Origin of the sequence: Klebsiella sp. 7-CIP_Kleb., assembly GCF_050378655.1 — a bacterium.
Lineage (GTDB): Bacteria > Pseudomonadota > Gammaproteobacteria > Enterobacterales > Enterobacteriaceae > Klebsiella > Klebsiella quasipneumoniae.
This window is the reverse complement of the sequence record NZ_JBNRLJ010000005.1, coordinates 1-56757: the sequence shown is the minus strand read 5'-3', so window position 1 is coordinate 56757 and position 56757 is coordinate 1. Positions and strand designations below refer to the sequence as shown.

General features: G+C 59.0%; 54 protein-coding genes, 1 tRNA gene and 1 other RNA gene (1 of these 56 only partly in view). 41 read left to right on the top strand and 15 right to left on the bottom strand.

Annotation, left to right across the window (positions count from 1 at the left end; genetic code table 11):
- The 13 genes from ACQUTI_RS17490 to ACQUTI_RS17430 all read left to right on the top strand — a co-directional run.
- Positions 1–168, top strand: partial view of a recombinase-like helix-turn-helix domain-containing protein gene (locus ACQUTI_RS17490; RefSeq protein WP_017899772.1) — the 3' portion only. It extends 141 nt beyond the left edge of the window; 168 of the gene's 309 nt are visible here — the last part of the coding sequence; the start codon falls outside the window, past its left edge; its stop codon occupies positions 166–168.
- Positions 169–178: 10 nt separating this feature from the next.
- Positions 179–1201 (top strand): aromatic ring-hydroxylating oxygenase subunit alpha, encoded by a 1023-nt coding sequence (locus ACQUTI_RS17485; protein WP_004205160.1) that lies wholly within the window; start codon positions 179–181, stop codon positions 1199–1201.
- The gene (locus tag ACQUTI_RS17480) at positions 1201–1950 is read left to right on the top strand and encodes an SDR family oxidoreductase (protein ID WP_122542284.1); all 750 of its coding nucleotides are present in this window, start codon (positions 1201–1203) and stop codon (positions 1948–1950) included. The genes ACQUTI_RS17485 and ACQUTI_RS17480 overlap by 1 nt, the downstream gene beginning before the upstream one ends.
- 13 nt (positions 1951–1963) lie before the next feature.
- Positions 1964–2752, top strand: a complete 789-nt coding sequence (locus ACQUTI_RS17475; RefSeq protein ID WP_045392053.1) for an IclR family transcriptional regulator — start codon at positions 1964–1966, stop codon at positions 2750–2752.
- 88 nt (positions 2753–2840) lie between these two features.
- A complete protein-coding gene (locus tag ACQUTI_RS17470; RefSeq protein ID WP_045379551.1) occupies positions 2841–3767 on the top strand; it encodes a VOC family protein in 927 nt (308 codons plus the stop codon).
- A complete protein-coding gene (locus tag ACQUTI_RS17465) occupies positions 3764–4960 on the top strand; it encodes an NAD(P)/FAD-dependent oxidoreductase (protein WP_049004126.1) in 1197 nt (398 codons plus the stop codon). Before ACQUTI_RS17470 ends, ACQUTI_RS17465 begins: the two co-directional genes overlap by 4 nt.
- A 26-nt stretch (positions 4961–4986) precedes the next feature.
- Positions 4987–6243, top strand: a complete 1257-nt coding sequence (locus ACQUTI_RS17460) for an MFS transporter (protein WP_004205154.1) — start codon at positions 4987–4989, stop codon at positions 6241–6243.
- Positions 6244–6253: 10 nt separating this feature from the next.
- On the top strand, positions 6254–6784 hold the full coding sequence (locus ACQUTI_RS17455) for a cupin domain-containing protein (protein WP_155026838.1): 531 nt from the start codon (positions 6254–6256) through the stop codon (positions 6782–6784).
- 9 nt (positions 6785–6793) lie between these two features.
- The gene (locus ACQUTI_RS17450; protein WP_017899776.1) at positions 6794–7564 is read left to right on the top strand and encodes an alpha/beta fold hydrolase; all 771 of its coding nucleotides are present in this window, start codon (positions 6794–6796) and stop codon (positions 7562–7564) included.
- The gene (locus tag ACQUTI_RS17445) at positions 7548–8342 is read left to right on the top strand and encodes an SDR family oxidoreductase (protein ID WP_106938690.1); all 795 of its coding nucleotides are present in this window, start codon (positions 7548–7550) and stop codon (positions 8340–8342) included. The genes ACQUTI_RS17450 and ACQUTI_RS17445 overlap by 17 nt, the downstream gene beginning before the upstream one ends.
- A 9-nt stretch (positions 8343–8351) precedes the next feature.
- Positions 8352–9116 (top strand): aspartate dehydrogenase, encoded by a 765-nt coding sequence (locus ACQUTI_RS17440; RefSeq protein ID WP_155027085.1) that lies wholly within the window; start codon positions 8352–8354, stop codon positions 9114–9116.
- 15 nt (positions 9117–9131) lie between these two features.
- Complete coding sequence (locus ACQUTI_RS17435) at positions 9132–10601, top strand: aldehyde dehydrogenase (protein ID WP_155026837.1); 1470 nt, start codon at positions 9132–9134, stop codon at positions 10599–10601.
- Positions 10602–10614: 13 nt separating this feature from the next.
- Complete coding sequence (locus ACQUTI_RS17430; RefSeq protein WP_053809963.1) at positions 10615–12255, top strand: thiamine pyrophosphate-binding protein; 1641 nt, start codon at positions 10615–10617, stop codon at positions 12253–12255.
- Positions 12256–12391: 136 nt separating this feature from the next.
- Here the strand turns inward: ACQUTI_RS17430 and ACQUTI_RS17425 are convergent, their stop codons facing one another.
- Both ACQUTI_RS17425 and ACQUTI_RS17420 read right to left on the bottom strand, forming a co-directional pair.
- Positions 12392–13660, bottom strand: coding sequence for an OprD family outer membrane porin (locus ACQUTI_RS17425; protein WP_004205146.1), 1269 nt, complete (start codon positions 13658–13660; stop codon positions 12392–12394).
- A gap of 377 nt (positions 13661–14037) precedes the next feature.
- A complete protein-coding gene (locus tag ACQUTI_RS17420) occupies positions 14038–14796 on the bottom strand; it encodes a M48 family metallopeptidase (RefSeq protein WP_017899781.1) in 759 nt (252 codons plus the stop codon).
- A gap of 279 nt (positions 14797–15075) precedes the next feature.
- Between ACQUTI_RS17420 and tkt the strand changes: the two genes are divergently transcribed.
- The 7 genes from tkt to ACQUTI_RS17385 all read left to right on the top strand — a co-directional run bounded on the left by tkt (position 15076) and on the right by ACQUTI_RS17385 (position 23554).
- Complete coding sequence (gene tkt, locus ACQUTI_RS17415) at positions 15076–17067, top strand: transketolase (RefSeq protein WP_017899782.1); 1992 nt, start codon at positions 15076–15078, stop codon at positions 17065–17067.
- Between the two features lie 386 nt (positions 17068–17453).
- Positions 17454–18482 carry an erythrose-4-phosphate dehydrogenase gene (gene epd / locus ACQUTI_RS17410; RefSeq protein WP_004205289.1) on the top strand — a complete coding sequence of 343 codons (1029 nt, stop codon included), beginning with the start codon at positions 17454–17456 and terminating at the stop codon, positions 18480–18482.
- Between the two features lie 39 nt (positions 18483–18521).
- The gene (gene pgk, locus ACQUTI_RS17405) at positions 18522–19685 is read left to right on the top strand and encodes a phosphoglycerate kinase (RefSeq protein WP_004205291.1); all 1164 of its coding nucleotides are present in this window, start codon (positions 18522–18524) and stop codon (positions 19683–19685) included.
- Positions 19686–19782: 97 nt separating this feature from the next.
- Positions 19783–20862, top strand: coding sequence for a class II fructose-bisphosphate aldolase (gene fbaA / locus ACQUTI_RS17400; RefSeq protein WP_004205292.1), 1080 nt, complete (start codon positions 19783–19785; stop codon positions 20860–20862).
- Between the two features lie 190 nt (positions 20863–21052).
- Positions 21053–21910 (top strand): small-conductance mechanosensitive channel MscS, encoded by an 858-nt coding sequence (locus tag ACQUTI_RS17395; protein WP_122542300.1) that lies wholly within the window; start codon positions 21053–21055, stop codon positions 21908–21910.
- 151 nt (positions 21911–22061) lie between these two features.
- Entirely contained in the window at positions 22062–22697 is a 636-nt protein-coding gene (gene argO / locus ACQUTI_RS17390; RefSeq protein WP_004205294.1) for an arginine exporter ArgO, read from the top strand.
- A gap of 89 nt (positions 22698–22786) precedes the next feature.
- On the top strand, positions 22787–23554 hold the full coding sequence (locus ACQUTI_RS17385) for an oxidative stress defense protein (RefSeq protein ID WP_004205295.1): 768 nt from the start codon (positions 22787–22789) through the stop codon (positions 23552–23554).
- Between the two features lie 54 nt (positions 23555–23608).
- Here ACQUTI_RS17385 and argP read toward each other — a convergent pair whose 3' ends face one another.
- A complete protein-coding gene (gene argP / locus ACQUTI_RS17380) occupies positions 23609–24502 on the bottom strand; it encodes a DNA-binding transcriptional regulator ArgP (protein WP_002916497.1) in 894 nt (297 codons plus the stop codon).
- A 167-nt stretch (positions 24503–24669) separates the two neighbouring features.
- Between argP and rpiA the strand changes: the two genes are divergently transcribed.
- Both rpiA and serA read left to right on the top strand, forming a co-directional pair.
- Positions 24670–25329, top strand: coding sequence for a ribose-5-phosphate isomerase RpiA (gene rpiA / locus ACQUTI_RS17375; protein WP_002916495.1), 660 nt, complete (start codon positions 24670–24672; stop codon positions 25327–25329).
- A 269-nt stretch (positions 25330–25598) separates the two neighbouring features.
- The gene (gene serA / locus ACQUTI_RS17370; protein ID WP_043520934.1) at positions 25599–26831 is read left to right on the top strand and encodes a phosphoglycerate dehydrogenase; all 1233 of its coding nucleotides are present in this window, start codon (positions 25599–25601) and stop codon (positions 26829–26831) included.
- Positions 26832–26914: 83 nt separating this feature from the next.
- On the opposite strand, the gene ACQUTI_RS17365 is transcribed toward serA, so the two are convergent.
- The 3 genes from ACQUTI_RS17365 to zapA all read right to left on the bottom strand — a co-directional run bounded on the left by ACQUTI_RS17365 (position 26915) and on the right by zapA (position 28165).
- The gene (locus tag ACQUTI_RS17365; RefSeq protein ID WP_004205297.1) at positions 26915–27511 is read right to left on the bottom strand and encodes a 5-formyltetrahydrofolate cyclo-ligase; all 597 of its coding nucleotides are present in this window, start codon (positions 27509–27511) and stop codon (positions 26915–26917) included.
- A gap of 99 nt (positions 27512–27610) precedes the next feature.
- Positions 27611–27794: non-coding RNA, 6S RNA (ssrS, locus tag ACQUTI_RS17360), on the bottom strand.
- Between the two features lie 41 nt (positions 27795–27835).
- A complete protein-coding gene (gene zapA, locus ACQUTI_RS17355) occupies positions 27836–28165 on the bottom strand; it encodes a cell division protein ZapA (protein ID WP_004205298.1) in 330 nt (109 codons plus the stop codon).
- 166 nt (positions 28166–28331) lie between these two features.
- Here zapA and ACQUTI_RS17350 point away from each other — a divergent pair, with 166 nt between their 5' ends.
- From ACQUTI_RS17350 to ACQUTI_RS17315, 8 genes are all read left to right on the top strand, one after another.
- Positions 28332–28910: a YecA family protein gene (locus tag ACQUTI_RS17350; protein ID WP_002916486.1), complete on the top strand. Its 579-nt coding sequence runs from the start codon at positions 28332–28334 to the stop codon at positions 28908–28910.
- Positions 28911–28933: 23 nt separating this feature from the next.
- Positions 28934–30250 (top strand): Xaa-Pro aminopeptidase, encoded by a 1317-nt coding sequence (pepP, locus tag ACQUTI_RS17345; RefSeq protein ID WP_017899789.1) that lies wholly within the window; start codon positions 28934–28936, stop codon positions 30248–30250.
- Entirely contained in the window at positions 30247–31425 is a 1179-nt protein-coding gene (ubiH, locus tag ACQUTI_RS17340; RefSeq protein ID WP_122542302.1) for a 2-octaprenyl-6-methoxyphenyl hydroxylase, read from the top strand. Before pepP ends, ubiH begins: the two co-directional genes overlap by 4 nt.
- A gap of 10 nt (positions 31426–31435) precedes the next feature.
- Positions 31436–32638, top strand: a complete 1203-nt coding sequence (ubiI, locus tag ACQUTI_RS17335) for an FAD-dependent 2-octaprenylphenol hydroxylase (RefSeq protein ID WP_032456601.1) — start codon at positions 31436–31438, stop codon at positions 32636–32638.
- A gap of 423 nt (positions 32639–33061) precedes the next feature.
- A complete protein-coding gene (gene gcvT / locus ACQUTI_RS17330; protein WP_004205303.1) occupies positions 33062–34156 on the top strand; it encodes a glycine cleavage system aminomethyltransferase GcvT in 1095 nt (364 codons plus the stop codon).
- Between the two features lie 24 nt (positions 34157–34180).
- Entirely contained in the window at positions 34181–34570 is a 390-nt protein-coding gene (gene gcvH / locus ACQUTI_RS17325) for a glycine cleavage system protein GcvH (protein ID WP_002916479.1), read from the top strand.
- Between the two features lie 145 nt (positions 34571–34715).
- Complete coding sequence (gcvP, locus tag ACQUTI_RS17320) at positions 34716–37589, top strand: aminomethyl-transferring glycine dehydrogenase (protein ID WP_428923332.1); 2874 nt, start codon at positions 34716–34718, stop codon at positions 37587–37589.
- Positions 37590–37651: 62 nt separating this feature from the next.
- Positions 37652–38395 (top strand): SDR family oxidoreductase, encoded by a 744-nt coding sequence (locus tag ACQUTI_RS17315; protein WP_064187790.1) that lies wholly within the window; start codon positions 37652–37654, stop codon positions 38393–38395.
- Positions 38396–38589: 194 nt separating this feature from the next.
- Here the strand turns inward: ACQUTI_RS17315 and ACQUTI_RS17310 are convergent, their stop codons facing one another.
- The 6 genes from ACQUTI_RS17310 to ACQUTI_RS17285 form a co-directional block, all read right to left on the bottom strand.
- Complete coding sequence (locus ACQUTI_RS17310) at positions 38590–39093, bottom strand: protein disulfide oxidoreductase (protein WP_004205308.1); 504 nt, start codon at positions 39091–39093, stop codon at positions 38590–38592.
- Positions 39083–39694 (bottom strand): DsbA family protein, encoded by a 612-nt coding sequence (locus ACQUTI_RS17305; protein WP_017899795.1) that lies wholly within the window; start codon positions 39692–39694, stop codon positions 39083–39085. The genes ACQUTI_RS17310 and ACQUTI_RS17305 overlap by 11 nt, the downstream gene beginning before the upstream one ends.
- Before the next feature lies 1 nt (position 39695).
- Positions 39696–41705 (bottom strand): protein-disulfide reductase DsbD family protein, encoded by a 2010-nt coding sequence (locus ACQUTI_RS17300; RefSeq protein WP_004205310.1) that lies wholly within the window; start codon positions 41703–41705, stop codon positions 39696–39698.
- Between the two features lie 49 nt (positions 41706–41754).
- Positions 41755–42114 (bottom strand): hypothetical protein, encoded by a 360-nt coding sequence (locus ACQUTI_RS17295; protein WP_017899797.1) that lies wholly within the window; start codon positions 42112–42114, stop codon positions 41755–41757.
- Between the two features lie 124 nt (positions 42115–42238).
- On the bottom strand, positions 42239–43672 hold the full coding sequence (gene bglA / locus ACQUTI_RS17290; protein ID WP_004205314.1) for a 6-phospho-beta-glucosidase BglA: 1434 nt from the start codon (positions 43670–43672) through the stop codon (positions 42239–42241).
- 118 nt (positions 43673–43790) lie between these two features.
- Entirely contained in the window at positions 43791–44519 is a 729-nt protein-coding gene (locus ACQUTI_RS17285; protein WP_004205316.1) for a MurR/RpiR family transcriptional regulator, read from the bottom strand.
- A gap of 49 nt (positions 44520–44568) precedes the next feature.
- Here ACQUTI_RS17285 and yqfB point away from each other — a divergent pair, with 49 nt between their 5' ends.
- On the top strand, positions 44569–44880 hold the full coding sequence (gene yqfB / locus ACQUTI_RS17280) for a N(4)-acetylcytidine aminohydrolase (RefSeq protein WP_004205318.1): 312 nt from the start codon (positions 44569–44571) through the stop codon (positions 44878–44880).
- Positions 44881–45042: 162 nt separating this feature from the next.
- On the top strand, positions 45043–45702 hold the full coding sequence (gene trhA / locus ACQUTI_RS17275) for a PAQR family membrane homeostasis protein TrhA (protein WP_004205319.1): 660 nt from the start codon (positions 45043–45045) through the stop codon (positions 45700–45702).
- A 98-nt stretch (positions 45703–45800) separates the two neighbouring features.
- Here trhA and ygfZ read toward each other — a convergent pair whose 3' ends face one another.
- Entirely contained in the window at positions 45801–46784 is a 984-nt protein-coding gene (gene ygfZ / locus ACQUTI_RS17270; protein ID WP_122542307.1) for a tRNA-modifying protein YgfZ, read from the bottom strand.
- Positions 46785–47029: 245 nt separating this feature from the next.
- On the opposite strand from ygfZ, the gene sdhE reads away from it, so the two are divergent.
- Both sdhE and ACQUTI_RS17260 read left to right on the top strand, forming a co-directional pair.
- A complete protein-coding gene (sdhE, locus tag ACQUTI_RS17265; protein WP_002916312.1) occupies positions 47030–47296 on the top strand; it encodes an FAD assembly factor SdhE in 267 nt (88 codons plus the stop codon).
- A complete protein-coding gene (locus tag ACQUTI_RS17260; protein WP_004205323.1) occupies positions 47277–47687 on the top strand; it encodes a protein YgfX in 411 nt (136 codons plus the stop codon). Before sdhE ends, ACQUTI_RS17260 begins: the two co-directional genes overlap by 20 nt.
- A 6-nt stretch (positions 47688–47693) precedes the next feature.
- Here ACQUTI_RS17260 and fldB read toward each other — a convergent pair whose 3' ends face one another.
- Entirely contained in the window at positions 47694–48215 is a 522-nt protein-coding gene (fldB, locus tag ACQUTI_RS17255) for a flavodoxin FldB (RefSeq protein ID WP_004205324.1), read from the bottom strand.
- A 100-nt stretch (positions 48216–48315) separates the two neighbouring features.
- On the opposite strand from fldB, the gene xerD reads away from it, so the two are divergent.
- The 5 genes from xerD to lysS all read left to right on the top strand — a co-directional run bounded on the left by xerD (position 48316) and on the right by lysS (position 54398).
- Positions 48316–49212, top strand: a complete 897-nt coding sequence (gene xerD, locus ACQUTI_RS17250) for a site-specific tyrosine recombinase XerD (RefSeq protein WP_004144729.1) — start codon at positions 48316–48318, stop codon at positions 49210–49212.
- A gap of 22 nt (positions 49213–49234) precedes the next feature.
- Positions 49235–49948 carry a bifunctional protein-disulfide isomerase/oxidoreductase DsbC gene (gene dsbC, locus ACQUTI_RS17245; RefSeq protein ID WP_004205326.1) on the top strand — a complete coding sequence of 238 codons (714 nt, stop codon included), beginning with the start codon at positions 49235–49237 and terminating at the stop codon, positions 49946–49948.
- Between the two features lie 5 nt (positions 49949–49953).
- Complete coding sequence (recJ, locus tag ACQUTI_RS17240) at positions 49954–51687, top strand: single-stranded-DNA-specific exonuclease RecJ (RefSeq protein WP_004205327.1); 1734 nt, start codon at positions 49954–49956, stop codon at positions 51685–51687.
- An 85-nt stretch (positions 51688–51772) separates the two neighbouring features.
- Positions 51773–52871 (top strand): peptide chain release factor 2 gene (prfB, locus tag ACQUTI_RS17235; protein WP_095858446.1). Its coding sequence is split into 2 segments (ribosomal slippage): positions 51773–51847 and positions 51849–52871, totalling 1098 coding nucleotides; the frame shifts between segments, so codons are not numbered across the junction.
- Positions 52872–52880: 9 nt separating this feature from the next.
- Complete coding sequence (gene lysS, locus ACQUTI_RS17230) at positions 52881–54398, top strand: lysine--tRNA ligase (RefSeq protein WP_002916299.1); 1518 nt, start codon at positions 52881–52883, stop codon at positions 54396–54398.
- Positions 54399–54645: 247 nt separating this feature from the next.
- Here the strand turns inward: lysS and idi are convergent, their stop codons facing one another.
- Positions 54646–55200: an isopentenyl-diphosphate Delta-isomerase gene (idi, locus tag ACQUTI_RS17225; RefSeq protein WP_004205328.1), complete on the bottom strand. Its 555-nt coding sequence runs from the start codon at positions 55198–55200 to the stop codon at positions 54646–54648.
- Between the two features lie 314 nt (positions 55201–55514).
- On the opposite strand from idi, the gene actS reads away from it, so the two are divergent.
- A complete protein-coding gene (actS, locus tag ACQUTI_RS17220) occupies positions 55515–56228 on the top strand; it encodes an amidase activator ActS (protein ID WP_017899801.1) in 714 nt (237 codons plus the stop codon).
- A gap of 80 nt (positions 56229–56308) precedes the next feature.
- Positions 56309–56382 (top strand) — tRNA-Gly (locus ACQUTI_RS17215).
- Positions 56383–56757 lie beyond the last annotated feature (375 nt).

The following is a 56757-nucleotide window of genomic DNA, read 5'->3' as shown; positions in this document are numbered from 1 at the left end:
AACTGGGAACTGCAGCTTATCGCCACTCTGGAAACGCTGTTCGAGCAGGGCGCGGAAAGCCTCGGTGAGCTGGTGAACGGCCTCAATGGCGTCAGGATGCATGACCAGCAGGGCGAACCATGGAGCGAAAGCAGTTTCCAGGCATTTTTACAGGTTAACGGCTACTGAGGACACAGCGATGACGACAACGGTACAAAACTATCTTGATAAAGGGTTGCGCGGCCTGTGGTATCCGGTGCTGGCGAGCTGGGAAGTGCAGTCTGCGCCGGTAGGCATTACCCGTCTCGGCGAGCAGATCGTGGTCTGGCGGAATAAAGATGGCCAGGTGCAGGCCCTGGAAGACCGCTGCCCGCATCGCGGCGCGCGCCTGTCGATGGGCTGGAACTTAGGCGATCGTATCGCCTGCTGGTATCACGGCGTGGAAGTCGCCGGCAACGGCGAAGTCAAAGACGTCCCGGCGGTGGACCGCTGCCCGCTGGTCGGCCAGCAGTGCGTGCGCAGCTACAACGTGCAGGAAGCGCACGGGGCAATCTTCCTGTGGTTCGGCGTCACCGCCGACCAGCAGCCTGATGAACTGAGCTTCCCGGAGGAGCTGGCCGACCACAAAAAATACAGTCACTTCCTGTGCACCGCGGCGTGGAAATGCAACTACCAGTACGCGCTGGAAAACGTGATGGACCCGATGCACGGTACCTATCTGCACTCGTCATCGCACTCGATGGCGGAAGGCGATCGCAAAGCCGATATGGTGCTGCAGCCGACGAAAACCGGCTTTATCTTCGAGAAAAAAGGGCAGAGCGGCGTCAACTTTGACTGGGTTGAACTGGGCAACAGCGGCGCCTACTGGATGCGCCTGTCTATTCCGTACAAAAAGCGTTTCGGGCCGGGCGGCCACTTCTGGATCGTCGGCATGGTGGTTCCGGAAGATAACGATAACTGTCGCGTCTTCTTCTGGCGCATCCGCGGCGTACAGGGCTGGCAACGCGATCTGTGGCGCTTCATGTACCGCAACCGTCTGGAAAAACTGCACTGGGAAGTACTGGAACAGGATCGCGTGGTGCTGGAGAGCCTGGCGCCGAACGCCCGCGATCATGAATATCTCTATCAACATGATGTCGGTCTGTCCCGACTGCGCCGCATGATGCAGAAAGCGGCGAAAGAGCAGCTAGCGCTCCGCGAAGCGCAGCAGGGTGCCGCCTGATGAACGGCCTGCTGAACGGTAAACGCATTGTCGTCACCGGCGCGGCGCGCGGCCTGGGTTACCACTTTGCCGAAGCCTGCGCCGCGCAGGGCGCGACGGTAGTGATGTGCGACATCCTGCAGGGGGAGCTGGCGGAAAGCGCTCATCGCCTGCAGCAGAAGGGCTATCAGGTCGAGTCCCACGCCATCGATCTTGCCAGTCAAACGTCGATCGAGCAGGTTTTTAGCGCCATCGGCGCGCAGGGGCCTATCGATGGCTTAGTCAATAACGCGGCGATGGCGACCGGCGTCGGCGGTAAAAATATGATCGATTACGATCCGGATCTGTGGGATCGGGTGATGACGGTCAACGTTAAAGGCACCTGGCTGGTGACCCGCGCTGCGGTACCGCTGCTGCGGGAAGGCGCGGCGATCGTCAACGTCGCCTCGGACACCGCGCTGTGGGGCGCGCCGCGGCTGATGGCCTATGTCGCCAGCAAGGGCGCGGTAATTGCGATGACCCGTTCCATGGCCCGCGAGCTGGGTGAAAAGCGGATCCGTATCAACGCCATTGCGCCGGGGCTGACTCGCGTCGAGGCCACGGAATATGTTCCCGCCGAGCGTCATCAGCTGTATGAGAACGGCCGCGCGCTCAGCGGCGCGCAGCAGCCGGAAGATGTCACCGGCAGCGTGGTCTGGCTGCTGAGCGATCTTTCGCGCTTTATCACCGGCCAGCTGATCCCGGTCAACGGCGGTTTTGTCTTTAACTAACAAGTGAGGCGGTATGGCGAACGATCAGGAAGTGAAGTACCTGGTACCGGGGCTTGAGCGCGGTTTACAACTGCTGCTGGCGTTTGGCGAGCAGCATCGCGATCTGACCTTTGCCGAGCTGCATCGGCTGGTGGATATGCCGAAAGCGACCGCCTATCGCGTGGTGCAGACGCTGGAATATATGGGTTTTCTCGAGCGTAACGCCCGCACCAATACCTTTTCGCTGGGCATGAACGTACTGCGTCTGGGCTTTGAATATATCGCTTCACTGGATGTCGCCCAGGTGGGTCAGCCTGTCATCGAGCAACTGCGCGATATCAGCCAGTGCAGCAGCCATCTGGCGATCCGCGACGGCCGCGACATCATTTACATCGCCCGCGTCAGCGCCGCCGGTTCGCGTATCAACCAGGTCAGCGTCGGAACGCGGCTACCGGTGCACTGCACCTCGCTTGGCCGCATGCTGCTGACCGATGTTTCCCGCAGCGAGTTTGAGCAATTGTTCCCGGATGAACGTCTGCCGGGCAATACGCCGGGTCAGCTGTACGACCGCGAAGCGCTGTGGCAGATGGTGCAGCAGGATAAAGCCCGCGGCTATGTGATTGGCGAATCGTTCTATCGCCACGGTATCTCATCGATTGTCTATCCGGTCTTTGACCGCAGCGGCCGGGTGGCGGCGGTCGTTAGCATTCTGGTGCCGTCGGACGAGATCCCGCAAAGCGATCGCGAGCGGTTACAGAACGAGGTCAGTATGGCGGCGGACAAAATTTCCGGTTTCCTCGGATATTTGTCACAGGCAAGTTAAATCAACAACTTAACGGCAGACGCTTGATTGCGTCGGGCATGTTTTACGCCCAAATTCGGGCGACTGAACGGTAAAGAGGCGACGAAGAATGAGTATTACCGGAATTGAAAAGCTGGAATTTGGCGTAGACGACCTGAACCACAGCGCGAAATTCATGCGCGATTTTGGCCTGACCGGCGACGCCAGCGGCCGCGCGTTTACCACCCTCAGCGGCGCGCGGGTCGAACTTAACCCGACCGATAGCGCCGACCTGCCGCCAGCCTTTGAGGCGGGCAACACCCTGCGTCGCATGACCTGGGGCGTGGCGGATCGGGCGGCGCTGGATGCGCTGCGCCCGAAGCTGGAACGTCAGCCCGCTTTCCGTGAAATCGACGGCGCGCTGGAGTGCCGCGACCCTAACGGTATGACGCTGCGGGTGCAGGTAAGCCAGCAAACGGCGGTGGAACTGAACGTCGAGCCGATCAACCAGTGGGGCGATGTACGTCGCATCGACACCCCGAGCCCGGTGTACGACCGCGCGCAGCCGATTAACGTCGGCCACGTGGTGTTCTTCGTGGAAGAACTGGCGGCGGTAGAAAGTTTCTATCGCGAAGTGCTCGGCTTCCAGGTGTCAGACCGCTATATCAATCGCGCAGTGTTCCTGCGCTGCGGCGTGCGCGGTGGACACCATAACCTCTTCTTATTGCAGTTGCCCAACCGAAAACGCGGGCTAAACCACGTCGCGTTTACCGTACGGGATATTCATGAAGTGATCGGCGGCGGCATTGCGATGAATAAAAACGCGTGGAGTACTTTTATCGGCCCTGGCCGCCATCCGGTCTCCTCGGCCTACTTCTGGTATGTCAACAGCCCGACCGGCGGCGCTTTTGAGTACTACACCAACGATGATTATCTGACGGAAAACTGGCAGCCGCGCGAGCTGGAGCATTCACTCGTGTCCTTTACCGAATGGGCAGTGGAAGGCGGTATCGATCACGATACCCGTCGCCAGCAGAAAAAACCGGAGGCGGTATGACGGCGCGGATTGCCATTATCGGCGGCGGCCAGGCTGGCGGCTGGGCAGCGAAAACGCTGCGTGATGAAGGGTTTAGCGGCGAGATTTGCGTGGTTGCCGAAGAGCAATGGGATTTTTACGAGCGCCCGCCGTTGTCGAAGGCGGCGTTGCTGGAGGCCGAACCGGCGCTGCCGCGGTTATTTAGCGCCGAGGCGCAGCAAGCGCTGAACCTACGCTGGTATCGCCCGCTGCGTGCGGATTCGATCGATCGGCAAAATAAAACCGTGGCGCTGAGCAACGGCGAAACGCTGGCATATGACCAACTGCTGATCGCTACCGGCGGCCGGGCGCGACTGCCGTCCGAGGGCTGGGCGCAGCATCCGCAGGTTTATACCCTGCGCCACTGGCAGGACGCGCAGCGTCTGAAGCAGCGGCTGGCATCGGCAACGCGGCTGGCGATCGTCGGCGGCGGCTGGATTGGCCTCGAAATCGCCGCCTCGGCGCGCAAAAGCGACGTGGCCGTAACCCTTTACGAGCAGCAGCCGGCGCTGTGCATGCGCTCGGTCAGTATGGAGGTCTCGCAGGCGCTGGCGCAACTACATCGCCAGCAGGGCGTTGAGATTCGCGGCGGCTGCGGCGCGCTGGAGCTGGAAGATGATAACGGCCTGCCGACTCTGCACTGCGACGGCCAGCGGGAAACCTTCGATGCGGTAGTGGTGGGGATCGGCGTCGATCTGAATCTCGAACTGGCGCGCGATGCCGGGCTCACTGTCGATCGCGGGATTGTCGTTAATGCCCAGGGGCGCAGTAACGATCCGGCGATTTTCGCCGCTGGCGATGTCGCTCAGCACCATCAGTACGGCCTGTGCATTCAGTCGTGGGCCTTTGCGCAAAATCAGGCCATCGCAACGGCGAAAGCGATGCTCGATCCGCAGGCCAGCGGCTACGACGAGGCGCCCTGGCTGTGGTCGGATCAATACGATCGCAATATCCAGATCCTCGGGATCCCGCAGGCGGGCAGCCGCACCATTGTGCGTGACGAGCCGCAGGGCGCGATCTACTTCTCCCTGAATGCCGATGGACGCTTAACTCAGCTGGTGGCCTTCAATAATGCACGTATCGTGAAGCTGGCGAAGCGCTGGATGGCGGCGGGAAGGGATCTCTCTAACGTCCCGCTCGCTGACCCGACTTTCTCGCTGATGTCATTGCGATAAGTAACGCGAACCCTTAAGGGGGAGAAATGACCACATTAGAGACCAACGCCGCGCCTGCAGAGGCGAGCGGCGAGGGCGTCCGCACGCCTGAAAAAGCAGTTCGTTGGGCCATTCCGCTGTCCCTGCTGGCCTGCGTGCTGCTGGCTTTTTTCGACAAAATCAGTATCGCCGCGCTGTTTTCCGATAGTCACTTCCAGCAGGCGATGGGCATCGATTTCGACACCACCCGGCTGGGCATTCTGATGAGCGCCTTTTTGCTGAGTTACGGCTTCTCGTCAGTGTTATTAAGCGGCCTTGGCGACCGGATTGCGCCGCTGCGTCTGCTGACTGGAATGATGGTGGTGTGGTGCATCCTGATGGTGATCATGGGTTTCACCCACAACTACGCGCTGATGGTGATGCTACGCGTCCTGTTGGGCATCGCCGAAGGGCCGCTGTTCCCGCTGGCGTTTGCCGTGGTGCGCCACACCTTCCCGCAGCGGCTACAGGCCCGCGCCACCATGCTGTGGCTGCTCGGCACGCCGGTTGGCGCAGCGTTGGGATTCCCGCTGTCAATTTGGCTACTTAATACTTTCGGCTGGCAGAGCACATTTTTCGTGATGGCGATGCTGACGGTACCGGTGCTGATTTTTGTGCGCATCGGGCTGCGCGGCGTGCAACTGGAGGCGAGAGCGAGCAGCGATAAAACCTCGCAGGAAGCGCGCCGCAGCGCGCGTCGCGAGCTCTTTGTGAGTCCGCATTTTTGGATGATCTGCATCTTCAACATCGCCTTTCTCGCCTATCTGTGGGGGATCAACGGCTGGCTACCGGGCTACCTGATTAAAGGTAAAGGCATTCATCTGGAACACGCCGGCTGGCTGTCGTCGATGCCGTTTATCGCCATGTTGCTAGGCGAAATTATCGGCGCCTGGCTGTCCGACCGCGTCGATAGGCGCGCCGCCGCCTGCTTTATTTCCCTGGCAGGCGCGGGTATTGGCCTGGCGGCAGTGATGCATTTCACCACGCCGCTGCCGGTAATCGCGGCGATGAGCTTTAGCACCTTTATGTGGGGCACCGGCGCGCCGAACATTTTCGCCCTACTGGCTAAAGCGACCCATCCACGGGTCAGCGCCACGGCGGGGGGGATTTTCAACGGGCTGGGAAACTTTGCCGGGGCGCTATCGCCGGCGGTGATGGGCGCGCTTATCGCCTTCACCCATAGCATGGATTCCGGGCTGATTTTTCTGGCAGTGATGGCGGCGGTGGGCTGCGCCCTGTTACTGCCGCTGCTGAGACGTTACTGAGGATAAAACGATGACTGATTCAACCGTAACTGCAAAACAGAGTTTGAAACCTGACCATATGACGATGGAAGAGTGGGTGGAGTCGCGTATCGCGCGCTTCGAAGGCCGTAAATACGACTGGAATGCGCTGAAATTCCAGGCCGATTTCGACCCCAAATATCGCCGCGCGCAGATGCGCTACATCGGCACCGGCGCCACCGGCGTCGCCAGCGATACCAACACCGTTCCGGCGGAGCACTTCACCTTTTCCACCATGGTGTTGCCGTCCAAATGTGAAGGCCCGCTGCATCTGCATGATGACGTAGAAGAGGTGTTCTTCATGCTCAAAGGGCAGATCACCCTGATGATTCAGGATGGCGACAGCTATACCGAAACGGTACTGCGCGAACGCGATCTGATCTCGGTGCCGCCTGGAATTTACCGCGGTTTGTTTAACCACGGCGAAGAGGAGGCGCTGATGTGCGTGATGCTGGGCACGCCGAAACCGCATGTTCCGACTTATCCGGAAGATCATCCGCTGTCAAAAGTGAAGCGTAACTAAGGAGCGATGATGACGGGTTTTCGTGAACAAGGATGCGGGGTACCGCTGACGCTGCTGCACGGCATCAGTTCCGGCGCAGCCTCCTGGCATAAACAGATGGCGCTGCCCGGCTACCGCGTCCTGGCCTGGGATATGCCCGGTTATGGCGAAAGCCCGATGCTTGCGGCGGCGCCGGCGGATGCTGGCGATTACGCTGACGCGCTGGCGCTGATGCTGGACCGTGCCGGGGTAGAACAAACCGTACTGGTCGGCCATTCGCTGGGCGCGTTGGTGGCGGCTGCCTTCGCCGCGAAATATCCGCAGCGGGTGCTTTATCTGGTGCTGGCCGACGTCGCGCAGGGCTACGGTCAGGCGGAGGTCGCACAGCGGGAAAACGTCTGGCTAGGGCGTCAGCAGCAGATAGCGCAAGGCGGCGAGGCGATGGCCCAGGGGCGAGCGGCAAAACTTCTGCGCCCTGGCGCGCGCGAAGCTGATGTGGCGACGGTGGCGGCGGGGATGCGCAGGCTACGCCGCGACGGTTATCTCGCCGCGGCCTGGATGCTGGCTCATGACGACATTCACCGTTGGCTCGCCGACTATCGCGGTCGTCTCTCCGTGTGGTGTGGCGAGCAGGATGCCATTACCCAACCGGAGTTAGTGCAGGGAGTGGCGCTGCGTTACGGCGCTCCTTACATCGCTATCCCGCAGGCTGGGCATGCCAGCTATCTCGATAACGAAATCTTTTTTAATCAACAGCTTTTACGCATAGGGGAAGAGGTGCGCGATGAATGCACAAATTGAAGGACGCGTCGCGGTAGTCACCGGCGGTTCGTCAGGAATCGGCTTTGAAACGCTGCGCCTGTTGCTAGGCGAAGGGGCGAAGGTCGCCTTTTGCGGCCGCAACGCGGATCGTCTGGCCAGTGCCTATGCAGCACTGCAAAACGAATATCCAGAAGGCGAGGTGTTCTCCTGGCGCTGTGACGTACTGAACGAAGCGGAAGTTGAGGCGTTCGCCGCCGCGGTCGCCGCGCGTTTCGGCGGCGTCGATATGCTGATTAATAACGCCGGCCAGGGCTATGTCGCCCACTTCGCCGATACGCCACGCGAGGCCTGGCTGCACGAAGCCGAACTGAAACTGTTCGGCGTGATTAACCCGGTAAAGGCCTTTCAGTCGCTGCTTGAGGCGTCGGATATCGCCTCGATTACCTGTGTGAACTCGCTGCTGGCGTTACAGCCGGAAGAGCACATGATCGCCACCTCTGCCGCCCGCGCCGCGCTGCTCAATATGACGCTGACTCTGTCGAAAGAGCTGGTGGATAAAGGCATTCGTGTGAATTCCATTCTGCTGGGGATGGTGGAGTCCGGGCAGTGGCAGCGCCGTTTTGAGAGCCGAAGCGATAAGAGCCAGAGTTGGCAGCAGTGGACCGCCGATATCGCCCGTAAGCGGGGGATCCCGATGGCGCGTCTCGGTAAGCCGCAGGAGCCAGCGCAAGCGCTGCTATTCCTCGCTTCGCCGCTGGCCTCCTTTACCACCGGCGCGGCGCTGGACGTTTCCGGCGGTTTCTGTCGCCATCTGTAAGGAAAGATGATGAAAAAGGTCATGTTAATTGGCTATGGCGCGATGGCCCAGGCGGTGATTGAACGCCTGCCGCCGCAGGTGAAGGTGGAGTGGATCGTGGCGCGTGAATCGCATCACGCAGCGATCTGCCTGCAGTTTGGTCAAACGGTGACGCCGCTTACCGATCCGCTGCAATGCGGTGGGACGCCGGATCTGGTGCTGGAATGCGCCAGTCAGCAGGCGGTCGCGCAGTACGGCGAAGCGGTGCTGGCGCGCGGCTGGCATCTGGCGGTGATCTCGACCGGCGCGCTGGCGGACAGCGAACTGGAACAGCGTTTACGCCAGGCGGGTGGCAAGCTGACGCTGCTGGCTGGCGCGGTGGCCGGAATAGATGGCCTGGCGGCGGCGAAAGAGGGGGGGCTTGAACGAGTGACCTATCGGTCGCGTAAAAGCCCGGCCAGTTGGCGCGGTAGCTATGCTGAACAGCTTATCGACCTCAGCGCGGTCAATGAAGCGCAGATTTTCTTTGAGGGCAGCGCCCGCGAGGCGGCCCGGTTATTCCCTGCGAATGCCAACGTGGCGGCAACCATCGCGCTGGGCGGTATCGGCCTTGACGCGACCCGGGTACAGCTGATGGTCGATCCGGCTACGCAACGCAACACCCATACGCTACACGCCGAAGGATTGTTCGGCGAGTTTCACCTGGAGCTGAGCGGCCTGCCGCTCACCAGCAATCCGAAAACATCGACCCTCGCGGCACTGAGCGCGGTACGCGCCTGCCGTGAACTGGCATAACGCAGAGAGGCTGAGATGGACGAATTAGACATTTTTATCGGCGGCCAGTGGCGTCGCGGCGGCGGCAATTTGATGCACAGCCAGTTTCCGGCGGATGGCGCTATTAACGCGGCGCTGCATGCGGCAAGCCTCGATGATCTGCAGGAGGCGATCGACTGTGCCGACCGCGCCTGGCGGGAGCCAACGTGGCGGGCGATGCTGCCGCATCAGCGGGCGAAGATCCTGCATAAGGTCGCGGAACTGATAGAGGTGCAACTTGATGAGTTAAGCCAAAAGCAGAGCCGCGATAACGGTAAGCCGCTGGCGGAGGCGCGGGGACTGGTGATGAGCGCGGCGGGGACGGCGCGCTATTTTGCCGCCGCCTGTGAACTGCTGGAGGGCGAGCTGCCGACGCCGCGGCAGGCGGATCTATTGACCCTGAGCCGCTATGAGCCGCTGGGCGTGGTGGCGGCGATCACCCCGTGGAACTCGCCGATCGCCAGCGAAATGCAGAAGGTGGCCCCGGCGATCGCCGCCGGAAATGCGGTGATCCTCAAACCGGCGGAAGCCACGCCGCTGATGGCGCTGGAGCTGGCGAAGATCTTTGAGCAGGCCGGTTTACCCGCCGGACTGCTGAGCGTGCTGCCGGGTAAAGGAACGATTATCGGCGATGCGCTGGCCCGCCATCCTAAGGTGCGCAAAATTTCCTTTACCGGCGGCACCACCACCGGACGTCACCTGGCGCATGTGGCGGCGGAAAAACTGATCCCGGCGTCGCTGGAGCTGGGCGGCAAATCACCGACCATCGTGCTGGAAGATGCCGATATCGAACAGGCGGCGCGGGGCATCTGCTACGGCATTTTCAGCTCCGGCGGCCAGGCCTGTATTGCCGGCTCGCGGCTGTTTGTTCATGACAGAGTGTACCCGCAATTAATGGCCCGCCTGCTGGAGTTAACCCAAGGGCTGCGGGTTGGTCACCCGTTCAACGCTGGCACCCACGTCGGGCCGCTGATCAACGATAAACACCGCCAGAGCGTGCAGGAGTACGTCGAGCTGGCGAAACGCGAAGGCGGCAGGGTGCTATGCGGCGGCGAGATCCCGGCGGATCCGGCACTGGCGGCAGGCAGCTATTTCCTGCCGACCATCATTGAAGGGCTGAACAATCAGGCCCGCGTTTGCCAGGAAGAGATCTTCGGGCCGGTACTGGTGGCGATGCGTTTTCGCGATGAAGCGGCGTTAATCCGTGAGGCCAATGATTCGGTCTTTGGGCTGGCGGCGGGGATCTGGACGCGCGATACCGGCCGCGCGCTGCGTCTGAGCGAGCAGCTGGAAGCCGGTACGGTGTGGATCAACACCTACAAAGTTTTCTCCATTTCGACCCCGTTTGGGGGCTTTAAAGAGAGCGGTCTGGGCCGCGAAAAAGGGATCCAGGGGCTGAAGGCCTGGATGCAGCAAAAGAGCATTTATCTGGCGACGGGTAATAGCGTCAACCACTGGTGCGACTGAGAAAGGGTGAGCAATGAGCGAAATGATAACCGTCGGCGATGCCATCGCCAGAACGCTGGAGCAGTATCACGTTGAAGCCATTTATGGCGTCATTTCTATCCATAACCTGCCGATCGCCGATGCCGTCGGCCAGCGGGAAAAAATCCGCTTTGTTCCGGCGCGAGGTGAAGCGGGCTCGGTGACCATGGCTGACGCCCACGGCCGTTTTTCAGGGCTCGGCGTGGCGCTGACCAGTACCGGCGCGGGGGCGGGTAATGCGGTCGGCGCGCTGGTTGAGGCGATGAACGCCGGTACGCCGCTGCTGCACCTGACCGGACAGGTCGAAAAAGCCTGGCTGGACGCCGACACCGGTTTTATTCACGAAACCCGCGATCAGTTGACCTTTCTGAAAGCCAGTTCGAAGCGCGCTTACCGCATTAGCAACGCCAACCAGGCGGTGGCTATCCTGCATAAGGCGATTCAGGAGGCGCAGACGCCGCCGTGCGGCCCGGTCTCGGTGGAGATCCCAATCGACATTCAGAGCGCCAAAATTCCGCCTTCACTGCTGACCGCGCCGCTGAAACGCGCTCCGGCGGTTGAGCCGGAACCGGCGATGGTCGATGCGCTGTGGGCACAGCTTAAGCAGGCGAAGCAGCCGCTGCTGTGGCTTGGCGGCGGCGCGTTAGAGAGCGGCGAGGCGGTGAAGACGCTGGCGGATGCCGGGGTGACGGTGATTTCCAGTACCCACGGCCGCGGCATTCTGGCAGACAGCCATCGCGCCAGCCTGCGCGCGTTTCATAATTCTCCCTCGGTTGAAGCGCTGATTTCACAATGTGATTTCACACTTGTGGCCGGTTCCCGGCTGCGCAGCAACGAAACGCGCTCATGGACGCTGGCGCTGCCCACGCCGAGGGTGCAGATTGATATCGACCCGGCGGCGGCCAGCCGTAACTACCTGATGGACAACACGCTGGTGGCGGACTGCCGCGCTTTATTAGACGCGCTGGCGAAGCGGGTACAGGGCCGGATATGGGGCGATGCGCATTGGGATAGCCAACTTAAAGAGGCGGTAGAGGCGGCGGAGCAGGGGCTGCGCGACCAGTGCGGCGCTTACGCTAAATTGAATGACGCGATTGCGCAGGCGCTGCCCGATGACGGCATCCTGGTGCGCGATATTACCGTTTCCGGCAGCCTGTGGGGCAGCCGTCTGTTCCGCGCTCACGGTCCGCTGATGAATATCCATTCTCTGGCCGGAGCCATCGGTATGGGGCTGCCGATGGCGGTGGGCACCGCGATTGCCAATCCGCAACGGAAAGTGGTCGGCCTGGTCGGCGACGGCGGCCTGAGCCTCAACCTTGGCGAACTGGCGACCCTGGCGCAGGAGAAGGCCAACGTGACGCTGTTGATTATGAACGATGGCGGCTACGGCGTGATGCGCGGTATTCAGGATAAGTACTTTGGCGGTCGCCAGTATTACAACGAGCTGCACACGCCGGACTTTACCCTGCTGGCGCAGGCGATGGGTCTGCAGGCGTGGAGCGTGGATCGGGCTGAGGATTTTCAGGCGGTGATGACCGAGGCGCTGGCGATGCCGGGGCCATCGGTGGTGGAAGTGAAGATGGGCCAGATTGGCGCGCTGCGCTTTGCCGGCCCGCCGCAGAAGACGCTGTATTAATGATAACCCAGTGACCCCAACCCTCTCCCTTCCGGGGAGAGGGTACCGTACGGCACAGGGGGTTAATCAAGGCGCCGGACGGTTGCTCCTGCGCGCCGGGAGAGGGCCGACCCGCAGGAGAGGGTTCATGACGTGCCTAAAACACGTTAAACGGATATTCGACGTAGAACCGCACTTCATTGCCGCTGACGTTATAGTCGCTGGCGTTGCTGGAAACCCGCAGTACCGAATACCGGAGTCTGAATTTCAAATCTTTCGCCGCCCCGTTTTGCACCTGGTATTGAACCTGATTGAACCATTCGTGTTCTTTGCCGTTGCTGGTCTCTGACGTTTTAATGTTATCCCCGCGCACGTAGGCGGTGGTCCAGGTCAGCCCCGGTAGCCCCAGCCCGGCAAAATCCAGTCCGTACGATGCCTGCCAGGAACGTTCATCTTCCCCGTTAAAATCAGACCAGTAGGAGTTGGCCAGCCAGATGGTGTTCCCGCCATCGCCGACGCCGCCCTGGTTCTGGTAGCCGCCATAGTGGTAGCCGGTGCTGCCGCTGCTTTGCTGGTAAGCGACTTTAAAGGTGTGAATATCCCAGATATAGCTGGCGGCCAGACTCCAGATGTTGTTACTGCGTCCGGTGTCATTGGCATCGGCATATTCTTGATCCAGACGTGAGTGATAGCCGTTGAAATCGAGAATCAGCTGCTGGCTGGCGGCGAACGGCTGCTTAAAGTTGAGGCCAAGATACTGTTTGTTCAGCACATCTTCGACATGCGACGCGTACAGCGCGCCGCTGAGCTGGTCGTTGAACCGGTAGCTTGCCCCGCCGAAGGTGAGGCTTTTCAGACCGCTGTTGTGGCTGTCGTCACTTTTACGCTGCTGATCGGTCAGGTAGCCGGCGTTAATGTCCAGACCGTCGATTTCGCGTGAGGTCAGCATGGTGCCGGTATAGCTCTCGTAGAGCAGGCGCGAGTCGTCGGCGTAGACGATGGGCAGCATTGGGCGCTGGCTGCCGTAGCTGAGCACGGTATTCGAAAAGCGCATTTTGCCGGTGGCGCCGAATTTCGCGAGGTCGGATTTTGCCCGGCCGTCGTCATCCTGGGCGAAAAAGTCGATGCCGCCCGCGCCGCTACGGCCGCGGCCGCCGTCGAGACGCACGGCGTACTGGGCGATGCCGTCCACGCCGAAGCCGACCGGCCCCTGGGTAAAGCCGGATGCGAAGGTGGCGATAATTCCCTGGCCCCATTCGGCTTTATCCGGCAGCCCATCGCGATAATCGCGTTTGATATAAGCGTTACGTAAAAAGAGATCCAGATGACTGTCGTCAATAAAGCCCTGGCTGGTCGATTGTTGGCTGGCGAAAGCCGGTGCGGCGGCAATAATGCCAAGTGCGATGAATGGTAATTCTTTTTTCACTGAGGGCACTTCTCTGTCTGTCGATATATTCAAGGGAATCACTGCAATCGCGATATTCTCCTGAAATAATGTCGAAAGCAATCATTGTGTGAGCAATGGTATCGGCAGGAAACAAGCGGTGTGGCGCGCGCTGGCTGCGTTTGGCGAAGAGGGGTGGACTATTTAATATTTGGTCGAACCCGGTTCTGAAAGGCGGATTGCGTACGCCGTTTTTCATTTGCCAAATAATATATTGCTGAGTAACAGCATATAAAATAATTGGCTGCGACGAGGTGCAATCATAATTAACGGTTTGTGCGCTTAAATTATCAATTGATGCGGCTAAATATTTTTACTGGTAGATAAAAAAGGGAGGCAGACATGCCTCCCGCTGGCGGTTATTTAATCCCGTCGGCCTTCATGCGATCGCGAATATGCTGCGCGCGGGCTTCCGATGCCGGGTGATCGTCAAACATCGAGCTCTGACGGCCGGCTTCCAGCTTGGCCAGTTTTTCGAAGCTGGTGGCCAGTCCCGACGGATTGATGCCGCGCTTACGCAGCAGGTCGTAAGAGTAGTCGTCCGCTTCCGATTCCTGGCGCTGGGAGAACTGCGAGTTCACCAGTTTTTCACCCAGATCGCCGAGCTGCGACTGGGACAGGCTGCCGACGATGCCGCCGGCGGAGGCCGCCGCCGCGCGCACAGCGTTGGTGCCCAGGGCAACCTGCATCCCTTTCTTCACGTGGCCCAGCGCGACGTGGCCCATTTCGTGGCCGATCACCGCCTCGACTTCATTATCGTTCATCAGATCCATCAGCCCGCTGTAGACGCGGATGCAGCCGTTGGCCATGGCGAAGGCGTTGACATCCTTAGTCTCATAGACCTTGTAGTTCACGGGCTGACCATTGATGTTATCGCCCAGCGCAGCCGCGATTTTGTTCAGCCGCTGGCTGTATTCACTACTGGCCGGGGCGATTTTCGCTTTGGCGTCCATCTCTTTACAGGCCTGGTCGCTTAAGGTTTTCACCTGCGCGTCGCTGAGGGAGTATGCCTGGAAGGCTTCGGCCCCTGAGCTGAGCAGACCGTTGGAGTCCATGTTCTGACATCCGGTGAGCGTTGCTGCGATCCCAAGAGCAAGTACGGTTGAGCGAATTTTCATTTTTTATCTTCCACAATCTTATGGTTGTTTATCCGACAATACGGCGACGGCAGGAAACCGTATTCTGCGTAAATTATAAAGAGTATCGCAGGATACGGGCGAGCGGATTCCGGCGTAGCACAACCTGTTCCAGAGATTTCTTAAAGGGCAAAAGGATGCTCCATGTACATGACTTGTCGCTTGGGTTACATTGTTCACACTTTTTTCCGGCGTAGCCCAAAACGCGCTCTCGTCAAGTCGTTAAGGGCATGGCCTTCAACAGTCCGAACTGGAGTCAAAATGTCCTCACGTAAAGAGCTTGCTAACGCTATTCGTGCGCTGAGCATGGACGCTGTACAGAAAGCCAAATCCGGCCACCCGGGTGCCCCGATGGGTATGGCTGACATTGCCGAAGTGCTGTGGCGTGATTTCCTGAACCATAACCCGAACAATCCGGCCTGGGCTGACCGTGACCGTTTTGTACTATCCAATGGCCATGGTTCGATGCTGATTTACAGCCTGCTGCACCTCACTGGCTACGATCTGCCGATTGAAGAGCTGAAAAACTTCCGCCAGCTGCACTCTAAAACGCCGGGCCACCCGGAAGTCGGCTACACCGCGGGCGTGGAAACCACTACCGGTCCGCTGGGCCAGGGTATCGCTAACGCGGTCGGGATGGCTATCGCCGAGAAAACTCTGGCGGCGCAGTTCAACCGTCCGGGGCACGACATCGTCGACCACTACACCTACGCTTTCATGGGCGATGGCTGCATGATGGAAGGCATTTCTCACGAAGTGTGCTCCCTGGCTGGTACCCTGAAGCTGGGCAAACTGGTGGCCTTCTATGATGACAACGGCATCTCCATCGACGGCCACGTTGAAGGCTGGTTCACCGACGATACCGCCAAACGCTTTGAAGCCTACGGCTGGCACGTGGTGCGCGGCGTTGACGGTCACGACGCTGACGCCATCAAACGCGCGGTAGAAGAAGCGCGCGCGGTTACCGACAAACCGTCCCTGCTGATGTGCAAAACCATCATCGGTTTCGGTTCGCCGAACAAAGCCGGTACCCACGACTCCCACGGCGCGCCGCTGGGCGACGCCGAAATCGCCCTGACCCGCGAAGCGCTGGGCTGGAAACACGCGCCGTTTGACATCCCGTCTGACATCTATGCGCAGTGGGATGCCAAAGAAGCTGGCCAGGCGAAAGAAGCGGCCTGGAATGAGAAGTTCGCTGCCTACGCCAAAGCTTTCCCGCAGGAAGCCGCCGAATTCACCCGTCGTATGAAAGGCGAGATGCCGTCTGACTTCGACGCGAAAGCCAACGAGTTCATCGCGAAGCTGCAGGCCAACCCGGCGAAAATCGCCAGCCGTAAAGCCTCTCAGAACGCCATCGAAGCGTTCGGTCCGCTGCTGCCGGAATTCCTCGGCGGCTCCGCTGACCTGGCGCCGTCCAACCTGACCCTGTGGTCTGGTTCTAAGCCGATCAACGAAGATACTGCCGGTAACTACATTCACTACGGCGTGCGTGAGTTCGGTATGACCGCTATCGCCAACGGTATCGCGCTGCACGGCGGTTTCCTGCCGTACACCTCCACCTTCCTGATGTTCGTGGAATATGCGCGTAACGCGGTACGTATGGCGGCGCTGATGAAGCAGCGTCAGGTGATGGTCTACACCCATGACTCCATCGGTCTGGGCGAAGATGGCCCGACTCACCAGCCGGTAGAGCAGGTGGCTTCCCTGCGCGTGACCCCGAACATGTCCACCTGGCGTCCGTGTGACCAGGTGGAATCCGCGATTGCGTGGAAATATGGCGTTGAGCGTCAGGACGGCCCGACCGCGCTGATCCTGTCCCGTCAGAACCTGGCGCAGCAGGAGCGTACCGCAGAGCAGCTGGCGAACGTGGCCCGCGGCGGTTACGTGCTGAAAGATTGCGCCGGCCAGCCGGAGCTGATCTTCATCGCCACCGGTTCGGAAGTTGAGCTGGCGGTTGCCGCGTGGGACAAACTGACCGCCGAAGGCGTGAAGGCGCGCGTGGTCTCCATGCCGTCCACCGACGCGTTCGACAAGCAGGATGCGGCTTATCGTGAATCCGTACTGCCGAAAGCCGTGACCGCGCGCGTTGCTGTGGAAGCGGGTATCGCTGACTACTGGTTCAAATATGTTGGCCTGAACGGCGCTATCGTTGGCATGACCACCTTCGGTGAGTCTGCGCCGGCTGAGCAGCTGTTCGAAGAGTTCGGCTTCACCGTCGACAATGTGGTCGCTAAAGCGAAAGCGCTGCTGTAATCGCTGGTACGGTGCGGGCTAATGCCCTCACCCCAACCCTCTCCCACAGGAGAGGGGGCAAGCACCAAAAACGGTAACCCAAGGGTTACCGTTTTTGCTTTTACCTCGTCACCCGGCTTTTTTGTATCTGCTATTCCTGAACCATGTAATACGGTTGTAAATTATTCCAGCAAAAATGTGATGTGAGTCATATAGCTGGTTTATTGCGCTGGACAAACATTCCTTTTATTCCTCGTTTGGCTTATTCTAGCTGAAGCGTTTCAGTCGTTTAAATGTTCGACAATTAATCAATCAGTCGCAGTTTGCAGCTGGTAAGGTTTCCCTCAGAGCGTAGCTGGATTACTCTGTCAGCCACCTCATCACAGGGACAGCCTTGCAGGAGATCTATGACCATTCGCATCGCGATTAATGGCTTCGGTCGTATTGGACGCAATGTGGTTCGTGCGCTATATGAATCCGGGCGCCGTGCGGAAATCACCGTGGTGGCAATCAATGAGCTGGCGGATGCTGCGGGCATCGCGCATTTGTTGAAATATGACACCAGCCATGGCCGTTTCGCCTGGGATGTTCGTCAGGAGCGCGAGCAGCTGTTTGTTGGCGATGATGCCATCCGTCTGCTGCACGAGCCGACCATTGCGGCGCTGCCCTGGCGCGAGCTGGCGGTAGACGTGGTGCTCGACTGCACCGGCGTTTACGGAAGCCGTGAGCACGGTGAGGCGCACCTGCAGGCGGGGGCGAAGAAAGTGCTCTTCTCCCATCCCGGCGGCAACGACCTCGACGCGACGGTGGTGTATGGCGTCAATCAGGATGAACTCCGCGCCGAGCACCGTATTGTCTCCAACGCCTCCTGTACCACCAACTGCATTATTCCGATCATTAAACTGTTAGATGATGCCTATGGCATCGAGTCCGGCACCGTCACCACCATTCACTCGGCGATGCATGACCAGCAGGTGATTGACGCCTATCATCCGGATCTCCGGCGTACCCGCGCGGCCAGCCAGTCGATCATTCCGGTGGATACCAAACTGGCGGCAGGGATAACCCGTATTTTCCCGCAGTTTAACGACCGTTTTGAAGCGATTGCCGTGCGGGTGCCGACGATAAACGTGACGGCAATTGACCTGAGCGTGACGGTTAAAAAACCGGTAAAAGCATGTGAAGTCAACCAGTTGCTGCAAAAAGCAGCACAAGGTGCATTTCATGGTATAGTTGACTATACGGAATTACCGTTGGTCTCGACAGATTTTAACCACGATCCGCACAGTGCTATTGTTGATGGCACGCAAACCCGGGTCAGTGGCGCGCATCTGATCAAAACGCTGGTCTGGTGCGATAACGAATGGGGCTTTGCTAACCGAATGCTCGACACGACGTTAGCGATGGCGGCTATTGGTTTCAGGTTCGACGCGTAAACGTCGACAAAACTTTATGAATCAACGAGAGGATTCACCATGTCTGTAATTAAGATGACCGATCTGGATCTGGCTGGTAAACGCGTTTTTATCCGTGCGGATCTGAACGTACCAGTTAAAGACGGGAAAGTAACCAGCGACGCGCGTATCCGTGCATCTCTGCCGACCATCGAACTGGCGCTGAAGCAGGGCGCGAAAGTGATGGTAACCTCCCACCTGGGTCGTCCGACCGAAGGCGAGTACAACGAAGAATTCTCTCTGCTGCCGGTTGTTAATTACCTGAAAGACAAACTGTCCAACCCGGTACGTCTGGTTAAAGACTACCTGGACGGCGTTGAAGTGGCTGCCGGCGAGCTGGTGGTGCTGGAAAACGTTCGCTTCAACAAAGGCGAGAAAAAAGACGACGAAGCGCTGTCCAAAAAATACGCCGCGCTGTGCGACGTGTTCGTGATGGACGCCTTCGGTACCGCGCACCGCGCGCAGGCTTCCACCCACGGTATCGGCAAATTTGCTGACGTGGCGTGCGCAGGCCCGCTGCTGGCCGCTGAACTGGACGCGCTGGGTAAAGCGCTGAAAGAGCCGGCTCGTCCGATGGTCGCTATCGTCGGTGGTTCTAAAGTATCCACTAAGCTGACCGTGCTGGATTCCCTGTCTAAAATCGCTGACCAGCTGATCGTCGGCGGCGGTATCGCTAACACCTTCGTTGCCGCCCAGGGCCACAACGTCGGCAAATCCCTGTACGAAGCGGACCTGGTTGATGAAGCCAAGCGCCTGCTGAGCACCTGCGATATCCCGGTTCCGACTGACGTTCGCGTCGCGACCGAGTTCTCCGAAACCGCAACGGCGACTCTGAAATCTGTTAACGACATCAAAGATGATGAGCAGATTCTGGACCTTGGCGACGTTTCCGCACAGAAACTGGCTGAAATTCTGAAGAACGCCAAAACCATTCTGTGGAACGGCCCGGTTGGCGTATTCGAATTCCCGAACTTCCGTAAAGGGACTGAAATCGTGGCTAACGCTATCGCGGACAGCGAAGGTTTCTCCATCGCCGGCGGCGGTGACACCCTGGCAGCGATCGACCTGTTCGGCATCGCTGACAAAATTTCCTACATCTCCACTGGCGGCGGCGCGTTCCTTGAATTCGTCGAAGGCAAAGTCCTGCCGGCAGTAGCGATGCTCGAAGAGCGCGCTAAGCAGTAATTCAGTTCAGGCGGGGAAACCCGCCTGTTTTTCAGCGCGCTTAAGGGCTCGCGAACCTTCTTCAACGGTCGAAGATACAGATACAGGACTAAGTAACATGTCTAAAATTTTTGATTTCGTAAAACCGGGCGTCATCACTGGCGACGACGTTCAGAAAGTGTTCCAGGTAGCGAAAGAAAACAACTTTGCACTGCCGGCGGTAAACTGCGTAGGGACTGACTCCATCAACGCCGTTCTGGAAGCTGCTGCGAAAGTACGCTCTCCGGTTATCGTTCAGTTCTCTAACGGCGGCGCAGCGTTCATCGCAGGTAAAGGCGTGAAAACTGACGTTCCTCAGGGTGCTGCTATCCTCGGCGCTATCTCTGGCGCGCACCACGTGCACCAGATGGCTGAGCACTACGGCGTGCCGGTTATCCTGCACACTGACCACTGCGCGAAGAAACTGCTGCCGTGGATCGACGGCCTGCTGGACGCGGGTGAAAAACACTTCGCCGCTACCGGCAAACCGCTGTTCTCTTCTCACATGATCGACCTGTCTGAAGAGTCCCTGCACGAAAACATCGAAATCTGCTCTAAATACCTGGCGCGCATGGCCAAAATGGACATGACCCTGGAAATCGAACTGGGTTGCACCGGTGGCGAAGAAGACGGCGTGGACAACAGCCACATGGACGCTTCCGCCCTGTACACCCAGCCGGAAGACGTGGATTACGCTTACACCGAGCTGAGCAAAATCAGCCCGCGCTTCACCATCGCCGCTTCCTTCGGTAACGTACACGGCGTGTACAAACCGGGTAACGTCGTTCTGACCCCGACTATCCTGCGCGATTCTCAGGAATATGTTTCCAAGAAACACAACCTGCCGCACAACAGCCTGAACTTCGTCTTCCACGGCGGTTCCGGTTCTTCCGCTCAGGAAATCAAAGACTCCGTCAGCTACGGCGTAGTGAAAATGAACATCGATACCGACACCCAGTGGGCAACCTGGGACGGTATCCTGCAGTACTACAAAGCGAACGAAGCTTACCTGCAGGGCCAGCTGGGCAACCCGAAAGGCGAAGACCAGCCAAACAAGAAATACTACGACCCGCGCGTATGGCTGCGTGCTGCACAGACTTCCATGGTGACTCGTCTGGAGCAGGCATTTAAAGAGCTGAACGCGATCGACGTTCTGTAAGAAAAATCTGTTTCTTACCCCGAAGCCCGCAGCAATGCGGGCTTTTTTATTATCTTAACAACAGGATAGCTCAGCAGAAAACTGTGATCCATTTGGCAAAACGTGCACTTATTGTTTACCCTATAACCTGACTGCCCTGTCGCAGGCTGAGTTATTTACTTCCCCTTGGGGGATTCATAAGGAATGTTAAATGGAAGATTTGAACGTTGTCGATAGCATCAACCACGCCGGGACGTGGCTGGCACGCAACCAGGAGCTGCTGCTGAGCTATGCCGTCAACATCGTCGCGGCTATCGCTATCCTGATCGTCGGGATGATCGTGGCGCGCGTCGTCTCTAATACCGTCAACCGCCTGATGCTGGCGCGTAAAATTGACGCCACCGTTGCCGATTTCCTCTCCGCGCTGGTGCGCTATGCGGTTATCGCCTTTACCCTGATTGCCGCCCTGGGACGCGTGGGCGTGCAGACCGCCTCGGTCATTGCGGTGCTGGGCGCCGCGGGTTTAGCCGTCGGTCTGGCGCTGCAGGGATCACTGTCTAACCTCGCGGCTGGCGTACTGCTGGTGATGTTCCGCCCTTTCCGCGCCGGCGAGTATGTCGACCTTGGTGGTATAGCGGGTACGGTGCTTAACGTACAGATTTTCTCCACTACCCTGCGTACCGCCGACGGTAAAGTGGTGGTGGTGCCGAACGGCAAAATCATCGCCGGCAACATCATTAACTTCTCCCGTGAACCGGCGCGCCGCAATGAGTTTATTATCGGCGTCTCTTACGATGCCGATATCGACAAGGTGAAGCAGCTCCTGACCTCGATTATCGAATCTGACGATCGTATTCTGCGCGATCGGGAAATGACGGTTCGCCTGAACGAACTCGGCGCCTCGTCGGTGAACTTCGTGGTGCGCGTCTGGAGCAAAAGCAGCGATCTGCAAAACGTCTACTGGGATATCCTCGAGCGCATCAAGCGTGAATTTGACGCCAACGGCATCAGCTTCCCTTATCCGCAGATGGATGTTCATGTGGTGCGTCTGCCGGAAAAAGCCGAGTAAACCGCCACTCAGTGACTCAGGCCGGCGATGCCGGCCTTTTTTAATGGCTCATTATTAGCTTTGCTTATTAATGATTAATACTTTCAATTTCCGCTAATAATTTATTCGCGTTATAGTCAGCGCCACTCTCGAACACAGCGGAAAAATCCTCATGTTTACCTATTACTTTCAGGGCCTTGCCCTGGGGGCGGCAATGATTTTGCCGCTTGGCCCCCAAAATGCTTTCGTGATGAACCAGGGGATCCGTCGTCAGTATCACCTGATGATTGCCTTGCTGTGCGCCGTCAGCGACTTGCTGCTGATCTGCGCCGGCATTTTTGGCGGCAGCGCGCTGCTGATGCAGTCCCCCTGGCTACTGGCGCTCGTGACCTGGGGCGGCGTGGCCTTTTTACTGTGGTACGGCTTTGGCGCATTGAAAACAGCGTTCAGCCAGAATCTTGAGCTCGCCAGCGCCGAGGTGATGCAGCAGGGGCGCTGGAAAATCATTATCACTATGCTGGCGGTCACCTGGCTGAATCCGCACGTTTATCTGGATACCTTTGTGGTGTTGGGCAGCCTGGGAGGCCAGCTGGCGATGGAGCCGAAGCGCTGGTTTGCGCTGGGAACCATTAGCGCCTCTTTCCTGTGGTTCTTTGGTCTGGCGCTGTTGGCCGCATGGCTGGCGCCGCGGCTGCGTACCGCCAGAGCCCAGCGGATCATCAACATTGTGGTCGGCGCCGTCATGTGGTTTATTGCGTTTCAGCTGGCAAAAGAGGGCGTCGGCCATATCCAGGCGTTGCTCAACTAAGCGTTGTCCGATGGACTTTCCCGCTGTACGCGCTAAGCTTGCTGGCATGCGTCCCGTAAGGGCGATTTAAGTAACATGGAGAAACGACAGTGAAGTTAAAAGTCTTAGCCCTGGCGGCAACACTCGGATTTAGCACGATGGCGGCACAGGCCAGCGAATTGCCGGACGGTCCGCATATTGTGACTTCAGGCACAGCAAGCGTTGCTGCGGTTCCGGATATCGCCACCCTGGCGATCGAAGTGAACGTGGCGGCAAAAGATGCCGCATCGGCAAAAAAACAGGCTGACGATCGCGTTGCGCAATACCTCTCTTTCCTCGAAAAGAGCGGCATTGCGAAAAAAGACATCAACTCGGCGAATCTGCGCACCCAACCTGATTACGACTATCAGAACGGGAAAAGCATTCTGAAAGGCTACCGCGCGGTGCGCACTGTCGAAGTGACCTTGCGCCAGCTGGATAAACTCAACGGTCTGCTGGACGGCGCCCTGAAAGCCGGTCTGAACGAAATTCGCTCCGTCTCGCTGGGCGTTGCGCAACCGGACGCCTACAAAGATAAAGCGCGTAAAGCGGCGATCGACGACGCCGTGCATCAGGCGCAGGAGCTGGCCGCAGGTTTCCACAGCAAGCTGGGTCCGGTGTACAGCGTGCGCTACCACGTCTCTAATTATCAGCCGAGCCCGATGGTTCGCATGATGAAGGCCGCTGACGCTGCGCCGGTTTCCGCCCAGGAAACCTACGAGCAGGCCACAATCCAGTTTGACGACCAGGTCGACGTCGTGTTTGAACTGCAGCCGGCGCAGGCTGCGGCCCCGGCCACGCCGGCGAAACCGGCTGAAGCGCCGAAACCGGCCCAGTAAGCGATAGAAACAAAAAAGCCACTTCAGCGAAGTGGCTTTTTTTATGCCCGCGGCTTAATCCTGACGCAGCACCTTGTGGCCGTAGTCGATGAGCGCATCGGTCACCCGGCGCATCATGCGGCTTTCCGGGGCAAAGCGGTGCCAGTAAAGCATACGGCGCTGAAACAGGCCGGGAGTGAGGTCGATAAGCTCGCCGCTGTTGAGCTCTTTTTCGATCTGCAGATGGGGGATCATGCAGCAGGTGGTGCCCTGGCGCGCCAGCTGGACGAAGGCCTCCGACGAGTTGACGATATGGCAGGGGACGCTACCCGGCGGCAGGTCGAAGTTTTGCTGCAGAAATGCCTGATGCATATCATCCAGATGATCGAAAGCGACGACCGGCGCTTTCAGCAGCGCCGAGCGCGTTACGCCGTTGGGGAAATAGCGTTGCGCAAACTCTTTTGAGGCGACAAACAGGTAATCGAGCGCGCCGAGCTGATCCACCAGGCAGCTTGGCAGCGCCTGTGGCTGGATACTTACCGCGCCGACCACTTCGCCACGGCGCAGGCGTTCCTGGGTGCGGGTTTCATCTTCCACCTGCAGGTTGAGACGAATAGGGGAGTCCGACAGCACATTAGCCAGCGCCGGCAGCAGCCAGGTCGCCAGACTGTCGGCGTTCACCGCCAGCGACAGCAGCAGCGGCGTGGAGCCAGTCTGCTCGTCCCCCAGCCACTCTTCCTCCAGCAGTTCAACCTGGCGCAACAGCGCCAGCAATTTTTGCCCTTGCTCGGTTGGGCGCGGCGGCACGGTACGTACCAGCAGCGGCTGGCCGAACATATTTTCCAGTTGCTTAATACGCTGTGAGACGGCGGACTGGGTAATACATAGCTTCTGCGCGGCGCGCTCAAATCCTCGTTCTCTAATCACCGCGTCCAGCGCTTGTAGTGTCCTGTAGTCCGGTCGTTTCATTATTCTGGCGTGCCCCCATAACTAATCGTTATCTCGCACTATGACATAAATTTTTATTTGATACAGACGAAATTGGTCTGCTCTGTTGTGTGATCTGCATCGCAGGGACATTTCCACTGTCGATGTTCTATAATGCGCCACAGGCATTCACATCTCGGACCATAATTATGACGCAGGATGAACTGAAAAAAGCGGTAGGTTGGGCGGCGCTGCAATACGTACAGCCAGGGACCATTGTGGGCGTAGGCACCGGCTCGACGGCGGCCCATTTTATTGACGCGCTGGGCACCATGAAGGGGCAAATCGAAGGGGCGGTTTCCAGCTCCGATGCCTCCACCGAGAAGCTGAAAAGCCTCGGGATCACCGTCTTCGATCTCAACAGCGTCGATCGCCTGGGGATCTACGTTGACGGCGCGGATGAGATCAACGGCCACATGCAGATGATCAAAGGCGGCGGCGCGGCGCTGACCCGTGAGAAGATCATCGCCTCGGTAGCGGATAAATTTATCTGCATCGCCGATGCCTCCAAGCAGGTCGATATTCTGGGTAAATTCCCGCTGCCGGTTGAGGTCATTCCGATGGCGCGCAGCGCCGTGGCGCGCCAGCTGGTCAAGTTGGGCGGCCGTCCGGAATACCGTCAGGGCGTGGTGACCGATAACGGCAACGTGATCCTTGACGTGCACGGCCTGGAAATTCTCGATGCTATCGCGCTGGAAAACGCGATTAACGGCATTCCTGGCGTCGTGACCGTGGGGCTGTTCGCCAACCGCGGCGCCGACGTGGCGCTGATCGGCACCGCTGACGGTGTGAAAACCATCGTAAAATAGTCTGTCCGCAGGGAGCCAACCGGCTCCCTCGCAAATATTTTTTCACCTGGCGCAATTTAGTGACTTCTGTCACATTTGTGCAACCATTCTGATTAACGCGCTACCGTTCATTATCTTTCTGGTGTTTTGTCCTGCCATTTCCTTCTGAATGACATTTCTTCAGGACGGCGACGCAAACGTTCATATTGCCGCGATAGTTTTTTTTGATATGTTGCTGAGACGAACTTTCGTTCAGCACGACATCAGTTAAGACAAAACAGGACGGGGAAATGGCTAAGGTATCACTGGAAAAAGACAAGATTAAATTTCTGCTGGTTGAAGGTGTGCATCAAAAGGCAATCGATAGCCTTCGCGCGGCAGGTTACACCAACATTGAATTTCATAAAGGCGCGCTGGATTCCGAACAGCTGAAAGCGTCGATCCGTGATGCCCATTTCATCGGCCTGCGTTCCCGTACCCACCTGACTGAAGAGATTTTCGCCGCGGCGGAAAAACTGGTTGCCGTCGGCTGTTTCTGCATCGGTACCAACCAGGTCGATCTGGACGCCGCCGCGAAACGCGGTATTCCGGTGTTTAACGCGCCATTCTCCAATACCCGTTCGGTGGCCGAGCTGGTGATCGGTGAGCTGCTGCTGCTGCTGCGCGGCGTGCCGGAAGCCAACGCCAAGGCGCATCGCGGCGTATGGAATAAGCTGGCGGTGGGGAGCTTTGAAGCGCGCGGCAAGAAACTGGGGATTATCGGTTACGGCCACATCGGCACCCAGCTCGGCATTCTGGCGGAATCGCTGGGGATGCATGTCTTCTTCTATGATATTGAAAACAAACTGCCGCTGGGCAACGCCACTCAGGTACAGCATCTCTCCGACCTGCTGAACATGAGTGATGTGGTTAGCCTGCACGTGCCGGAAAACGCCTCCACCAAAAATATGATGGGCGCGGAAGAGCTGGCGCTGATGAAGCCGGGCGCGCTGCTGATCAACGCCTCCCGTGGTACCGTGGTGGATATTCCGGCGCTATGCGATGCGCTGGCGAGTAAGCATCTGGCCGGGGCGGCGATCGACGTCTTCCCGACCGAACCCGCGACCAACAGCGACCCCTTCACTTCGCCGCTGTGCGAGTTTGATAACGTGATCCTGACGCCGCATATCGGTGGCTCCACTCAGGAAGCGCAGGAGAACATCGGTCTGGAAGTGGCCGGCAAGCTGGCGAAGTACTCTGACAACGGGTCTACCCTGTCGGCGGTCAACTTCCCGGAAGTTTCTCTGCCGCTGCACGGTGGACGCCGTCTGCTGCACATCCATGAGAACCGGCCGGGCGTCCTGACCGCCATCAACCAGATCTTCGCCGCGCAGAGCATCAATATTGCCGCCCAGTATCTGCAAACGTCGCCGCAGATGGGTTACGTGGTTATTGATATCGAAGCGGAAGAAGATGTTGCCCAGCAGGCGCTGCAGGCGATGAAAGCGATTCCGGGGACTATCCGCGCCCGTCTGCTGTTCTAACCATTTTTGCCTCTCGGGCAGGTCGCGTGCCTGCCCGTTTTTTTGTTAACACCTTCCAGGCAGAAATTCTTCTCCCCACGTACCTACCAACACCAGGTTTTGCCCGGGGTGATCACCGCCGGCAGCGGAATATCCCACTCTTCGCTCGGCAGGGTGTCCACCTGCTGGCAGTCGTGCGCGTAGCCCACCGGCTGCAGGCGATACTGCTGCCAGTTTTGCAGCGTCCGGTCGTAAAAACCGCCACCCATCCCCAGCCGTTGTCCGCCGGCATCGAAGGCCACCAGCGGGGTGACCAGCACATCGAGATCAGCGAGCGGCAGCACGTCGCGCACGTCGAGCTTCGGTTCACGGATCTTCAGGCGATTCACTATCAGTTCGCTCTGCGGATGGTAATGTAAAAACAACAGGTTACCGGGGCTAAACGGATGCAGCACCGGGAGATACACCCGCTTGCCGGCCCGCCAGAGCTGGTCAATCAGCGGTTGGGTGTCCAGCTCGCCGTCAAAGGAGAGAAACAGCGCCACGGTGTGGGCGAGAACCACCGGCGGCCAGGCCATCATTCGCTCTGCGGCCTGCAGGGCAAACTGCCGCTGTTGCTCAGGGCTGAGCGCGCGTCGACGCTCGCGGATCTGCTGGCGAATATGCTGGCGGGAAAGCAGGGTATCGGGCTGTAGGGTCATGCAGGTCTCATGGCGAGCAGGCGAAACAATAGAAAGCAGTGTAATACAGTGCGGCGTCAGCCGAAAACAGGTGTGGGGGAATAATGCGAAGTGAGGAAGGGAATCTCCGAGATGCCGCCGCAGGCTGTAACCCTTGAACCCTTGGTTCAAGGTGAATGTGTCGTCACGGTTTTAAGGCTTCTCGGACGGACCGAGCATGCTCACCAACCGTGGAGCGCCACATTCTTGTGGTATGAAATATCGGCTCAGGGGACTGGCCCGCTTGCAAACATCTCAGAGAAATTTTGTTCCTGGAGTTACTCTAACACAGTTAACTGCAAAGTGTTATTCAAACTTCGACCCTGGTCTTTCGCTTATGCGACCTTGCTCAAGCAATGCTTGCTCGATGGTCTGCTGAAGCATGCGAATGCGCTGCTCCATGCTGGAAGCGTAGTCGCGGGTCTTCGCTTTTTCCTGAGTCAACTCATAGCTGATGTTCAACGCGGCGATGAAGACCAGCTGCTCAGTATTTGTGACTCTAGTGCGTTCTTTTAAATCTTGCAACCGCTGATTAAGGTCTTCAGCTGCCTGATTCAGGGCATCCCTTTGTTCAGGCGGGCAATTCACTCGCAGTGAACGGCCGAAAATTTGGAGATCTACGGGTTGTGCAGACATGCCACCTTCCTGCTGATTGACTGCGCTGCCTTCACACCCTGACCCGGGTCTGCGAAGGGGCGACACTATAGCTACCCTGGTGCGAAGATACAAGCCCTATTCTGGTTCACCAGGGTCCAAAGTGGTAGCATACCATGAATATTCCTCCCAACGATGACGAATGCGCATGTCTATACAGAACGAAATGCCTGGTTACAACGATGTAGACCAGTTACTGAACCAACAAGGGGTAGGGCTTACCCCGGCCGAGATGCACGGTTTGATCAGCGGATTGCTGTGCGGCGGCAACACGGACAGCAGCTGGCAGCCGCTGGTGCACGACCTGACCAACGAAGGTCTCGCCTTCGGCCATGAGCTGGCCCAGGCGCTGCGTAACATGCATTCCGCCATCAGCGACTCACTGGATGACGACGGCTTCCTCTTTCAACTGTATCTGCCGGAAGGCGATGCGGTGAGCGTCTTTGATCGCGCCGACGCTCTCGCCGGCTGGGTCAACCACTTCCTTCTTGGCCTTGGCGTGAGCCAGCCGAAGCTGGATAAAGTGAAAGACGAAACCGGGGAAGCGATTGACGATCTGCGTAATATTGCCCAGCTGGGCTACGATGAAGACGAAGATCAGGAAGAGCTGGAGATGTCTCTGGAGGAGATTATCGAGTATGTCCGCGTTGCCGCACTGCTGTGCCACGACACCTTTGCGCGTCAGCAGCCAACCGCACCGGAAGTCCGCAAACCGACATTACACTAACTAAAATTCGTTCAGGGGGCGTCATGACTCAGCAGGAATTTCTCTCGCGTCGCCAGGCGCTGTTGGCGCAGATGCAGCCAGGCAGCGCGGCGCTGATTTTCGCCGCACCGGAAGCGGTACGCAGTGCAGATTCGGAATATCCCTACCGGCAGAACAGCGATTTTTGGTACTTCACCGGCTTCAACGAACCGGAAGCGCTGCTGGTGTTGATTAAAAGCGATGAAACCCACAACCATAGCGTGCTGTTCAACCGGGTTCGCGATCTGACCGCTGAGATCTGGTTCGGTCGCCGTCTGGGCCAGGAGGCCGCGCCGGCGAAGCTTGGCGTTGACCGGGCGCTGGCGTTCAGCGAAATCAACCAGCAGCTGTATCAGCTGCTCAACGGTCTGGACGCTATCTATTTCGCCCAGGGCGAATATGCCTATGCCGATGAGATTGTGTTCAACGCCCTCGAAAAACTACGCAAAGGCTCGCGCCAGAACCTGCAGGCGCCGAACTCGGTCATCGACTGGCGGCCCATTGTGCATGAGATGCGCCTGTTCAAATCGGCGGAAGAGCTGGCCGTGATGCGCCGCGCCGGTGAAATTAGCGCTCTGGCCCATACCCGGGCGATGGAAAAATGCCGCCCAGGCATGTTCGAGTATCAGCTGGAAGGCGAAATTCTTCATGAATTCAATCGCCACGGCGCGCGTTTCCCTTCCTATAACACCATCGTTGGCGGCGGCGAAAACGGCTGCATTCTGCACTACACCGAAAATGAATCTGAACTGCGCGACGGCGATCTGGTGTTGATTGACGCCGGCTGCGAGTATCGCGGCTACGCCGGCGACATTACCCGCACCTTCCCGGTGAACGGCAAATTCAGCCAGCCGCAGCGCGAAATCTACGATATCGTGCTGGAATCGCTGGAGACCGCGCTGGAACTCTACCGCCCGGGCACCTCAATCTGCCAGGTGAATCAGGAAGTGGTGCGCATCATGATCACCGGCCTGGTGCGGCTCGGGATCCTCAAAGGCGAGGTTGACGAGCTGATCGCCAACAACGCCCACCGCCCGTACTTTATGCACGGTCTGAGCCACTGGCTGGGGCTGGATGTGCACGATGTCGGTAATTACGACACCGACCGTTCGCGCGTCCTGGAACCGGGAATGGTGCTGACCGTCGAGCCGGGGCTGTATATCGCCGCCGACGCCGACGTGCCGGCGCAGTACCGCGGCATCGGCATCCGTATTGAAGATGACATCGTGATCACTGAAGACGGGAACGAAAATCTCACCGCCGGCGTGGTGAAGAAGGCGGATGAGATCGAGGCGCTGATGGCGGCGGCGCGCCAGTCATGAGCGTGCTGATCGTCGGCGGCGGGATGACCGGGGCGACGCTCGCCCTGGCCATCTCCCGTTTGACCGGCGGCGCGCTGCCGGTCCATCTGATTGAGGCGCAGGCTCCCCAGTCGGCTCGCCATCCCGGCTTCGACGACCGGGCGATCGCCCTGGCCGCCGGCACCTGCCAGCAACTGGCGCGCATCGGCGTCTGGCAACGTCTCGCCGAGCGGGCGACGCCTATCCAGCGGGTACATGTCAGCGACCGCGGCCATGCTGGTTTTGTGAATCTGGCGGCGGCGGATTATAGCCTGTCGGCGCTGGGTCAGGTGGTTGAACTCCACGATGTCGGCCAGCGACTGTTTAGCCTGCTGCGCGAGGCACCGGGCGTGACGCTACATTGCCCGGCGAAAGTGGCAGCGGTCAGTCGCAGCCAGGAGAGCGTCAGCCTTACCCTTGAGGGGGGCGAAACGATCAGCGGTAAGCTGCTGGTGGCGGCGGACGGTTCGCGTTCGTCGCTGGGCGCCCGCTGCGGCATCAGCTGGCAACAGCAGCCCTATGAGCAACTGGCGATTATCGCCAACGTGAGCACCGCGCTGCCCCACGAAGGCCGCGCGTTCGAACGTTTTACCGAGCATGGCCCGCTGGCAATGCTGCCGATGTCGCAAGGGCGCTGCTCGCTGGTGTGGTGTCATCCGCAGTCGCGCCGCGATGAGGTGCTGAGCTGGTCTGACGAACGTTTTTGTCAGGAGCTGCAGCAGGCGTTCGGCTGGCGGCTGGGGCGCATTACTCACGCCGGGAAGCGCAGCGTCTATCCGCTGGCTCTCACCACCGCCAGCCGCGCGGTGTCGCACCGCCTGGCGCTGGTCGGCAACGCGGCGCAGACGCTGCACCCGATTGCCGGGCAGGGCTTTAATCTCGGCCTGCGCGATGTGATGAGCCTGGCGGAGTTGCTCGCTGACGCCCATCTCAGCGGCGAAGATGTCGGCCATTATCCGCTGCTGTGTCGCTATCAGGCGCGCAGGGCAGGGGATAAAGCCACCACCATCGGCGTGACCGATGGGCTGGTGCATCTGTTTGCCAACCGTTGGGCGCCGCTGGTGGTGGGGCGCAATGTCGGTCTGATGGCCATGGAATTATTTACCCCGGCGCGCGATGCGCTGGCGCAGCGTACCCTCGGTTGGGTTCCCCGTTAAGGAGTAGAACGTGCAAAGTGTTGATGTTGCCATTGTTGGCGGTGGAATGGTGGGGCTGGCTGTAGCCTGCGGTTTACAGGGCAGCGGCCTGCGCGTCGCGGTGCTGGAGAAAGCGGAGCCGCAGCCGCTGGCCGCCGATGCGCCGCCGGCGCTGCGCGTGTCGGCAATTAACGCCGCCAGCGAAAAGCTACTGACCCGCATCGGCGTCTGGTCAGAGATCGTCGCCCAGCGCGCCAGCTGCTATCACGGCATGGAAGTGTGGGACAAAGACAGCTTCGGCCGCATTAGCTTTGATGACCAGAGCATGGGCTTCAGCCATCTGGGCCACATTATTGAAAACGCTGTGGTGCATTATGCGCTGTGGCAGAAGGCGCAGCGTTGCGCTGACGTTACCCTGCTGGCGCCTGCGCAACTGCAGCAGGTGGCGTGGGGCGAGAATGAAGCCTTTCTCAGCCTGCAGGACGGCAGCATGCTCACCGCGCGGCTGGTGATCGGCGCCGATGGTGCCAATTCATGGCTGCGCAATAAAGCCGATATTCCGCTGACCTTCTGGGATTACCATCATCATGCGCTGGTGGCGACCATCCGTACCGCTGAGCCGCATCAGGCGGTGGCCCGCCAGGCGTTCCATGGCAACGGGATCCTCGCCTTCCTGCCGCTCTGCGATCCGCATCTGTGCTCGATCGTCTGGTCGCTGTCGCCGGCGGAGGCGCAGCGGATGCAGGAGGCTGATGAAGCCACCTTTAATCAGGCGTTGAATATCGCCTTCGATAATGGCCTTGGCCTCTGCCAGCTGGAAAGCGCACGTGAAGTCTTCCCGCTGACCGGCCGCTATGCCCGCCAGTTCGCCGCCCACCGCCTGGCGCTGGTCGGCGATGCCGCGCATACCATCCACCCGCTGGCCGGGCAGGGCGTCAATCTCGGCTTTATGGATGCCGCCGAGCTTATTGACGAACTGAAGCGCCTGCACGCCCAGGGCAAGGATATCGGCCAGCATCTTTATCTGCGCCGCTACGAGCGTAGCCGCAAGCACAGCGCCGCGCTGATGCTGGCGGGCATGCAGGGCTTCCGCGACATGTTTTCCGGTAGCCATCCGGCGAAGAAATTCATCCGCGACATGGGGCTGAAACTGGCCGATACGCTGCCGGGCGTGAAACCGCAGCTGATTCGCCAGGCGATGGGCCTCAACGATCTGCCTGCCTGGTTACGTTAACCGCGTCACACTTCTTTCACCCGGCCTGCGCGCCGGGTTTTCCCCCTCATTTGAAATATTCTAATTTCACCTCTTTTTTCGCATTAGATTTATTAATGCGTCCTTTTTTTTGTTAAAGAAATTAGGACGATAAAATCGCACAAAACACCATCATTCCCTAATCAGTGCCGCCTTAATGTTAATTTTATGTGGCATAAATCGCTTTTTTCCAGTCAATAACTCTGTAGGCTTTTCGGCGGATTTTAGTCATAAGCTAATGTGATGCCCTGAATGAGCTTATGGTTTAGTGCCGGGTTCGGTGGTAAGTTCAGGCAAAAGAGAACGTTTGCGTCGGCGTTCGTCAGCGATGCCGACACCCGATTTCGTGGCGAAAAATCGCCGACAATCTTGTGGCTGGTTCCGTTTTTATTCGATGAGGAAAAGATGGCTCAACAGACTCCGTTGTATGAACAACACACGCTGTGCGGCGCGCGCATGGTGGATTTCCATGGCTGGATGATGCCGCTGCATTACGGATCCCAGATTGATGAGCACCATGCGGTGCGAGGCGACGCAGGCATGTTCGATGTGTCGCATATGACCATCGTTGATTTCCATGGCAGCCGGACCAGAGAGTTCTTGCGCTATTTGCTGGCCAACGACGTGGCGAAGCTCACCACCCCAGGCAAAGCGCTCTACACTGGCATGTTGACCGCCTCCGCCGGCGTCATCGACGACCTGATTGTCTATTTCCTCTCTGAAGATTATTTCCGCCTCGTTGTTAACTCCGCCACCCGCGAAAAAGACCTCGCCTGGATTTCCGAACAAGCTGAACCCTACGGCCTCGAAATCATCGTCCGCGACGATCTGTCGCTGATCGCGGTCCAGGGTCCGCAGGCGAAAGCGAAGGCGGCGACGCTGTTTACCGACGCGCAGCGTCAGGCCGTGGAAGGTATGAAGCCGTTCTTCGGCGTGCAGGCCGGCGAGCTGTTTATCGCCACCACAGGCTATACCGGCGAAGCGGGCTATGAAATCGCCATGCCGAACGAGCAGGCGGCGGATTTCTGGCGCGGTCTGCTGGACGCTGGCGTTAAGCCATGCGGTCTCGGCGCGCGCGATACCCTGCGCCTGGAGGCCGGAATGAACCTGTATGGCCAGGAGATGGACGAAGGCGTCTCTCCGCTGGCGGCGAATATGGGCTGGACTATCGCCTGGGAACCGGCGGATCGTAACTTTATCGGTCGCGAAGCGCTGGAGATGCAGCGTGAAAAGGGCACCGAACAGCTGGTTGGCCTGGTGATGACTGAGAAAGGCGTCCTGCGCGGCGGCCTGCCGGTGCGTTTTACCGATAGCGACGGTAACCAAAAAGAAGGCATTATCACCAGCGGCACCTTCTCGCCGACGCTGGGCTACAGCATCGCGCTGGCTCGCGTGCCGGCCGGGATTGGCGACACCGCGGTGGTGCAAATTCGTAACCGTGAAATGCCGGTAAAAGTGACTAAACCTGGTTTTGTACGCAATGGCAAAGCCATTGTGTGATTTCCCTTTTTTGGAGATGAATTGATGAGCAACGTACCAGCAGAACTGAAATACAGCAAAGAACACGAATGGCTGCGTAAAGAAGCGGACGGCACCTATACCGTCGGGATCACCGAGCATGCGCAGGAGCTGCTGGGCGATATGGTATTCGTTGATCTGCCGGAAGTGGGCGCCACCGTCGAAGCGGGCGCCGATTGCGCGGTTGCCGAATCCGTGAAAGCGGCTTCCGATATTTATGCCCCGATTAGCGGTGAAATCGTTGCCGTTAACGAAGAGCTGAACGACTCGCCGGAACTGGTCAACAGCGACCCGTACACCGACGGCTGGATCTTCAAGATCAAAGCCAGCGACGAAGCGCAGGTTGCCGCGCTGCTGGATGCCGCCGCCTATGAAGCTCTTTTAGAAGACGAATAAATACGCGTCATCCTTCACGCTGCAGGGGCGTTGGCTTCCTGCCGCGCGAATGATTTTGCGTATTCCGGCCCGGTAAGCATCAGCGCTTGCCGGGCAAACCAGTCAGACAATCACGATTCACCGCACGTTTCAGGAACCATCGCTCATGACTCAGACTTTAAGTCAGCTTGAAAACCGCGACGCCTTTATTGAACGTCACATTGGCCCGGACGCTCAGCAGCAGCAAGAGATGCTGAAGACCGTCGGCGCGGATTCGCTTAACGCCCTGATCGGCCAGATTGTGCCGCAGGATATCCAGCTGGCGACCCCACCGCAGGTGGGCGACGCGACAACCGAATTCGCCGCGCTGGCAGAGCTGAAGGCGATCGCCGGTCGCAACAAGCGCTTCAAGTCTTACATCGGCATGGGCTACACCGCCGTGCAGCTGCCGCCGGTTATTCAGCGCAACATGCTGGAAAATCCGGGCTGGTATACCGCCTATACCCCTTACCAGCCGGAAGTCTCCCAGGGCCGCCTGGAATCGCTGCTCAACTTCCAGCAGGTCACTCTCGATCTCACCGGGCTGGATATCGCTTCCGCTTCGCTGCTCGATGAAGCGACCGCCGCCGCCGAAGCGATGGCGATGGCCAAACGCGTCAGCAAACTGAAAAACGCCAACCGCTTCTTCGTTGCCGCCGATGTCCATCCGCAAACCCTGGACGTGGTGCGCACCCGTGCGGAAACCTTCGGCTTCGACGTGATCGTCGATGACGCCGACAAAGTGCTCGATCACCAGGATGTCTTCGGTGTGCTGCTGCAGCAGGTGGGCACCACCGGCGAAATCCACGATTACAGCAAACTGATCGCCGAGCTGAAAGCGCGCAAAGTGATAGTCAGCGTCGCCGCCGACTTTATGGCGCTGGTGCTGCTGACGGCTCCGGGCAAGCAGGGCGCGGATATCGTCTTCGGCTCCGCCCAACGCTTCGGCGTGCCGATGGGCTACGGCGGCCCACACGCGGCCTTCTTCGCAGCGAAATATGAATTCAAACGCTCCATGCCGGGCCGGATTATCGGCGTATCGAAAGATGCGGCGGGTAACACCGCGCTGCGCATGGCGATGCAGACTCGCGAACAGCACATCCGCCGCGAGAAAGCGAACTCCAACATTTGTACCTCGCAGGTGCTGCTGGCCAACATCGCCAGCTTGTACGCGGTTTTCCACGGCCCGGCGGGTCTGAAACGTATCGCAGGCCGCATTCATCGCCTGACCGACATTCTGGCCGACGGCCTGCAGAAGAAAGGGCTGAAGCTGCGCCATGCGCACTACTTCGACACCCTGTGCGTGGAAGTGGCGGATAAAGCCGCGGTGCTGGCGCGTGCCGAAGCCCTGCAGATTAACCTGCGCAGCGATATTCACGGCGCGGTGGGCATTACGCTCGACGAAGCAACCACCCGCGAAGACGTGCTCAACCTGTTCCGCGCCATCGTCGGCGACGATCATGGTCTGGACATTGATACCCTGGATAAAGACGTGGCGCTGGACAGCCGTTCCATCCCGGCGGCGATGCTGCGCGACGATGCGATCCTCACCCATCCGGTGTTCAACCGCTACCACAGCGAGACCGAGATGATGCGCTACATGCACGCCCTGGAGCGTAAAGATCTGGCGCTGAACCAGGCGATGATCCCGCTGGGTTCCTGCACCATGAAGCTGAACGCCGCGGCGGAGATGATCCCGATCACCTGGCCGGAATTCGCTGAGCTGCACCCGTTCTGCCCGGTCGAGCAGGCGGAAGGGTATCACCAGATGATCGCCCAGCTCTCCGACTGGCTGGTGAAACTGACCGGCTATGACGCCGTCTGCATGCAGCCGAACTCCGGCGCGCAGGGCGAATATGCTGGCCTGCTGGCGATTCGCCACTATCACGAGAGCCGCGACGAAGGCCATCGCGATATCTGCCTGATCCCAAGCTCCGCGCACGGCACCAACCCGGCTTCCGCGCAGATGGCGGGTATGCAGGTGGTGGTGGTTGCGTGCGACAAAAACGGCAATATCGATCTCGCTGACCTGCGTGAAAAAGCAGAGCAGGCGGGGACGAATCTCTCCTGCATCATGGTCACCTATCCGTCGACCCACGGCGTATATGAAGAGACCATTCGCGAAGTGTGCGAGATCGTGCACCAGTTCGGCGGCCAGGTTTACCTTGACGGCGCTAACATGAACGCCCAGGTCGGGATCACCTCTCCGGGCTTTATCGGCGCCGACGTTTCGCACCTCAACCTGCATAAAACGTTCTGCATTCCGCACGGCGGCGGCGGCCCGGGTATGGGCCCAATCGGCGTGAAAGCGCACCTGGCGCCGTTCGTGCCGGGTCACAGCGTGGTGCAGATTGAAGGGATGCTGACCCGTCAGGGCGCGGTTTCCGCCGCGCCGTTCGGCAGCGCGTCCATCCTGCCGATCAGCTGGATGTATATTCGCATGATGGGCGCGGAAGGGCTGAAGCAGGCGAGCCAGAACGCGATCCTTAACGCCAACTACATCGCCACCCGTCTGAAAGACGCCTACCCGGTGCTCTACACCGGTCGCGATGGTCGCGTGGCGCACGAATGTATTCTCGATATTCGTCCGCTGAAAGAAGAGACCGGCATTAGCGAACTGGATATCGCCAAGCGCCTGATCGACTTTGGCTTCCATGCGCCGACCATGTCCTTCCCGGTTGCCGGTACGCTGATGGTTGAGCCGACGGAATCGGAAAGCAAGGTGGAGCTGGACCGCTTTATCGACGCGATGCTGGCGATCCGCGCGGAAATCGACCGCGTCAAAGCCGGTGAATGGCCGCTGGAAGACAACCCGCTGGTGAACGCACCGCACACCCAGGGCGAGCTGGTGGGCGAGTGGAACCATCCGTACAGCCGCGAGCTGGCGGTATTCCCGGCTGGGTTGCACAACAAGTACTGGCCGACGGTGAAACGTCTGGATGATGTCTACGGCGACCGCAACCTGTTCTGCTCCTGCGTACCGATGAGCGAATACCAGTAAGTTTGCGTTTTAGCTAAACTTTTAAAGGCGCTGCGGCGCCTTTATTTTTTTGGAGGGAAGGTATGGGAATAGCTCTTATTAGCGGCTCGAGCCGCGGCATAGGCCGGGCGACGGCGCTGCTGCTGGCGCAGGAAGGGTATACCGTGGCGGTCAATTACCATCACAACATTAACGCCGCCACCGAGGTGGTGAATACCATTTTGGCGTCTGGCGGCAAAGCCACGGCGCTGCGGGCGGACATCAGCGATGAAGCGCAGGTGATGGCGATGTTTGAGGCGATTGACCGCATGGGCGAGCCGCTGACGGCGCTGGTCAACAACGCCGGGATCCTCTTTACCCAGTGTACGGTGGAGAGCCTGAGCGCCGAGCGCATTAACCGCGTGCTGGCGACCAACGTCACCGGCTATTTCCTCTGCTGCCGCGAGGCGGTCAAGCGCATGGCGCATCGGCATGGCGGTAAGGGCGGGGCGATAGTTAACGTGTCGTCGGCGGCCTCGCGCCTTGGCGCGCCGGGAGAGTACGTTGACTATGCCGCGTCGAAAGGGGCGGTGGATACCCTGACCACCGGGCTGGCGCTGGAGGTGGCGGCGCAGGGGATCCGGGTCAACGGCGTCCGTCCGGGGCTGATTTATACCGAAATGCACGCCTCCGGGGGTGAACCGGGGCGCGTGGATCGAGTGAAAGGTTCGCTACCGATGCAGCGCGGCGGCCAGCCGGAAGAGGTCGCTCAGGCCATTGCCTGGCTGCTGAGCGACAAAGCGTCGTATGTAACGGGTAGCTTCCTTGAACTGGCGGGCGGGAAATAACCCGTAGATGTCTATTGCCCGGCGGCGCTGCGCTTGCCGGCCCTACGGGGTCAAAGCCGAATGGTAGGCCGGGTAAGGCGTAGCCGCCACCCGGCATAAAAACCGCTAAAGCCCGACGGTCTAACAGGAGGCCGGCCACAGCCTCAGTACCCGTAGCCCGGCTAAGCGCAGCGCGAGCCGGGTAACCCGGCGGCCTACCAGGAGGCCAGCCACAGCCGCAGGCGCATTCCCCAACTGCTGGTCCAGCCGGTGGTAACCGACTTCACCTCGCCTCGATAAATCACCACCAGCGTTGGCGTCACCCGAATATCCCACTGCCGCGCCAGCTGGCCGCTCGGGTCATTTACCGTCGGCAGCGTCAGTTTCTTTCTGGCAAGCCACGTCTCCAGCGCGGCGTTATCGCCGGAGCGCAGGGCCACCGTCAGCACATTGCCGCCGTCGGCGGCAAGCGATGCCACCGACGGCGTGGTGTAGCGACAAACTCCGCACCAGGTGGCCCAAACGTACAGCAGCAGCGGCTTTTGCTGGCTCATGGCGTTCAGATCCACCGTCCTGCCGTCGAGGGCGTGCAGCGATGTGGCGCTGACGTTTTGCGGCAGCGCGGGCTGGCGAAAATAATCCACCGCCAGGCTCACCGCCGCGCCAATCAGCAGCCACACCGCCAGCTCGCGCAGCCAGCGCCTGATTTTACTGGCCACGGGCTTTCGCCAGCTGCTCTTTCACCAGCCCCTCCAGCTCATCAGCAGGGATCGCGCCGGCCACCATCTGATCGCCGATGATGGTCGCCGGGGTGCCCTGAATATTCAGCACCTGCGACAAAATCAGGTTCATCTTCAGCGAATCCATGGTCTTGTCATCGATATTTACACTATCGGTGGCGGTTTTCTTCTGCGCCGCGGCGATGCTGGCGTCATCGTGATAGCCTTTTTTCGCCATCAGCCGCTGATGCAGCGCCCAGAACTTATCGGGCTGCTGGCGCCAGGTCGATAGCGCCGCTTTGGCGGCATTGACCGAACTTTGCCCCTTGAACGGCAGCAGCTTAACGATCAGCTGAATGTCCGGGTTATCGTGGACGATTTTTTCCAGCAGCGGATCAAACTGTTTGCAGTAAGGGCAGTTGTAATCGGTAAACGAGACGATCGTCAGTTTTGGCGCTTTCGCGCCGGTGCGCGGGCTGTTCGGATCGTTAAACAGCAGCTGCGCCAGCTGGTCATTAGCGTTTGCTTGTGGTTCTTCCGCCGGGGCGGCGAAGCTGAAGGCGGATATGCACAGCAGCAATAAGGCGGTGATAGCTCTCATGTTATTTTCCTTGGGCGACGGACAGGGTGGCGAGAAGGTGTTCGCGATCTAACAGCGCAGGCAGGATCTCTCCCTGCGGCAATCCCGGTCCGTAAATCTGGTTAAACGGCACCGCAGCGCTGCCGCGAGTGGTTAAAAACTGACTAATCGTGGCGGAGGGTCGGCTCCAGTCGCCGCGCAGGGCGACCACGTCCGGCGCTAACAGCGCCTGCTGGACGTCATCGCGCAGCAGCACGTTGTATTTATTGGCTTTACAGGTCACGCACCAGTCGGCGGTGACATCAATAAACACCCGCTTATGTTCCGCCAGGGCGCTGGCGATAGCCTGCTCGCTGAGCGGCTGCCAGTTAACCCGGTCGCGGCGCGGGCCCTCGCCGTCAGATCGGGAGACTAAGGCGACGGCGCCCGCCACTACGATGGCCAGGGCGCCCGCGCGCAGCGCCGTCCGCCAGCGGTAGCGCCAGGCGGTGGCCAGCAGCAGGGCGATGGCCAGAATTACCAGCAGGGTAAGCACCGGCGTACGGCCGATGTGGATCGTCAGCAGGCTGACCAGCCATAGCGCTGAACCAAGCATCATTAGCCCCAGCAGTACGCGCAGATGATTCATCCAGCGGCCGGGACGTGGCAGTCGTTGCGCCAGCCCCGGCCAGGCAACGATCAGCAGCCACGGCAGGCTCATGCCGATCCCCATGGCGAAGAAAATGCCCCACAGCAGCGGCAGGGGGGCCACCAGCGCCACCGACACGGCGGTGCCAAGGAACGGCGCGGTGCAGGGGGTCGCCAGCAGGGTGGCGAAGGCGCCCTGCCAGAAATGGCCCATTAAGCCGTTGCCGCCGCGGGTGGCGAGGAAGGTGCTGGCGCTGGAGGAGAGGCGGATTTCGAACAGCCCCAGCAGACTGGCGCTGAACAGGATCATCACCAGCGCCATGGCGCCGATAAACCACGGGCTCTGGAACTGGATCCCCCAGCCGAGCGCCTGATTCCCCAGGCGTAGCGCGGTCATCATCAGCGCCAGCGCCAGGAACGAGACGACGATCCCGCACGCCGAGGCGAGGAACTGTCGGCGTACCGCGCCGCGTTCGCGATGTTCGGTTTGCACCAGCGAGCCGAGCTTCATGGCCAGCACTGGCAGCACGCAAGGCATCACATTGAGGATAAGCCCCCCGGCCAACGCCATCAGCAGCACCCAGCCTAACGTCAGCTCCGGCGCGGCGCTGCCGGCGCTGATGGCGATCTGGCTTTCCTGCGCCTGGCCGCTATCCGCCAGCACCAGCGACAAGGTTTTACCGCGCAGATCCGGTGCCGCTTCGCCCCAGCTATCGGTGACCGGTATGGTGGCGGTCAGCGTATCGCCGCGGCTGGTAAAGCTCGGCTTGCCGAAATCGACATCCTCCATGCTGTCGATAAACAGCGCTGGCTGCTGCCAGCCGGCATCGCGGCGAGCGGTCACCGTCAGTTTGCCGCTGACGTAGCTGGCGGTCAGCTGCGAAGTCAGACCATCGCCCAGCGGCAGCGTGCCCATCGCGCGGGTGAAATCGTAGCCAAAACCCTCCCCTGGCGGGGCCGTCATATCCAGCGAAAAGGGATAGTCAGTAAGAATGCAGACATTGCTGCAGGTGGATAACGTCAGTACGCCGCTGAGCGTCGGTGGTATCTTCCCGCGCAGCGTCATCGGGAAGCTGACGTCACCGTGATAGCCCTGAGTGGAAATGCCCGCGACGTCGAAGCGCTGCGGCGTCGGCCAGCGCCAGTCAACCTCCAGCGGCGTGTGCCAGGCGATAGCCGGCGCGATGCCGCCTTCCCCCGGCGAGCGCCAGTAGGTTTTCCAGCCCTTTTCCAGCGCCACGTCTAAAAGCAGGCGGGTATCGCCATTGCTCTCGGTTTGCGCCCGCAGGCGGACGCTGGCGTGTTGATTGTCGGCGGCGCGTAGCCAGCCGCTGTCGGCGGCCTGACTGACGGGCAGCCATAGCCAAAGCAGGCAGACCAGTAGTCGCCTGAATAACATAGACATAAATTTGCTCCATAAATGATGAATTAACCTGAACTGTCAGGAAAATCAGTCACTCACGGAAGACGCATAATCGCAGATGCACCCGCAATCGGGGCGGGGAGATAACGCGGGGAGGCCACTGGCGCTCGATACGCGGCGGGATCGCCGCCAGCACCGCCAGCAGCAGGGTGATAGCCAGCAGCGCCCCTTCAAACAGCATCGGCGGGACGGCCATCAGCGACTTGGCGCTGAGTTCGCACGGCGTGACCGGCGCGTCGGCTTTATCCTGGGTTTGCTGTAGTGACGGGCTGTCGGCGGTGAGGTTCATGACCAGCGCGTGCATCCCGGCCATTCGCTGGGCGGTGCAGACCAGCACCACCAGACAGGCCAGGAGGACAAAAAGAATGGCTTTGCGTTGTCGCTTAATCATGAGCGCCTCAAATATTCACGAGGCCTATCTTATCGGGCGAACGCGTTTTGGCAATGGTAAAGCTGTAAAGAAGTGTCTGGCAGATAAGCGATTTGCCCTCTCCCGGCCGGGAGAGGGCGGTCAATTACAGATTCTCGCCGTTGCTGGCGATGACTTCTTTGTACCAGTTAAAGCTCTTCTTGCGCGAGCGGGACATGTCGCCGGTGCCGTCGTCGTGTTTGTTGACGTAGATGAAGCCGTAGCGTTTGCTGTACTGCCCGGTAGTGAAGGAGACGCAGTCGATGCAGCCCCATGGGGTATAGCCCATCAGATCGACGCCGTCATAAGTGACCGCTTTGATCATCTCTTCGATGTGGGCGCGCAGATAGTCGATGCGGTAGTCATCGTTGATGCTGCCGTCGGCTTCGACTTTATCGTAGGCGCCAAAGCCGTTCTCGACGATAAACAGCGGCTTCTGGTAGCGCTCATACAGTTCACACAGGGAATAGCGCAGACCGACCGGGTCAATCTGCCAGCCCCAGTCGGAGGCTTTGACGTGCGGGTTCGGCACGCTGCCTTCGAAGCCGGAAATGGCGTCGCCGGTGCCGCCTTCGGCTTTCACCGCGTTGGTCATGTAGTAGCTGAAGCCGAGGTAAGCGCAAGTGCCTTCGCGCAGGATCTGCGCATCGCCATCTTCCATCTTGATGTTGAAGCCGCGGCGCTCCCACTCATTCAGCACATAGCTCGGGTAGTAACCGCGCAGTTGGACGTCGGTAAAGACGTAGCGCTCGCGCATCGACTCCTGGGCAAACATGACATCTTCCGGTTTGCAGGAGTAAGGGTAGAGGGCGACCATCGCCAGCATGCAGCCGACCTGCATGTCCGGGTTGATGCGCCGCGCCGCTTTCACCGCCAGCGCGCTGGCGACGAACTGATGGTGCAGCACCTGGTACATGGTCTCTTCCGGATTGTCATGCTCGGTATAGACCACCCCGGAGCAGCAGTAGCCGAACAGCGGCGCGCGCCAGTTGCGCTGGTTGTTGATCTCGTTGAAGGTCATCCAGTATTTCACTTTGTGCTTATAGCGCTCGAAAACCACTTCGGCAAAGCGCACAAAGAAATCGACCACTTTGCGGTTGGTCCAGCCGCCGTACTGCTGCACCAGGTGCAGGGGCATCTCGAAGTGGGAGAGGGTGATCACCGGCTCGATGTTGTATTTCAGCAGCTCGTCGAACATGTCGTCGTAGAACTTCAGTCCCTCTTCATTCGGCTGGGTTTCGTCACCCTGCGGGAAGATGCGGGTCCAGGCGATGGAGGTGCGGAAGCATTTGAAGCCCATCTCGGCGAACAGTTTGATGTCTTCTTTGTAGCGGCCGTAGAAATCGACCGCTTGGTGGTTGGGGTAATATTTGCCGGCTTCCACCTGGTGGGTGATTTCACGCGGCACGCCGTGCGCCCCGCCGGTCAGCACGTCGCAGATGCTGGGGCCTTTGCCGCCCTGATCCCAGCCGCCTTCAACCTGATGCGCGGCAACCGCGCCGCCCCATAAAAAATCTTTCGGAAGGGTTAATTTTTTCATCCTGGCTAATCTCTCTAATAACTATTGCGCTCGAGTCTAGCAAAGTGAAATTGAATGTCACGATATAACAAATTCCGCCAAAGGTAATATGTTACATCAAAAAAACAGGCTGTTATTTTTAGCTGATTTTGCGCGCTAATTTACGTCCGAGGGATTCGAGAATATAGATCACTGGAATTTGCGTGGTAATATCGTAGACGCCGCCAATGCGGGTCTGCGGGACGTGCCAGGAGAGATTGAAATCGGCCAGTTTGGCCAGCCGCGAATGCTCGTGACTGGTAATCGACATCACCTTGCAATGATGCAGGCTGAACTGGCTGGCGAAACGCAGGATCTCTTCTGTTTCGCCGGAGACGGAAAGCACGATCGCCAGCGCGTTGCGGGCCATATCGTTGGTTACCGGAAAATAGGGGTCGTCAATATGGTTGCTGAATTTACCGACGTTGGAGAAGAAACGGGCGCCATATTTCGCCAGCGCGCCCGAGGTGCCGGCGCCGACAAAAATAATACGTTCTGAGGCGAGAATAATATCGACGGCCTGGTCTAGTAATCCATCGAACTCGTCATTATTAACGCTTTTAAAAAAGCTCATGATTTCACTGGCGCCGATATTTGCCTGTTGAGGCTCGTTCTGCTCAAGATATAATTTAAAACGTACGCGAAATTCAGAGTAGCCCTCGCACTGCAGTTTGCGGCAGAAGCGCAACACGGTGGTGGTGGAGACGCCGGCGGCTTCGGCCAGTTCGCGGATGGTCATGTACATCACTTTGTCGCGATTCTTTATGACGTAGTGGTAGACCATCATCTCAAGATTATTGAGACTGGCGACAGCGGCGTGGGAGAACATACTCACAGGGCGAACTCACAATTCATAATGACCAGGACGGAATTATATCATGCAGGCCAATGACATTACCTTTTTTCAGCGTTTTCAGAACGACATCCTCGCCGGGCGCAAAACCATTACTATTCGCGATGCGGCGGAGTCGCACTTTAAGGTCGGCGATGTGCTGCGCGTTGGGCGCTATGAAGACGACGGCTATTTTTGCACCATCGCCGTGACCGCGACCTCGACAGTGACCCTCGATACGCTGACTGAACAGCATGCTCAACAGGAGAATATGACCCTGGGGCAGCTGCGGCAGGTCATCAGCGACATCTATCCTGGCGAGAGCCAGTTTTATGTCATTGAATTCAAAACGCTTTAAGGTAAGCAGGAACAGCTGTGAGTTGAAATAAAAATTTAACCTTTTGATTTTAATGTATTTACAAATATACATCTTTTTATTTTAGCTAACAGGTGTTCACTGGAATCATTCTCAGTTACCCTAAGTGAGCAATGAAAGCGTTCTTGTTTTCAGGAGTCCAATATGGTGCGCAAACCATTAATCACTCAGGGATATTCTCTGGCAGAGGAAGTTGCCAACAGCATCAGCCACGGGATCGGGCTGGTGTTCGGTATCGTCGGGCTCGTGCTATTGCTGGTGCAGGCGGTGGACACCAACGCCAGCGCGACGGCGATCACCAGCTACAGCCTGTACGGCGGCAGCATGATTATGCTGTTCCTCGCCTCCACGCTCTATCACGCGATCCCGCATCAGCGGGCGAAACAGTGGCTGAAGAAATTCGACCACTGCGCTATCTACTTGTTAATCGCCGGGACCTATACGCCGTTTTTGCTGGTGGGGCTGAACTCGCCGCTGGCGAAGGGGCTGATGATCGTCATCTGGAGCCTGGCGCTGCTGGGGATCCTGTTTAAGCTGACCATCGCGCACCGCTTTAAAATTCTGTCGCTGGTGACCTATCTGACGATGGGCTGGCTGTCGCTTATTGTGGTCTATCAGCTGGCGGTGAAGCTGGCGGTGGGTGGCGTAACGCTGCTGGCGGTTGGCGGGGTGGTGTACTCACTGGGGGTCATCTTCTACGTCTGCAAACGTATTCCCTATAACCACGCTATCTGGCACGGCTTCGTGCTCGGCGGCAGCGTGTGTCACTTCCTGGCGATCTATCTTTACATCGGCCAGTCCTGATAAACATCCCACGGTGGCGCTGCGCTTACCGTGGCTACGATACTCTGCGGCCGGGTAGCCCGGCTAAGGCGCAAGCGCCGCAAGCCGGGAACTTTTCCTTAATCTTCTTCCAGCGAATACGGCAATGGTTTGATGCTCAGACTGCCGGCATCGTCGCGCACGCGGAACACGCTGTCCGGTTCCATGTCATTATTCATCACTACCTGGACCATCAGGCTTCCGTCATCCAACTGTACGGCTGCCAGCACCGTACCGGTGCGGCGCCAGTTGTCGCCCATCTTCAGCTCCAGGTCTTCCCCGGCTTCCGGCACCCGGCTGGCGGTACCTGACAGCGTCCACAGCGCGCGCTTATTGGCGCCGCGGTATTTCGCCCGCGCCACCATCTCCTGACCGGTGTAGCAGCCTTTTTTGAAGCTGATGCCGCCCAGCGCCTGCAGGTTGGTGGCCTGCGGAATGAACTGCCCGCTGTTGGCGCTGTCGATAACCGGTAGACCGGCTTCAATATTCAGCGCCAGCCACTGCTGGCTGTTGTTGAGCTGCGCTTCGCCGCGCAACGCGTCGGTGACGCGGTTGGCGGTGTCGACATCGGTCACCAGCAGGAAGCGCTCGCCCGGGTGTTCAAACCACAGCAGGCTGGTGGCGCCTTCGCTGACCACCGGAGTGGCGGCGTCGGGCAGAGCGGCGAACAGCGGCGCCAGCGCGGCGCGCGCCTGGAAGCCGGCCACCCCCAGCAGAACCAGATCGTCGTTGGCGGCGATGGTGACTTTGGAGAAGACGGCATATTTTTTCAGCTCGGTCAGCTGCGCGTCGCGCAGGCTGCGGCGTTCAATCCACGCGAAGCCGCCGTCGCGACGGAATACGCGCAGGTTGCTCCACATCTTGCCTTTGGCGTCACAGTGGGCGGCAAGCAGATGCTGAGCATCGGTGAGACTGCTCACATCGGCGGTAATCTGCCCCTGCAGATATTTTTCGCTGTCCGGTCCGCTAATTGTCGCCAGCGCCCAGTCATCCAGGGTCATCAGCGTTAACGGCAGACGAGCGGAAGAGGAAGGCTGACGCGGAGGAAAAGGTGTAAAAGCCATAGTCATATCCTGAATCGCTTAACGCAGTGTGTGTGACCAATGGTAAAAGAGCTATAGTGCATTGCAAGTGCTTTCAACAGGCCATTTGTGCGCTGACGTTTGGTGAAGGCCCGGCGCGGGAAAACAATAAGCCCATCATTATTTTATGGTTTTTATGGAAGGATGCTCGCATTCAGCGATATTCCTGTAAAGTTACGGCAGAAAACGGGTTAAACTAACCAATATTTTGCTGCTGGAAGGTCAACATGGACATTAACAATAAAGCTCGTATCCACTGGGCATGCCGCCGCGGGATGCGCGAACTCGACATCTCCATCATGCCGTTCTTTGAGTATGAGTACGATACCCTCAGCGACGCTGACAAACAGCTGTTCATTCGCCTGCTGGAAAATGACGATCCGGATCTATTCAACTGGCTGATGAACCATGGCAAACCGGCCGATGCGGAGCTGCAGCGGATGGTAACCTTAATTCAGACACGGAATCGGGAACGTGGTCCTGTGGCAATCTGATCTCCGTATCTCCTGGCGCGCGCAGTGGTTTTCTCTGCTGCTCCACGGCGTTGTGGCGGCGCTGGTGCTGCTGGTTCCCTGGCCGTTAAGCTACACCCCGATCTGGCTGCTGCTGCTGTCGCTGGTGGTCTTTGACTGTGTGCGCAGCCAGCGACGGATCCATGCCCGTCGCGGGGAGATAAAACTGCTCACCGATTCCCGGCTGCGCTGGCAAAACGCCGACTGGGAGATCCTCGGGACGCCGTGGGTTATCAATAGCGGTATGCTGCTGCGTTTGCGCCATGTCGATACCCGGCGCGGACAGCATCTTTGGCTGGCGGCGGACAGCATGGACGCCGGAGAGTGGCGCGATCTGCGCCGGCTGGTGCTGCAAAAACCGGCGCAGGAGTAAGCCGCGTCAGGAAAAGTGTTCGGCCATTTCGCCGAGGATCTGCTCGCACCAGCTCTGGATGCGCTCGTCGCTCAGGTCGTACTGGTTGGTTTCATCCAGCGCCAGGCCAACGAACAGTTGGCCATCCGCGATCACCGGTTTCGGGCTGGTGAACTCATAGCCTTCGGTTGGCCAGTAGCCGACAAACTTCACGCCTTTGGTCGCCAGCTTGTCATGCAGCATGCCCAGCGCGTCAAGGAACCATTCGCCGTAGCCCAACTGATCGCCCATGCCGTAGAGCGCGACGATTTTGCCCTCCAGGTCCAGGGTGTCCAGCTGGTCCCAGACCGCTTCCCAGTCTTCCTGAATTTCGCCGAAATCCCAGGTCGGGATGCCGAGGATCAGTACGTCGTACTGGCTCATCAGCGCGGGGGAGTCATCTTTCAGATTGTGCAGCGTCACCAGCTCGGGGCCGATGATATCGCGGATTTTCTCCGCGGCCATTTCGGTATAGCAGGTACTGGAGCCGTAAAACAGACCTATATTCATCGCGTAAACATCTCGATTCTTGCCGTGAATGGCGGGCAGTGTACCAGAAAGGCGTCCTCTTAAGGCATAATGAGAGCGTTTAACGAACAAAGAGGCCGATGTGAAACAGGATCTGGCACTAATCGAACAGTTTCTCGATGCCCTTTGGCTGGAGCGCAACCTGGCGGAGAATACGCTCAGCGCCTATCGTCGTGATTTGACGATGCTCGTGGAGTGGCTGCACCATCGCGGTCTGTCGCTGGCAAGCGTCGGCAGCGACGACCTGCAGGCGCTGCTGGCCGAGCGGCAGTCCGGCGGCTATAAAGCCACCAGCACCGCGCGCCTGCTGAGCGCTGTGCGTCGCTTCTTCCAGCATCTGTACCGGGAAAAAATTCGCCCGGACGACCCCAGCGCGCTGCTGGCCTCGCCAAAGCTGCCGCAGCGGCTGCCGAAGGATCTCAGTGAGGCGCAGGTTGAGCGTCTGCTGCAGGCCCCGCTGGTGGAGCAGCCGCTGGAATTGCGCGATAAAGCGATGCTGGAGGTGCTGTATGCCACCGGCCTGCGCGTTTCGGAGCTGGTGGGGCTGACGATGAGCGACATCAGCCTGCGACAGGGCGTGCTGCGGGTGGTGGGGAAAGGCAACAAAGAGCGGCTGGTGCCGCTGGGGGAAGAGGCGGTACTGTGGGTGGAAAATTACCTCGAGTATGGTCGCCCCTGGCTGCTGAACGGCGTGGCGTCGGATGTCTTATTTCCCAGTCAGCGCGCCCAGCAGATGACGCGCCAGACCTTCTGGCACCGGATTAAACACTATGCCGTGCTGGCGGGGATCGACAGCGAAAAGCTCTCCCCGCACGTGTTGCGCCATGCGTTCGCCACGCATTTGCTCAATCATGGCGCCGACCTGCGTGTGGTGCAGATGCTGTTAGGACACAGCGATCTCTCCACCACGCAGATTTACACCCACGTGGCGACCGAGCGTCTGCGACAACTTCATCAACAGCACCACCCGCGGGCGTGAGTGCTGAATAAAAGGACTGAGTATGAAAAAAGGTTTATTGATGTTCACCCTGCTGGCGGCTTCCCTTTCCGGGGCGGCGCATGCCGATAGCGCGGCAATTAAACAGTCGCTGGCGAAGCTGGGTGTACAGAGCACCGATATTCAACCGTCGCCGGTTTCCGGGATGAGCACGGTGCTGACCGACAGCGGCGTGCTGTATGTCACCGACGATGGCAAGCACATCATCCAGGGGCCGATGTACGACGTGAGCGGCGCGCAGCCGGTCAACGTCACTAACCAGCTGCTGCTGGGGAAGCTGAACGCGCTGAGCAACGAAATGATTGTCTACAAAGCGCCGAAGGAGCAACACGTCATTACCGTCTTCACCGACATCACCTGCGGTTATTGCCACAAGCTGCATGAGCAGATGAGCGACTACAACGCGCTGGGGATCACCGTGCGCTACCTGGCCTTCCCGCGCCAGGGACTGCAGAGCCAGGCGGAGCAGGACATGAAGGCCATCTGGTGCGCGAAAGATCGCAACCAAGCGCTGGATGACGCCATGAACGGCAAGGGCGTGCAGCCGGCGAGCTGCAGCGTGGATATCGCCAAACATTACACCCTCGGCGTGCAAATGGGCGTCAACGGCACCCCGGCGATGGTCCTCAGCAACGGCATGGTGCTGCCGGGCTATCAGGGGCCGAAAGAGCTGAAGGCGTTCCTCGACGAGCATAAAAAACAGACAAGCGGTAACTGATTCGCGTGAAACAACAGATACAACTACGCCGCCGCGAGGCGGTTGACGGCGTCGATTTACCCGCCGATCTGCCGCCGCTGCTGCAGCGGCTGTATGCCAGCCGCGGGGTGCGCAGCGCCCAGGAGCTGGAGCGCAGCGTCAAAGGCATGCTCCCCTGGACACAGCTCACCGGCGTTGAAAAAGCGGTCGGGATGCTGCACGACGCATTCCAGAAAGGGCTGCACATTGTCGTGGTCGGCGATTTTGACGCCGACGGCGCCACCAGCACCGCGCTCAGCGTGCTGGCCCTGCGCGCGCTGGGCTACGGCAACGTCTCCTACCTGGTGCCGAACCGTTTTGAAGACGGCTACGGCTTAAGCCCGGAAGTGGTCGATCAGGCTCACGCCCGCGGCGCGCAGATGATCATGACCGTCGACAATGGGATCTCGTCCCATGCCGGCGTCGATCATGCCCATGCCCTGGGGATCCCGGTGCTGGTGACCGATCACCACCTGCCGGGGGAGACGCTGCCGGCGGCGGAGGCCATCGTTAACCCTAACCTGCGCGATTGCGACTTCCCATCGAAATCGCTGGCCGGGGTGGGGGTGGCGTTCTATCTGATGCTGGCGCTGCGCACCTTTCTGCGTGATAACGGCTGGTTCGACGCCCGCGGCATCGCCGCGCCGAACCTTGCCGAGCTGCTGGATTTGGTGGCGCTTGGCACCGTTGCCGACGTCGTGCCGCTGGATGCTAACAACCGTATTCTCACCTGGCAGGGGTTAAGCCGCATTCGCGCCGGCAAGTGCCGGCCCGGCATTAAGGCGCTGCTGGAGATTGCCAACCGCGATCCGCAAAAGCTGGCGGCCAGCGACCTCGGTTTCGCCCTCGGGCCGCGCCTGAACGCGGCGGGACGGCTGGACGACATGTCGGTCGGCGTCGCGCTGCTGCTGTGCGATAACATCGGCGAAGCGCGCGTGTTAGCCAACGAGCTTGACGCGCTCAACCAGACGCGCAAAGAGATCGAGCAGGGGATGCAGGCGGAAGCGTTGACCCTGTGTCAACAGCTGGAACGCAGTAGCGACACCCTGCCCGGCGGGCTGGCGATGTACCATCCGCAGTGGCACCAGGGGGTGGTCGGCATCCTCGCCTCGCGAATTAAGGAACGTTTCCACCGACCGGTGATCGCCTTTGCGCCCACCGGCGACGGCACGCTGAAAGGCTCCGGCCGCTCCATTCAGGGGCTGCATATGCGCGATGCGCTGGAGCGCCTTGATACGCTCTATCCGGGGCTGATCCTGAAGTTCGGCGGCCACGCGATGGCGGCAGGATTATCGCTGGAAGAGGCGCGCTTTGAGGAGTTTCAGCAGCGCTTCGGCGAGCTGGTGACCGAGTGGCTGGATCCCGCGCTGTTGCAGGGCGAGGTGGTCTCCGACGGCCCGCTGACGGCGGCGGAGATGAGCATGGAAGTAGCGCAGATGCTGCGCGACGCCGGGCCGTGGGGACAGATGTTCCCGGAACCACTCTTTGACGGCCGTTTCCGTCTGCTGCAGCAGCGGCTGGTGGGCGAGCGTCACCTGAAGGTGATGGTCGAGCCAGTTGACGGCGGCCCCCTGCTGGACGGTATCGCCTTCAACGTGGATACTTCCATCTGGCCCGACAACGGCGTGCGCGAAGTCCAGTTAGCCTACAAGCTCGACATCAATGAGTTCCGCGGCAACCGCAGCCTGCAGCTGATCATCGATCACCTCTGGCCAAATTGACAACAGTGTATGAATAAGGGCGCGAATCCGGTAGAATTCCGCTCTTATCACCGCATTTTGACAAATCCATTAAAAGAAACCGACCATGTTTGAAATAAATCCGGTAAAAAACCGCATTCAGGACCTCACGGAGCGCTCCGACGTTCTTAGGGGGTATCTTTGACTACGATGCCAAGAAAGAGCGTCTCGAAGAAGTAAACGCCGAGCTGGAACAGCCGGACGTCTGGAACGAACCTGAACGCGCTCAGGCGCTGGGTAAAGAGCGTTCTTCCCTGGAAGCCATCGTAGATACCCTGGATCAGATGTCCCAGGGGCTGGAAGACGTTGCCGGCCTGCTGGATCTGGCCGTGGAAGCGGACGACGAAGAGACCTTCAACGAAGCCGTCGCCGAGCTGGATACGCTGGAAGAGAAGCTGGCGCAGCTTGAGTTCCGCCGCATGTTCTCCGGCGAATACGACAGCGCCGATTGCTACCTTGATATTCAGGCCGGTTCCGGCGGCACCGAAGCCCAGGACTGGGCCAGCATGCTGATGCGCATGTACCTGCGCTGGGCGGAAGCGCGCGGCTTTAAGACCGAAATCATCGAAGAATCCGAAGGTGAAGTCGCAGGGATTAAATCCGTGACCATCAAGATCATTGGTGATTACGCCTACGGCTGGCTGCGTACCGAAACCGGCGTTCATCGTCTGGTGCGTAAGAGCCCGTTCGATTCCGGCGGCCGCCGTCATACCTCCTTCAGCTCCGCGTTCGTTTACCCGGAAGTCGAAGACGATATCGATATCGAAATTAACCCGGCTGACCTGCGCATTGACGTATACCGCGCCTCCGGCGCCGGTGGGCAGCACGTTAACCGTACAGAATCCGCGGTGCGTATTACCCACATCCCGACCGGGTTGGTAACGCAGTGCCAGAACGACCGTTCGCAGCACAAAAACAAAGACCAGGCCATGAAGCAGATGAAAGCGAAGCTTTATGAGCTGGAGATGCAGAAGAAAAATGCCGAGAAGCAGGCGATGGAAGACAACAAGTCCGATATCGGCTGGGGCAGCCAGATCCGCTCTTACGTGTTGGATGACTCGCGTATTAAAGATCTGCGTACCGGGGTGGAAACCCGCAACACTCAGGCGGTGCTCGACGGCAGCCTGGACCAATTTATCGAAGCAAGTTTGAAAGCAGGGTTATGAGGAACCAACATGTCTGAACAACAAGCACAGGGCGCTGACGCGGCAATTGACCTTAATAATGAACTGAAAACCCGTCGCGAGAAGCTGGCTGCGCTGCGTGAGCAGGGCGTTGCTTTCCCGAACGATTTCCGTCGTGACCATACCTCTGACCAACTGCACGCTGACTTCGATGGCAAAGAAAACGAAGAGCTGGAAGCGCTGAACGTTGAAGTGGCCGTGGCTGGCCGCATGATGACCCGTCGTATCATGGGTAAAGCGTCCTTCGTCACCCTGCAGGACGTTGGCGGCCGCATCCAGCTGTACGTGGCGCGTGACGATCTGGCGGAAGGCGTTTACAACGACCAGTTCAAAAAATGGGACCTCGGCGACATCATTGCCGCCCGCGGTAAGCTGTTCAAGACCAAAACCGGTGAGTTGTCTATCCACTGCACCGAGCTGCGTCTGCTGACCAAAGCCCTGCGCCCGTTACCGGACAAGTTCCATGGCCTGCAGGATCAGGAAGCGCGCTATCGTCAGCGTTACCTCGACCTGATCTCCAACGATGAATCGCGCAAGACCTTCAAAGTGCGTTCGCAGATCCTGGCGGGCATCCGTCAGTTCATGGTTGGCCGCGGCTTTATGGAAGTGGAAACCCCGATGATGCAGGTGATCCCGGGCGGCGCTTCCGCGCGTCCGTTCATCACCCATCATAACGCGCTGGATCTGGACATGTACCTGCGTATCGCGCCGGAACTGTACCTCAAGCGTCTGGTGGTGGGCGGCTTCGAACGCGTCTTCGAGATCAACCGTAACTTCCGTAACGAAGGGATCTCCGTTCGTCATAACCCAGAGTTCACCATGATGGAACTCTACATGGCTTATGCGGATTACAAAGATCTGATTGAGCTGACCGAATCCCTGTTCCGCACCCTGGCGCAGGACATCCTCGGCAACACCGAAGTGCCTTACGGCGACCAGGTGTTCGACTTCGGCAAGCCGTTTGAAAAACTGACCATGCGCGAAGCGATCAAGAAATACCGTCCGGAAACCGAGATGGCGGATCTGGATAACTTCGATTCCGCGAAAGCGATCGCTGAGTCTATCGGCATCAAAGTGGAGAAGAGCTGGGGTCTGGGCCGTATCGTGACCGAGATCTTCGAAGAAGTGGCGGAAGCGCACCTGATTCAGCCAACCTTCATCACCGAATACCCGGCGGAAGTTTCTCCGCTGGCGCGCCGTAACGACGTGAACCCGGAAATCACCGACCGCTTTGAATTCTTCATTGGCGGCCGTGAGATCGGTAACGGCTTTAGCGAGCTGAACGACGCCGAAGACCAGGCGCAGCGCTTCCAGGATCAGGTTGATGCGAAAGCCGCAGGCGACGACGAAGCAATGTTCTACGATGAAGACTACGTGACCGCGCTGGAGCACGGCCTGCCTCCGACCGCCGGTCTGGGTATTGGTATCGACCGCATGGTGATGTTGTTCACTAACAGCCACACCATCCGCGACGTGATCCTCTTCCCGGCAATGCGTCCGCAGAAATAATCGCGTCTTGTGCATTGCAAAAAAACCCGGCTTGCCGGGTTTTTTTATGTCTGACGTGAGGTCTGAAGGCTGGCGTAACCCGACTCAGCGCAGGCCGGGGGCTCCCGGATAGCGGCGTAAACGCCTTATCCGGGCTACGCAACAGCGCAGAACCGTAGGCCTGTGCAAGCGTAGCGCCGCCAGGCAACGATGACCGTTATGGCGCCGCTTTTTACGCCGGGTGGTGGCGGCAGCGAGACGAGTCAGCTTACCCGCGCAGACGCGCAACAAAGTCGGTCAGCGCCTGGCGGGCGTCCCGATTTTCCGCTTCCAGCACCATCCACGGGCTAAACGCCCAGGGCGTGGCGGCCAGCGCGCTTAACATCGTTGCCAGGTCAACCCACTGATAATCCATGACTTCATCGTCATTAGGCTGCACTTCGCTCACCACGCGCGCGGCATACACCGGGCATACTTCGTTCTCAACGATGCCGTTTGGGGCGACCGCCCGGTAGCGGAAGGCCGGGTGAACCGGCGCGATATCGGCGATCTCCACGCCGAGTTCGAAGCGGCAGCGGCGCGTGACGGCCTGCTCGAAGGTCTCGCCCTGCTGGGGGTGTCCGCAGACCGAGTTGGTCCATACCCCGGGCCAGGCTTTTTTGCCCAACGAACGACGAGTGACCAGCAACTGACCCTGCTGGTTAAACAGCCAGCAGGAAAACGCGAGATGTAAAGGGGTATCAAGCGTATGGGCGGCATACTTCTCCAGCATACCGGCAGGCTGATCCTGCTCATCCAGTAAAATGACGTGTTCCCCGGCCATGACGACTCCTGAAAATAAAAAAAGACCCGGCACAAACCCGCCGGGTCATGTACTCAGGCCACTAGGTTAGCCCATAAATGGCAGAAAGGCATTACCAAAACAAGCCCTGGAGGCGGCTCTGTGAGCGGCCACCCGCATGTTGGGGAAGACCATCATGACGTGCGGCACCAACAGCAATCGCTGTTCGTCGCGGGCCATATCCGATGGCCAGGGGATATTGGTTTTGCCATCAGGGATGACGCCCTGCGCCGCGGACTGGTATGATATTCGCCCTGATTGCGAGGTAAGTGGTTGTGTTAAGTGCAGGATGCCTGATGATGAAACGCGTTTATATGACACTGATGCTGGTGGTAAGCCTGGCGCTGGCTGGCTGCTCCAGCACCTCCGATTCCGGTACGACCTACACCGTTAAACGCGGCGATACCCTGTATGGCATCTCCCGCACCACCGGCACCAGCGTTCGCGATCTGGCCCGCCTGAATAACATCTCCCCGCCTTACACCATTGAGGTGGGGCAGAAGCTGAAGCTTAACGGCAGCAGTTCAACGAAGACAACGAAGAAAAAATCTTCCTCTACGCGCACCGCGGCGGTCACGCCTTCGTCCGCAGTACCTCAGTCCTCCTGGCCGCCGGTGGGACAGCGCTGCTGGCGCTGGCCGACCAGCGGCAAAGTGGTCCTGCCTTATTCCACCGCCGATGGCGGCAATAAAGGCATTGATATCGCCGGAACCCGCGGTCAGCCGGTGTATGCCGCCGGGGCGGGCAAGGTGGTCTACGTCGGCAATCAGCTGCGCGGCTATGGCAATCTGATCATGATTAAGCACAGCGAGGATTACATCACCGCCTATGCCCACAACGATAAGCTAATGGTGAATAATGGCCAGAGCGTGAAGGCCGGCCAGCAAATTGCCACCATGGGCAGTACGGATGCCGACTCAGTGCGGCTGCATTTCCAGATCCGCTACCGGGCGACGGCCATCGATCCGCTGCGTTACCTGCCGCCGCAGGGAAGTAAACCTAAGTGCTAAAAGGTTATTTTATCGCCAGTCAGCATCCGGCAGGCTTGTCACAGGGTGCGTAAGGGCTATAATGCTTCTCGCACCTCTTCGCGGGCGTAGTTCAATGGTAGAACGAGAGCTTCCCAAGCTCTATACGAGGGTTCGATTCCCTTCGCCCGCTCCATGACCTTTCTTAAAGTATTCCAACTTACTGAATCCTAAGGGATACGGCTTTAAGCCTTCCGATAGTTTTACTCACTGTAACCAACACTGTAACCCTGTAGCGACCAAGCTACGTCCTTATGTTGACACAGTGAGCGGACCTAGGGTCTCAGTACATGCTCAATTCCTACACCTACCTTTACCAGCGTAACGGCGTCTACTATTTTCGCCTTCGAGTTAGACAATCAAACAATGATAGAATGACCTCAGTTTCATTAAGGACCAAGTGACCTGCCCCCAGAGTTAGATACAACCGTCAGTTAGTAAGGTCGGTTTGTTTACCTTCACATTTTCCATTTCGCCACCGTGCTGCAAACTCTGATGGCGTCTGATAATT

Excerpts from the sequence above, each read along its gene's own strand:
- ACQUTI_RS17480 (WP_122542284.1), top strand. The coding sequence starts at position 1,201 with ATGAACGGCCTGCTGAACGGTAAACGCATTGTCGTCACCGGCGCGGCG.
- ACQUTI_RS17470 (WP_045379551.1), top strand. The coding sequence starts at position 2,841 with ATGAGTATTACCGGAATTGAAAAGCTGGAATTTGGCGTAGACGACCTG.
- tkt (WP_017899782.1), top strand. The coding sequence starts at position 15,076 with ATGTCCTCACGTAAAGAGCTTGCTAACGCTATTCGTGCGCTGAGCATG.
- ACQUTI_RS17300 (WP_004205310.1), bottom strand. The coding sequence starts at position 41,705 with ATGTCTATGTTATTCAGGCGACTACTGGTCTGCCTGCTTTGGCTATGG.
- ACQUTI_RS17365 (WP_004205297.1), bottom strand. The coding sequence starts at position 27,511 with ATGACCCTACAGCCCGATACCCTGCTTTCCCGCCAGCATATTCGCCAG.
- rpiA (WP_002916495.1), top strand. The coding sequence starts at position 24,670 with ATGACGCAGGATGAACTGAAAAAAGCGGTAGGTTGGGCGGCGCTGCAA.
- trhA (WP_004205319.1), top strand. The coding sequence starts at position 45,043 with ATGGTGCGCAAACCATTAATCACTCAGGGATATTCTCTGGCAGAGGAA.
- idi (WP_004205328.1), bottom strand. The coding sequence starts at position 55,200 with ATGGCCGGGGAACACGTCATTTTACTGGATGAGCAGGATCAGCCTGCC.
- gcvH (WP_002916479.1), top strand. The coding sequence starts at position 34,181 with ATGAGCAACGTACCAGCAGAACTGAAATACAGCAAAGAACACGAATGG.
- lysS (WP_002916299.1), top strand. The coding sequence starts at position 52,881 with ATGTCTGAACAACAAGCACAGGGCGCTGACGCGGCAATTGACCTTAAT.
- bglA (WP_004205314.1), bottom strand. The coding sequence starts at position 43,672 with ATGAAAAAATTAACCCTTCCGAAAGATTTTTTATGGGGCGGCGCGGTT.
- actS (WP_017899801.1), top strand. The coding sequence starts at position 55,515 with ATGATGAAACGCGTTTATATGACACTGATGCTGGTGGTAAGCCTGGCG.
- epd (WP_004205289.1), top strand. The coding sequence starts at position 17,454 with ATGACCATTCGCATCGCGATTAATGGCTTCGGTCGTATTGGACGCAAT.
- ygfZ (WP_122542307.1), bottom strand. The coding sequence starts at position 46,784 with ATGGCTTTTACACCTTTTCCTCCGCGTCAGCCTTCCTCTTCCGCTCGT.
- ACQUTI_RS17445 (WP_106938690.1), top strand. The coding sequence starts at position 7,548 with ATGAATGCACAAATTGAAGGACGCGTCGCGGTAGTCACCGGCGGTTCG.
- ACQUTI_RS17440 (WP_155027085.1), top strand. The coding sequence starts at position 8,352 with ATGAAAAAGGTCATGTTAATTGGCTATGGCGCGATGGCCCAGGCGGTG.
- ACQUTI_RS17315 (WP_064187790.1), top strand. The coding sequence starts at position 37,652 with ATGGGAATAGCTCTTATTAGCGGCTCGAGCCGCGGCATAGGCCGGGCG.
- pgk (WP_004205291.1), top strand. The coding sequence starts at position 18,522 with ATGTCTGTAATTAAGATGACCGATCTGGATCTGGCTGGTAAACGCGTT.
- fbaA (WP_004205292.1), top strand. The coding sequence starts at position 19,783 with ATGTCTAAAATTTTTGATTTCGTAAAACCGGGCGTCATCACTGGCGAC.
- ACQUTI_RS17435 (WP_155026837.1), top strand. The coding sequence starts at position 9,132 with ATGGACGAATTAGACATTTTTATCGGCGGCCAGTGGCGTCGCGGCGGC.
- ACQUTI_RS17395 (WP_122542300.1), top strand. The coding sequence starts at position 21,053 with ATGGAAGATTTGAACGTTGTCGATAGCATCAACCACGCCGGGACGTGG.
- ubiH (WP_122542302.1), top strand. The coding sequence starts at position 30,247 with ATGAGCGTGCTGATCGTCGGCGGCGGGATGACCGGGGCGACGCTCGCC.
- dsbC (WP_004205326.1), top strand. The coding sequence starts at position 49,235 with ATGAAAAAAGGTTTATTGATGTTCACCCTGCTGGCGGCTTCCCTTTCC.
- ACQUTI_RS17465 (WP_049004126.1), top strand. The coding sequence starts at position 3,764 with ATGACGGCGCGGATTGCCATTATCGGCGGCGGCCAGGCTGGCGGCTGG.
- ACQUTI_RS17460 (WP_004205154.1), top strand. The coding sequence starts at position 4,987 with ATGACCACATTAGAGACCAACGCCGCGCCTGCAGAGGCGAGCGGCGAG.
- ACQUTI_RS17420 (WP_017899781.1), bottom strand. The coding sequence starts at position 14,796 with ATGAAAATTCGCTCAACCGTACTTGCTCTTGGGATCGCAGCAACGCTC.
- fldB (WP_004205324.1), bottom strand. The coding sequence starts at position 48,215 with ATGAATATAGGTCTGTTTTACGGCTCCAGTACCTGCTATACCGAAATG.
- sdhE (WP_002916312.1), top strand. The coding sequence starts at position 47,030 with ATGGACATTAACAATAAAGCTCGTATCCACTGGGCATGCCGCCGCGGG.
- pepP (WP_017899789.1), top strand. The coding sequence starts at position 28,934 with ATGACTCAGCAGGAATTTCTCTCGCGTCGCCAGGCGCTGTTGGCGCAG.
- zapA (WP_004205298.1), bottom strand. The coding sequence starts at position 28,165 with ATGTCTGCACAACCCGTAGATCTCCAAATTTTCGGCCGTTCACTGCGA.
- gcvP (WP_428923332.1), top strand. The coding sequence starts at position 34,716 with ATGACTCAGACTTTAAGTCAGCTTGAAAACCGCGACGCCTTTATTGAA.
- serA (WP_043520934.1), top strand. The coding sequence starts at position 25,599 with ATGGCTAAGGTATCACTGGAAAAAGACAAGATTAAATTTCTGCTGGTT.
- argP (WP_002916497.1), bottom strand. The coding sequence starts at position 24,502 with ATGAAACGACCGGACTACAGGACACTACAAGCGCTGGACGCGGTGATT.
- ACQUTI_RS17485 (WP_004205160.1), top strand. The coding sequence starts at position 179 with ATGACGACAACGGTACAAAACTATCTTGATAAAGGGTTGCGCGGCCTG.
- yqfB (WP_004205318.1), top strand. The coding sequence starts at position 44,569 with ATGCAGGCCAATGACATTACCTTTTTTCAGCGTTTTCAGAACGACATC.
- ACQUTI_RS17430 (WP_053809963.1), top strand. The coding sequence starts at position 10,615 with ATGAGCGAAATGATAACCGTCGGCGATGCCATCGCCAGAACGCTGGAG.
- argO (WP_004205294.1), top strand. The coding sequence starts at position 22,062 with ATGTTTACCTATTACTTTCAGGGCCTTGCCCTGGGGGCGGCAATGATT.
- gcvT (WP_004205303.1), top strand. The coding sequence starts at position 33,062 with ATGGCTCAACAGACTCCGTTGTATGAACAACACACGCTGTGCGGCGCG.
- ACQUTI_RS17285 (WP_004205316.1), bottom strand. The coding sequence starts at position 44,519 with ATGTTCTCCCACGCCGCTGTCGCCAGTCTCAATAATCTTGAGATGATG.
- ACQUTI_RS17475 (WP_045392053.1), top strand. The coding sequence starts at position 1,964 with ATGGCGAACGATCAGGAAGTGAAGTACCTGGTACCGGGGCTTGAGCGC.
- ACQUTI_RS17295 (WP_017899797.1), bottom strand. The coding sequence starts at position 42,114 with ATGATTAAGCGACAACGCAAAGCCATTCTTTTTGTCCTCCTGGCCTGT.
- ACQUTI_RS17305 (WP_017899795.1), bottom strand. The coding sequence starts at position 39,694 with ATGAGAGCTATCACCGCCTTATTGCTGCTGTGCATATCCGCCTTCAGC.
- ACQUTI_RS17450 (WP_017899776.1), top strand. The coding sequence starts at position 6,794 with ATGACGGGTTTTCGTGAACAAGGATGCGGGGTACCGCTGACGCTGCTG.
- ACQUTI_RS17455 (WP_155026838.1), top strand. The coding sequence starts at position 6,254 with ATGACTGATTCAACCGTAACTGCAAAACAGAGTTTGAAACCTGACCAT.
- ACQUTI_RS17350 (WP_002916486.1), top strand. The coding sequence starts at position 28,332 with ATGTCTATACAGAACGAAATGCCTGGTTACAACGATGTAGACCAGTTA.